Below are 57,671 nucleotides of genomic sequence, written 5' to 3' on the forward strand. Positions count from 1 at the left end.
CGCCTTCTCGCCCGAGATCGCCCTCGCCTTCCACAAGGCGCTCACCACCGGCGACGACGCCACCGTCAACACGCTGATCGACGGCTTCTACCGCCCGCTGGTCAACCTCCGCAACCAGGGCCGGGGTTACGCCGTCTCGCTGGTCAAGGCGGGGGTACGGATGCGCGGCCTGGACGTCGGCGAGGTCCGCCCGCCGCTGTCGGAGCCGTCCGCCGCGCACGTCAAGGAACTGGCCGACCTGATCGAGCAGGGCCTCGCGCTGCTCGGCGACCGCTGAACGGGCCCCGGACGTGCCGACCATGAGGACCTCCGCCTTCGTCTATCCCTGGGACGTCGTGGGCGACCCCGAGGCGGCCGAACGGATCGCCGCCCTCGGCGTCCAGCAGGTCACCCTCGCCTCCGCCTACCACTCCACCCGCGCGCTGACCCCCCGTCACCCCCGGCACCGGATCGTCACCGCGGAACACTCCGCCGTGCTCTACCCGCCCGACGAACAGCGCTGGGAGGGAAGGCAGTTGCGGCCCTACCCGGCCGGGAGCTGGGCGAGGGGCGGGTCCGGGTCCGGGGACAGGGGCGGGGTCGGAGTCGGGGCCGGGGATTTCGACGGGGACGGCGGCGGGGACGCCTTCGGTACGGCGGCCCGCGCGCTGGCCGCCGCCGGGCTCGACGTCCACACCTGGGTCGTGCTCGCCCACAACTCCCGCCTCGGCGCCGAGCATCCGGCCACCTCGGTGGTCAACGCCTACGGCGACCGCTACCCGTGGGCGCCCTGCATCGCCCAACCGGCCGTCCGTACCTACCTGGTGGACCTCGCGGCGGAGGCCGCCGTACGCCCCGGCGCTGGCGGCACCGAACTGGAGTCCCTGGGCTGGTACGGCCTCGCCCACCTGCACGCCCACGACAAGATCGCCGGGGTGCCGCTCGGCGACGCCGCCCAGTACCTGATGTCGCTGTGCTTCTGCGCGCACTGCCGGGACGGCTACGCCGGGCTCGGCGCCGATCCCGCCGACGTGGCCGCCGCCGTCCGCCGCGCGCTGGCACCCGTCTTCGAGGGGGACGCCCCGGGCGACGCCGCCGGGCTCCCGGCGATCGAGAGGCTGCTCGGCGCGGAGTTGACGGCGCTCACCCTCACCTGGCGTACACAGACGGCCGGTTCGCTCCAGGAGCGGGCCGTGGCCGCCGTACGGGCCGCCGCCGCGCCCGGCTTCCAGGTGCTGATGCACGCCGACCCGGCGCCGTACCGCTGCGGCGCCAACGCGGGCGTGGAACCGGCCCGCGTCCTGGCCCACGCCGACGGGCTCGTCCTGCCCTGCGCCGGCGGTCCGGCCGCCCGCGAGGCGATGCTGACCCCGCTCGCGCCGCACCGCCGCGAAGGCACCGTACTGGCGGCGAACCTCACCGTCGTCTCCGGCATGGGCGGCAGCCCCGGCACGCTCGCCGAGGACGCCGCGCACGCCGCCGCGCTCGGCGCCACCGAACTGCGCCTGTACCACGCGGGCCTGGCCTCGGACGCCGACCTGAGGGCCGTACGGTCGGCGCTGGCCTGAGGCGCGGAGCCTTCGCGGGCGCGTGCTGACGGCACGCGCCGACGACGGGCCCGCGGCGCGGGGCCGCCGTGGGCGGGCGGGAGCACGAGACGGGCCGGGGCGCGGCGATCATGGGGGTACCGCCGCGCCCCGGAGCGTCACCCTCAGGTGAGGCGGGAGGGCTGTGCGTACTCAAGTCGCCACCGGGGCACCGGAGGTTGCCGCGTATGACGCGAATATTTCCGGCGGGCTACGGGAGCCGTCCGGTCAGAATCCGCCGTCGACCGACGACGTGCCGTCGGGCCCGGTCCAGCGGGCGGTGTACGTGTCGCCGCCGGTGGCGCGGGCGCCCGCCGCGTGGTTGAACTGGCCCGAGAACGTGTACGTGCCGGGCGCCAGCGTGTTGTTCGCGTCGAGCGTCCAGCGGTAGACCAGCTCCGCGCCCTCCACGGTCACCGTGGGGTTCGTGCCGCCCGAGACGGAGGTCCACGAACCGGTGCTGCTGACGCCTTCGGTACGGGCCACGCGCAGTTCGACGCTGAGCGTCGTGAGCGGCTTGCCGGTGGTCAGCACCACATCGCTCTGCGTCCAGTAGTCGTTGCTCGCGCTGTCCACCGAACCCCGCGCGGTCAGCGTGCCGTTCCGCGCGGTCTCGACCGAGCCCGGCGCGCCGCCGTCGATGCCCGAGGTGGTGGCCGCCGACGACGGGGGAGTGCCGGTGGGGGAGGACGCGCCGCCGGACGGCGTGCCCGTGGGACGCGTACCGCCGGTGCCGCCGTGGCGGCCGGACGGGTGCGACGACGCGGCCGGTGAACGCGGCTGCGCGGCGGGGGAGTCGGTGCCGACCGGGCTGGAGGTCGCGGAGTGCGTGACGCCGGGCCCGCCGGAGGTCACCACGGACTGCGTCGGCTCGCCGTTGCCGGTCACGGCGCCGACCGCGAGGCCGCCGAGGCCGATCGCGCCCGCGACGGCCGCCGTCACCGCGGCGATCCGCATCCACGGCGCCCCGGTCCCGCCGCCGTGCCCGTCGGACCGCCCGCCGGTGCGCGGCGGCTCCGCCATCCCGTGCCCGGCCATGTCGCGTTCCGCCATGCCCTGTTCGACCCGCGCCAGCATCCGCTCCCGGTCCGGCCGGTGGGACCCGGCCGCGTCCCGCAGCCGTTCCGGCAGCTCGGCCCTGTCGGTCCTGTCGGCCATCACACTCCCCGTCCCGTACGAGTACGAGCCGCAGGACCCGCCGCACCCATGATGCGCGCCGCGCCGGGGCCGGTGACGACCGGGCCCGAGGCGCCGGGGACGGCGGGGCCGGGAACAGGGCCCGCACCGCCGGGGGCGCCCGCGCCCGGCACCGTACCCGCGCCCGGCACCGTAGCGGCACCCGGCGCCGCCCGCACCCCGTCGCCCGCGGCCGGGTCCGGCTCGGCGCCGCCCGTCCGCGGCGCGAGCAGCCGCTCCAACTCCGCGACGCCGCGCGACGTCTGGCTCTTCACCGTACCCACCGAGATGCCGAGCACCGCCGCCGTGTCCCGCTCCGACAGGTCGAACGCGTGCCGCAGCACCACGCACGCCCGCTTGCGGAACGGCAGCCGCTGCAACGCCTCACGCACGTCGAGCACCGCCGGTACGTCGGGACCGTCGGTCCGGTCCTGCGGCTGCGACCAGAACAGCGCGATCCGCCGCCGCTCCCGTACCGCGCTGCGAATGCGCGAGCGGGCCAGATTGGTCACCACACCGCGGGCGTACGCGACCGGGTGGTCGGCCGCCCGCACCCGGTCCCAGTGCCGCCACATGGCGACCAGGGCGTCGGCCGCGAGATCGTCGGCCGCGTCCGCCTCACCGGTCAACAGGTGTGCCAGACGCGCCAGTTCCGCGTAGTGCTGCTCGAAGAACGCGTGGAAATCAGCGGCGGCGTCGGCGTCGTCGCCGATGGCTGTGCCCACGGTCACCTCTTCCTGCCCGGACCTCCCCGCCACGGCGCGGCGTGAGCGTAGCAGCGGTGGAAGGCCATGGGCAGAGGTCGGGAAACAGCACTTCGGCGACGGGCGGCGAACCCCGGATCAGCAGGCCGGCTGACGGCTCGTCATGTCAGGGCGCAGCGCTGTACCCGGGTGACGATCTCCAGGTCGAAGGGGCCGTCGGAGGTCTCGGGACGGGACGTCAGATAGTCCCTGATCCGCCCCACCAGCGCCTCGCGCTCGGCGGGTTCGAGCACCAGGACGTGGGAGTGGGTGGCGACGGTGGCCAGCAGTGAGTCGACCGTCTGCGGCTGCCGGTGCGGGAACTCGCCGTGTTCGACGGGCGTGAAGCCGGTGTGCCGGTCGATGCCCTTGCCCGGCCGCCAGTCGATGTACGACACCCGGCTCGCCGTCACCGTGTTGAGCCCGGCGATCCACTCCACCCGGTCGTCGTCGGTGTTCCACAGCGCGCCCAGCGTGCCGCCGGGCCGCAGCACCCGCGCGATCTCCGGCATCGCCCGCTCCTGGTCGAACCAGTGGAACGCCTGCCCCACCACGACCGCGTCCACCGAGGCGTCCGCCAGCGGGATCTCCTCCGCGCCGCCCGCCAGCGCCGTCACCGACGGCAGCAGCCGCTCCAACTCCGCGCGCATGCCGGGGTCCGGCTCCACGGCGGTGACCCGGTGGCCGAGCGCCACCAGCGACTGGCTCAGCTTGCCGGTGCCCGCGCCGAGGTCCAGCACGTCGAGCGTGCCGCGCTCGTCGTCGGTCGCGTGCAGCGCCCACCGCACGCCCGCCACCGGGTAGTCGGGCCGGTGCGCGGCATAGGCGGCGGCCTCGGCGCCGAAGGAGGAGGCCCGGCGGGCGAACATCTGGGTATCGGATTCGCGCATGCCGCCGACCCTACGACGCCGACCCTACGACGCCGACCCTACGACGCCGGCCGTACGACCGTCAGAGGCGGCGCGTGGCGAGCAGCAGCCGGTCCCGCGCGTCGAAGAGCGTGTCCTTGATCATCTGCTCGTGCCCCGGGGTCAGCCGGGCCACCGGCACCGAGCAGCTCACCGCGTCCCGCGCGGGCGTGCGGTACGGGATCGCGATCCCGAAGCAGCGCAGCCCGAGGGTGTTCTCCTCGCGGTCGACGGAGTAGCCCTGTTCGCGGATCTGGGCCAGCTCCTCGATCAGCTTCTCGCGGTCGGTGTGGGTGTGCTCGGTCAGCGGCTCCAGCGTCTCCGGCAGCAGCTTGCGCACCTGCTCGTCGGTGTACGTGGCCAGCAGCGCCTTGCCGAGCGAGGTGGAGTGCGCGGGCAGCCTGCGTCCGACCCGGGTGAACGGCCGCAGGTAGTGCTGCGACTGCCGGGTGGCCAGGTAGACCACGTTGGTGCCGTCGAGGCGCGCGAGGTGGATGGTCTCGCTGGTGTCGTCGGACAGCCGGTCGAGCGTGGGCCGGGCGGCGGCCACCACCTCGTCACCGTCGATGTACGAGGTGCCGACCAGCAGCGCGCGCACGCCGATGCCGTACCGCGTACCGGTGGCGTCCGTCTCGATCCAGCCGAGGTCGACCAGGGTGCGCAGCAGCATGTACAGGCTGGACTTCGGGTACCCCACCGACTCCTGCACGGCGGCCAGGCTGTGCATGCCGGGGCGGCCCGCGAAGAACTCCAGCAGTTCCACCGTGCGGACCGCGGACTTGACCTGGGAACCGGCTCCCTCGGCAACAGCCATCGCGTACGACCCCTCTAAGACGTTCGTGGTGCTCGTTCAGTCGTGCTCGTGTGTGGTGCGTGTTCGTCGTGTCTGTCTGTCGTGCTCGGTTGTCGTGACCGTTCGTCGTGCGTGTCCGTCGTGCGTCACGTCGTGCGTGTTCGTGCGCGCCGTGCCCGGCGCCCGCCTTGTCCGGCCGGGCCCGTGGACGTAGGCTCCGGACGATCGGTGATTCATATCTGAAGACGTTGTTCAGTATAGAGAACGATGCCGTCGTGCAGTACGGAAATGTGGAGGTTCTTCCGGTGGCAGTACCAGTCTGGAGCGTCGACCCCCGAACCGGGAAGCAGCGGGAGCAGGTCGCGGTGGAGGCCACGGCCGACGAGGTCGACGCCGCCGTGCGCGCGGCGGCGACCGCCGTTCCCGCGCTCGCCGACCGCAGCGTACGCTCCCGCCTGCTGCGCGGCGCCGCCGGGCTGCTGGAGGACGAGGGCGCGGCGGTCATCGCGGCGGCCGACGCCGAGACCGCGCTCGGGCTGCCCCGCCTCACCGGTGAACTCGCCCGCACCGCCTATCAGTTGCGCGCGTTCGCGGATGTGGTCGACGAGGGCGGCTATCTGGACGTGATCATCGACCACGCCGATCCGGCGGCCCAGCCCATCCCGCGCCCCGATCTGCGCCGCTACAAGATCCCGCTCGGCGTCGTCGCCGTCTACGCGGCCAGCAACTTCCCGCTCGCCTTCTCCGTACCCGGCGGCGACACCGCCAGCGCGCTCGCGGCCGGGTGCGCGGTCGTGGTCAAGGCGCACCCCGACCACCCCGCCACCTCCGCGCTCTGCGCCGACATCCTGCGCCGCGCCGCCGTCGCCGCGGGCCTGCCCGCCGACACCGTCGTCCTGCTGCACGGCTTCGAGGCCGGGGTCGAGCTGGTCAAGCACCCGCTGGTGGCCGCGGCCGGCTTCACCGGCTCGGTCCCCGGCGGACGCGCCCTCTACGACGCCGCCGCCGCACGACCGCGCCCGATCCCCTTCCACGGCGAACTGGGCAGCCTCAACCCGGTCGTCGTCACCGAGGCCGCGGCGGCCGAGCGCGCCGAGCAGATCGGCACCGGGCTCGCCGGTTCCTTCACCCTGGGCGTCGGCCAGTTCTGCACCAAGCCGGGCCTCGTCCTGGCCCCCGGCGGCGAGCACGGCGACCGGCTGGTGGCCGCGCTCACCGGCGCCGCCTCGGACGCGGGCCCCGGTGTGCTCCTCGACGCCCGCATGCGCGACAACTTCCTCAAGGGCGTCGCCGCCCGCGCCGCCCTGCCCGGCGTCGAGACCCCCGTCACCGCGGGCGACGGCGGCGAGCACGCGGTGCGGCCCGGCTTCGTCACCGTCGCCGCGGCCGACCTCACCGAGCAGGGCGCGTACGACCTGCTCTTCGAGGAGTGCTTCGGGCCGCTGACCGTCGTCGTACGGTACGGGTCCGCCGCCGAACTGGCCGCCGTGCTCGACCGGCTGCCGGGCAGTCTCACGGCGACCGCGCACCTCGGTACGGAGGAGGCCGGGCAGCCCGGCGCCGAGGCGGCGGCGCTGCTGGCCCGGCTCACCGGCCTGGCCGGGCGCGTCCTGGTCAACGGCTGGCCGACCGGTGTCGCGGTGGCCCCCGCCCAGCACCACGGCGGCCCCTACCCGGCCACCACCTCGACCTCCACCTCCGTCGGCGGCACCGCCATCGAGCGCTGGCTGCGGCCGGTGGCGTACCAGGACACCCCGCCCGCACTGCTGCCGCCCGAGCTGGCCGACGCCAACCCGCTGGGCGTCCCGCGCCGGGTCGACGGCGTCCTGGTCAGGTGATGCCCGGGGGCGCGGCCGTACGGTGCCCCGGGCCGGACTGACCCCGAGGTCCCGTCCGGTGCCGCCGGACGGGACCTCGGGGCATGTCCTAGGGCGCGTCCGTGAGATGGGCCAGGAGCACCGGGACGTGGCTGTGCTCCGGGTCCTTCACCGCCGTCAGCAAGGTGACGCTCCCGGCGCGCGCCTGCTCGCGCAGCCGCTGGGTGGCGGGGACCTGCTCGGGACCCGCCAACTCGGCCCGGTAGCGCCGCGCGAAGTCCGCGTGGCGGTCCGGGTGGGCGTGGTACCAGGTGCGCAGCTCGGCCGACGGCGTGAGCACCTTGCACCAGTCGTCCACCGCCGCCCGCTCCTTGGACACCCCGCGCGGCCACAGCCGGTCGACCAGCACGCGCAGGCCGTCCCCGGCGTCCACGTCGTCGTAGATCCGCCGCACCCGGAAACCCGTCGCCGCGCCCGCGTCCTTCGCCATCCCGTCCGCCTCTCCGCTCCGTCTCACCCCTTCCAGTCCACGCCTCCGGCCGCCGATCCGCCACCGCGTCGGGACCGGGCCGCCTTGTCGGGGTCGGGCCGCCCGGTCGGTCGCGGGACACCGGGTCAGGAGTCGGCCGGGCGGCCGGGGCGCAGGGCCGCCGCCGTGGCGACGGCGGTGACGGTCAGCAGGGCGGCGGACAGCAGGAGGCAGACGCGCATGCCGGACAGGAAGCGGTCCCGGTCCGCGACCAGCGCGCCGAAGGCGGCCACGCTCAGGGCGCCCGCGATCTGGCGGCCCGCGTTGAGCACCCCGGCCGCCAGCCCGGCGCGGTCGGCGGGGGTCGCGTCCAGCAGCGCGGCGGTCAGCGGCGGTACGGCGAGCGCGCCGCCGAGGCCGAGCGGCACCATGACGACCGCGAGCAGCGCGGCCGGGGTGCGAGCGGTGACCGGCAGCAGCACCAACAGCCCGGCGACCATGAGGAGTTGACCGGCGAGCATGGGCAGCCGGGCGCCGACGGTGCCACCTCCCGCCGAAGGCGGTGAGAGGGCGGACAGCCTGCCCGAGACGATGTTGACGGCGGGGATCAGCGCCGTCATGGGCAGGAACATGAGCCCGGCGCCGAGCGGTGACTGGTCGCGCACCTGCTGGAAGAAGAGGCTGAGCACGAAGATCATCCCGTAGAAGGCGAAGCTCAGCGCGGCGCCCACCGCCACACAGACCGCGACCGTACGGTCCCTGAACAGGCCGAGCGGCACCACCGGATGCGCGCTGCGCGCCTCGATCAGGAAGAAACCGGCGAGGACGGCCACCGCGACGGCCGCCGCCACCAGCCCGAGCCCGCCGCCCTCGATGACCGCGAAGGTCAGCGCGGCCAGCCCCAGCACCGCCGTGAGCTGCCCCGGCACGTCCAGCGGCGCGGGCCTTCGCGGCGAGCGGGGCGTCCGCGCCAGCAGCACGGCGGCGAGCAGACCGACCGGAAGGTTGATGAAGAAGATGGCGCGCCAGGACCACGCCGAGGTGAGGGCGCCGCCCGCGACGGGCCCGAGCGCCACGGCCGAGGCGCCGCCCGCCGCCCACAGGGCGATGGCGCGGGCCCTGCCGATCCTGCCGGACGCCGCGCCGGACGGATGCGGGGTGGACCCGGCGTCCGGATACGCCTGCCGCACCAGGGCGAGCGAGGCGGGCAGCATCACCGAGGCGGCCGTGCCCTGCACCACGCGGGTGCCGATCAGTACGCCGAGGCCGGGCGCGAGACCGCACGCGGCCGACGCGGCGGTGAAGACCGCCATGCCCGCGCCGAAGGCGCGCCCGGCGCCGATCCGGTCCGACAGCGCCCCGGTGGAGAGCATGAAGGCGGCGAAGACCAGCGTGTAGCCGTCCACGACCCACTGGAGCGCGGCGAGGCCGCCGTGCAGATCGGTGCCGATGGACGGCAGGGCGACCGTCACGACCGAGGCGTCCAGGGTGATCACGAAGAAGCCGAGCAGGGCGGCGGCCAGGGTGCGGCCGGGCGAGGGTACGGGCGCGGACGCGGACGCGGACGCGGACGCGGACGCGGGCGAGGGTACGGGCGCGGGCGCGGGTGCGGCGACGGGTTTCCGGGCGGCGGGCGGGGCCGCACAGTCCGGACCGGAGAGACGCGGAGACATGCGATCAGCGTGGCCGCGGCCGTCGCCGTACAGTAGTGGCCTGAATGCCACGGTCCCGGAGGTTCTGGCCATGCCCTTCACATGTCCCCGCCCGCACCGGGTCGCGGTGATCGCCGCGCGGCCGGTGTCGATGTTCAACCTCGCCGTGCCGGAGATGCTGTTCGGCAAGGTCCGGGTGGACGGCGGGCCCGGCTACGAGGTGGAGTTGTGCACGTCTGACCCCGGCAGCGTCGGGACCGGCGGCGGGGCCGAGCTGGTGATCGGGCAGGGTCTGGACGCGGTGGAGCGCGCCGACACGGTGGTCGTGGCCGGGACCGGGTCGCGGGAGGACCCGGACCCGCGTGTCGTGGCCGTCCTGCGGCAGGCGGCGCGGGCGGGCAAGCGGGTGGCGTCCATTTGCACGGGCGCCTTCCTGCTCGCCGAGGCCGGACTGCTCGACGGCCGCCAGGCCACCACGTACTGGGAGTACACCGGCCAACTCGCCGCGCGCTACCCGGCGGTGGTCATGGAGCCCGACGTGCTCTTCGTCCAGGACGGCCAGATGCTGACGTCCTCCGGATACGCGGCGGGCATCGACCTGTGCCTGCACATCATCCGCACCGACTACGGCGCGGCCGTCGCCAACACGGTGGCCCGGCTGGCGCTGGTCGCGCCCGTACGGCACGGCGGGCAGGCGCAGTTCACCGACACCCCGCTGCCCGCGGAGACCGGCACGTCGCTCGCCGCGACCCGCGCCTGGGCGATGACCCGGCTCGACGCGCCGCTCACCCTCACCGACCTCGCCCGGCACGCGGCCGTCAGCGTCCGCACCCTCAGCCGCCGTTTCCACGCCGAGACCGGACTCAGCCCGCTCCAGTGGCTGCTGCACCAACGCGTCGAGCGGGCCAAGCAGTTGCTGGAGACCACGACCCTGCCCGTCGACCAGGTCGCCCGCGCCAGCGGTCTCGGCACCGCCGACTCGCTGCGGCAGCACCTGCTGCGCAGGGCCGGGCTGACGCCGAGCGACTACCGCGCGACGTTCACCCGCCTGACGACGGCCTGACCTCTGGCCGGTGGGCGGCGGCGCTTCTCGCCGGTCCGGGGCGTCCGGCGGCGGCGCCCTTCGCCGGTCCGGGCCGTACAACCGTACGACCGGCGACCGTACGACCCGTGACCGCCGGGTGCCTCGTACAGTGCGGTGCATGGGTGAACGCGACGTGCTGCACATCAAGGGACGGGTGCTGGTCGGGCCCGACGAGGTCAGGGACGAGCTGTGGGTGGTCGGCGGGCGGATCAGCTACGACCGCCCGGCCGCGGCTCCGGCCGCGACCGTCACCGGCTGGACCCTGCCGGGACTGGTCGACGCGCACTGCCACGTGGGACTCGACGCGCACGGCGCCGTCGACCGCGACACCGCGGAGAAGCAGGCGCTCACCGACCGGGAGGCCGGCGCGCTGCTGCTGCGCGACGCGGGCTCGCCGAGCGACACCCGCTGGACCGACGACCGCGCCGACCTGCCCAAGATCATCAGGGCGGGCCGCCACATCGCCCGCACCCGCCGGTACATCCGCAACTACGCCCACGAGATCGAGCCCGGCGACCTGACGGCGTACGTACGCCGCGAGGCGCGTCGCGGCGACGGCTGGGTGAAGCTGGTCGGCGACTGGATCGACCGGGAGGCGGGCGACCTCGCGGCGTGCTGGCCGAAGGACGCGCTCACCGAGGCCATCGCCGCCGCACACGAGGAAGGCGCCCGCGTCACCGCGCACTGCTTCGCCGAGGACTCGCTCGCCGACCTCGTCGCCGCGGGCATCGACTGCGTCGAGCACGCCACCGGACTCACCGAGGACACCATCCCGCTCTTCGCGGAACACGGCGTCGCCATCGTCCCCACCCTGGTCAACATCGCCACCTTCCCCGCCCTGGCCGCGGGCGGCGAGGCCAAATTCCGGCGCTGGGCCGACCACTTGCGACGGCTGCACGCCCGCCGCCACGACACCGTGCGCGCCGCGTACGACGCCGGTATCGCCGTCTACGCCGGTACGGACGCGGGCGGCAGCCTCGCCCACGGCCTGATCGCCGACGAGGTCGCGGAGCTGGTCGCCGCCGGGCTGCCCGTCAACGCCGCTCTCTCCGCAACCACGTGGGGTGCCCGCCAATGGCTGGGCCGCGAAGGGCTCACCGAGGGCGCGCCCGCCGACCTGGTGGTCTACGAGAGCGATCCGCGCGCGGACGTACGGGTGCTGGCGGCGCCGCGGCGGATCGTGCTGCGCGGCACGGTCGTCGCCTGACGGACCGTCAAGCTCTCGCGGGGCCTTTCGCGGTCACACCGTCCCGTTCGCCGCGCGCAGACGGTCGCGCCGCGCCGCTCGCGGACGCCTCCCGTGTACACCACGGCCGTTCGACGTGCGAGGACGTGAGTTGACCGACCGTGACGTACGGGAGCCGGGACGCGTTAGGCATCTTCGCGGCCGCCCGGGGCGTCAACCGAGGTGAGGGGTGTCATCCCGTGGTCCGGGTGACGCGGGGGAACGGTCGTGCGGCGAGATTCGAAGAAGTTCACGGAAACCACCCTTATGGGTGAACTGACGCCGTGTGCCCGCCAGTTCACCCTCCGTGCGTAAACATTGCCGGGTCGAGGTCCCCGGCGGCTGTCCCCAACAGTCGTGCGCCGGGGACTCCATGCCACTTGTGGGGGTTTTCCACCGTGTACCGCACCATCAACATCAGCCTGCCCGCACGCCGTTCGGCCGCCGCCATCGGCGCCGCCGTCGCCCTCGCCGCGGGCACCCTCGCCGTAGCGCCGGGCGCGCAGGCGACCCCCGCGCCGTCGGGCGGCGGCACGTCCACCGCGACCGTCCTGCGAGCGGGCCTCGACGTATCGCTGCTGAACAAGACCGTGGACGTCCCGGTGAATGTCTCGCTCAACGATGTGAAGGCGCCCGCCGACGCGAAGGAGACCGCGCTGACCGTGAAGGTCGGCAGCGGTGTCGAGCAGGGTCGCGAGATCAGCATCCTGCGGGCCGACGTCGCGACGGCGAACGCGACCGCCGACCGTGACAAGGCGGAGGGCTACGCCAACGTGGCCAAGGCCGAGGTCCATGTCCCCGGACTTCCGCTGCTCTCGCTGATCAAGCTGGACGCCGTCACGTCCAAGGCGACCTGCCAGGTGGGCCACAAGCCCACCGCCAGCTCGAAGCTGGTCGGGGTGACGATCCTCGGCAGGACCATCTCGCTCAACGCGGTCGGCACCACCGACGTCCGCGTCGGCGGGGTCGGTGAGGTCAGTCTCCAGCTCACCAACACCGTGACCACCTCCCGTACGGCCGCCGCCACCGCCCTCCAACTGAAGGTCCACATCAACCCGTTGAACCTCGGGGTCGCCGAGGTCACCGGTGACGTCACGCTGGCGCAGGCCACCTGCCGCACGCCCCAGGCCGGCGGCTCGACCGGGGGGTCGACGTCGGGCGGCAACTCCGGCGGCTCGACGAACGGCGGTTCCACGAACGGAGGCTCGACCAACGGCGGTTCCACGAACGGCGGTTCCACGAACGGCGGTTCCACGAACGGCGGTTCCACGAACGGCGGTTCCACGAACGGAGGTGCCGCGAACGGCGGTTCCACGAACGGGGGGTCCACCAACGGCGGCTCGACCGGCGGTTCCACGGGCGGTCACTCCACCGGCGGCTCCACCTCCGGCTCGTCCAACGGCGGTTCCGGCAACGGCGGTTCCAGCGGTACGTCCGGCTCCGCGGGCACCTCGGGCGGCTCCACCTCCGGCGGCAGCAACACCCACCCGCAGACCGGCACCGACACCTCGGTGAACACCGGCAACCTGGCCGAGACCGGCGCCAGTTCCTCCACGCCGTACATGGCGTACGGCGCCATCGGCCTGATCGCGGTGGGCGGCGGGGCCTTCCTGCTCACCAACCGCCGCCGCAAGGCCGCCGCTTCGCGCGGCGAGTAGTCCGGCCCACGGGGGGATCGGGGGAATACAGGGGAGGGCGGCTCCGCTCCGGGAGCCGCCCTCTACTCTGTTCCCTACGAACGGCGGCTCGACTGCCGTTCGACTTGGGGATGGGCGAACGGGGCGAACGAGTAATGGTCGACGGGCTTTTCGCGGGTCGTTACGAACTGGCGGAGCTTCTCGGCTCCGGCGGAATGGCCCGGGTGCACCGCGCCCGCGACACCCGCATGGGCCGCGCCGTCGCGGTCAAGACGCTCCTGCCCGAACTGGCCAGCGACCCCGACGCGCGCCGCCGGTTCGCCCGCGAGGCGCAGGCCGCGGGAGCGCTCAACCACCCCGGCATCGTCACCGTCCACGACCAGGACGAGGTCCGCACCGACGACGACACCGTGGTGCCGTACCTGGTCATGGAGTACGTGCGGGGCAGCACGCTCGCCCAACTCGTCCGCGAGCAGGTCTGGTTCGCGCCCGAGCGCGCGGCGCGCATCGCCGCCGACGTGCTGGACGCGCTCGCCCACGCGCACAGCCACGGCACCGTCCACCGCGACGTGAAGCCCGCCAACGTGATGATCACCACCGAAGGCGCCGTCAAGGTCGCCGACTTCGGCATCGCGCACGTCCTGCACAGCGACGCCCGGCTGACCGCCACCGGCTCGGCGATCGGCACGCCCAGCTACATGTCGCCCGAGCAGATCAACGGCGTCGACGTCGACGCCCGCAGCGACGTCTACGCGGTCGGCTGCGTCCTGACCGAACTGCTCACCGGCAAACCGCCGTTCACCGACGGCAACCCGATCAACCTCATGTACTGGCACGTCCACACCCCGCCCCCGGCCCCGTCCGCCCGCAATCCGCGGGTGCCCGAGGAGTTGGACGCGCTGGTGCTGGCCGCGCTCGCCAAGGACCCGGCCGAGCGGCCCGAGGGCGCCGCCGCCTTCCGCGACCAACTGCGCGGCTGGCTGGCGGCCACCGGCTCCTCCGCGCTGACCGGACCCGCCGCGGAACCCGCGGACGGCGGTTCGGGCAAGCGGTCGTCGGCGGCCGACCCCCGGGCGACCTTCGGAGTGCCGGGCGCCGGGCTGCCCGCGCTGCCGCCCAAGGCGGACCCGGCCGGAGCAGGCACGCCGCCGCGGGCACCGCGGACCCCCGCCGGGTCGCCGGGCACGCCTTCCCCGTCCGGCGGCACGCCCTCGCCCTCGTCCGGCACCCCTTCCCCGTCCTCCGGCACCCCCGCACCCTCGTCCGGCACGCCCTCCCCGTCCTCCGGCACTCCCTCCCCGTCCGCGGGCCGGGGCTCGTCCATACCGCCCGCCGCCGCGAGCGACGCGACCCCGCCGCCGCGCGCGGCCGGCTACCACCAGCCGGAGCACCCCGCGTACCGCGCCCCGCAGCGCCCGGTGCCGCCGCAGTATCTGCCGAGCACCCCGCCGCCGCTCAATGTGGGCAGGCCCGCGGAGCCGCCGCGGGGCGGGGCCGGGCGCCGCCGGTGGATGGCGGGCGCGGCCGGGCTGGCGGTCACCGCGGTCGCCGTGACCGTGACGCTCACCTTCGCGCCGTTCGGCGGCAAGAAGCACGGCGACGACAAGCCCACCGACAAGCCGACCGTGCAGAACGCGGCGCTCCAACTCCACGGCGGGAAGGAGGGTTCCGGCTACAGCGGCGGGCTGAACGGGGTGGTCAGACCCTCGACGGCCACCGGCGGCACGCTGAAGCTCATCTCCTCCTACTCCTCGGAGAATCTCCTCGACCCGGCCGCCACCTACGACCAGCCGTCGTGGAATCTCCAGCGCCTCTACCTGCGCAAGCTCGTGGACTACGCGCCCGCGCCCGGCGGCGCGGGCCGCAAGGTCGTCCCCGACCTCGCCACCGACACCGGCCAGGTCAGCTCAGACGGCCGCACCTGGACCTTCCGCCTCAAGGACGGCGTCACCTTCGACAACGGAGCGCCGATCACCTCCAAGGACGTCAAGTACGGCATCGAGCGGACCTTCGCCCGCGACGAGTTCCCCGGCGGCCCGACCCACCTCGTGGACCTCCTCGACCAGGGGCAGAACTACCAGGGCCCGTACACCGACAGCGACCCCGGCAAGCTCGGCCTGCGCTCGGTGGCCACACCGGACGACCGCACGATCGTCTTCCGGCTCGCCAAGCCCTACGCGGACTTCCGCTACGTCCTCGCGCTGTCGATCGGCGCGCCCGTCCCGCAGTCCGCCGACACCGGCGGCGGCAAGGACTTCGGGAAGCACCCCGTCGGCAGCGGCCCCTACCGCGTCGCGAGCTACACCTCGGGCGCCTCGCTGCACCTGGTCCGCAACACCCACTGGGACCCCAGGACCGACACCGTGCACTCGGCGCTGCCCGACGCGATCGACCTGAAGATCGTCAGCAGTCAGGACGAGGTCGAGACCGACCTGCTCGACGGCAGCGCCGACCTCGACCTGGCAGGCCAGACGGTCAGCGACCAGACCGAGACCAAGATCCTCAACGACCCGGCGCTGAAGGCCAATACGGACCTCGTCTTCAACGGCACCACCCGCTTCCTGAGCCTCCAGACCACGGTGGCGCCCTTCGACCGGTACGAGTGCCGCTGGGCCGTGCAGTACGCCATCGACAAGGCGCAGGTCCGCGCCGTGCTCGGCGGGCAGTACGCCGGCGGCGAGGTGGCCACCACGATGCTGCCGCCGACCACCGACGGATACAGCACCTCGGCCACGCCCTTCGGCACCAACGCGGGGGTGTCGTTCCCCGACGAGGCACGCAAGTACCTGGGCAAGTGCGGCAAGCCCAACGGCTTCACCGTCACCATGGCCGGGGTCAAGGCGCCGGGGCGGGTCGAGGACGCCATGCAGTCCATCCGCGGTTCCCTCGCCGAGGTCGGCATCACCGTCAAGATCGTCACGCAGGACGCCAGTACCTTCTACGACACGCTGCTGTCGCCCAGCAAGCTCAAGAGCGCCAAGTGGGGCATCGTGATGACCGGATGGGCCGCCGACTGGCCCACCGGCGGCGGCTTCCTGCGCTCGCTGATCCAGCCGGGCAGCATCAACAACTACGCCCAGCTCGACGACAGCGAGATCAACGGCCTGGTCACGCAGGCCGACGGCGTCACCGATCCGGCCAAGGCCGCGTCCCTGTGGCAGGCCATCGACGCCAAGGTGATGGGCGAGGGCACCATGGTCCCGCTGATCTACACCCAGCACCTCGTCTACCGCGCCCCCCGCCTCACCAACGTCTACGAGCAGCCGGTCCTCGGCGGCGTCGACCTCACCGCCCTCGGCGTCAAGCAGTAGGCAGGACCGGCCGGTTGAGCGCCCTGCTCTCAGGCCATGGCCGTGGCCAGGGCGTTCGCGAAGCCGTCCGTCGTACGGCGGTCGCGCACGGCGATCCGCAGCCAGTCGGGTCCGAGGCCGGGGAAGGTGTCGGCGCGCCGGACCGCGTAGCCCATCTCCCTCAGGCGGAGCCGGACGTCGGCCGCTCCGGGCAGGCGCAGCAGGACGAAGGGACCGGCGGGCGCGTCGCCCGCGACCTCGACTCCGGGGAGTGCGGCCAGCCGGTCCAGCAGGTAGGCGCGGTCGCCGACCACGGTACGGGCCGCCTCCGCCGCCTCCGCGACCGCGTCCGGCTCCACGCAGGCAACGGCCGCCGCCAGCGCGGGAGTCGACACCGCCCACAGCGGTTGTGCGCTCTCCAGCGCGGCGACCGTGTCCGCGTCGCCGAGCACGTAGCCGATCCGCAGTCCGGCCAGGCCCCAGGTCTTGGTCAGGCTGCGCAGGACGAGGAGCCCCGGCACGTCCCGGCACCCGGCCAGCGACTCGCTCTCGCCCGGCACCGCGTCCATGAACGCCTCGTCCACCACCAGCGTGCGCCCCGGACGGGCCAACTCCCGTATCAGCGGGGCCGGATGGAGGACGGACGTCGGGTTGGTCGGATTGCCGACCACCACCAGATCCGCCTCCGGCGGGACCGCTGCCGGGTCGAGCCGGAAGCCGTCGGACGCGGACAACAGGACCCGCCGCACCTCGTGCCCGGCCGCCCGCAGCGCCGCCTCGGGTTCGGTGAACTGCGGGTGCACCACAACGGTGTGACGTGGCGTCAACGCCCGCGCGAGCAGCACGAACGCCTCCGCCGCTCCGGCCGTCACCAGCACCTCGGCGTCCGGCCGCCCGTGGCGTACGGCCACCGCGTGCCGCGCCGCCCGGCCGTCCGGATATCCGGCGAGGCCGGTCAGCGACCGCGCGACGCGCTCGCGCAGCCAGGGCGGGGGAGTGTTCGCGCGGACGTTGACCGCGAGGTCGATCAGGCCCTCGCCGACCTCGGCGTCACCGTGATGCCGCAAGTCGTAGCCTCCGGCGGCGACTTCGGCGCGGCGGGCGTCCTGGCCGTCGGGGGTGTCGCGGCCGTACGGGTCCGGGCCGCCGCCCGCCGCCGGGTCCGGCACGCGGTCGCGGTCAGTGGGTGTGCGCATGGTGGCCGCTTCCATGGCTGTGCGACGGGTCGTCGGGGTGGTGGTGCGGCTGCTGCGGCAGCCCGACACGGTCCTCGAAGCCGGGGAGCTTGACCCGGTACACGCACGAGTCGCAGTTCATCCGCAGGTCGCCCCGTACCGTCTCCCGGTAGCGCTCCATCACCAGCTCCGCCAACTCCGGCTCGGGGCCGATCACTTCGGCGCAGCGCAGCTCCACGTCCGGCGCTTCCCCGGCCCACTCGCGGGCCTGGTCCCGTACCCGGTCCGGCAGCACACCGGTGAACAGGAAGTACGGCAGGACGACGACGCGGCGCGCGCCCAGCTTGCGGCAGCGGTCGAGACCGGCCCGCACCGACGGCTCGGCCAGCGACACGAAGGCCGTCTCCACCCCCGCGTAACCACGGCCCTCCCACAGCAGCCGCGCCACCTTGAACACCTCGGCGTTGGCGTCCGGATCCGTCGAACCCCGGCCCACCAGCAGCACCGTGGTCTCCGCGCGGTCGGCGCCCGCCAGCGCCTCGTCCACGCGCCGCTCCAGCACCGTCAGCAGATTCGGATGCGGCCCGAGCGGGCGCCCGTACGCGAACGACGTCCCCGGATGGCGCCGCTCCTCACGGGCCAGCGCCGCCGGTATGTCGCCCTTGGCGTGCCCGGCCGACACCAGCACCAGCGGAACGGCGGCGAAGTCGCGTACGCCCGCGCCGACCAGCTCCGCCACCGAGTCCGCCAGCGGCGGCGGCGACAGCTCGATGAAGCCGCCGCCGACCGCCAACTCCGGACTGGCCGCGCCCAGTTGCGCCACGAACGAGCGGAAGGCGGCCGCACCGGCCGCGTCACGCGTGCCGTGGCCGACGAGCAGAAGGGCAGGGGGGTGGGTCACTGGTCGTTCTCCTTGAAGGGATGGTCGGTGAGGTGATGGTCGGTGAGGGGACGGTCGGTGAGGTGATGTTCCGCGAGGGGATATTCCGTGTACAACAGGGCGTTGAGCGCCGCGGCGGCCACCGCGGAGCCGCCCTTCTCCGAGACGTTGCTGACCGCGGGCAGCCCCGACGCCCGCAGCCGCGCCTTGCTCTCCGCCGCGCCGACGAAGCCGACCGGCAGCCCGATCACCAACGCGGGCGCCGCGTCCAGGTTCAGCAACTCCTCCAGCGCCGTGGGCGCGCATCCGACCACCCACACCGCGCCCGGCCCGACCTCCGCGTACGCCAGCCGTATCGCGTGCGCGCTGCGCGTCAGTCCCGGCCCGGACGCCGCGTCCGTGAGCCGGCACACCGAGGACCGTGCCGTGATCCCGGACGCGACCATCTCCACGTCCGCCACGATCGGCGCGCCCGCGTGCAACGCGGCGTGCGCGTAACGGAGTTCCGACTCCTCGCACACCAGGTCCTCCGCGTACCCGAGGTCCGCGCTCGAATGGATCACGCGCTCCACGACGGCCCGTCGCAGCGGCGTCATCCCTGAGGTGTCGAGCCGGGACCGCAGGATGCGGAAGGACTCCTGCTCGATGGGGTGGACCGTACGGTTCACGCGGCTTCTCCTCCGGAGGGGGTGGGGGCGGTCGGGGCTTGTGGGAACGGGTGACGGGGCGCCGTCATGTCTGCCAGCGGTAGCCGCGGGGGGTCACCATGCGGCCGGAGACGATACGGCTGGCGGTGTTGCCGACGGTCACGACCGTCACCATGTCGACCGTGCCGACGTCGAGGTCGGCGAGCGTCGTGACCTCGACCCGCTCGTCCGGGCGGGACGCCGCGTGGACGACGCCGACCGGAGTCAGCGGGGTGCGGTGCTCGGCCAGGACGGACAGCGCCTTGGGCAACTGCCAGGCGCGCCCGCGGCTGCGGGGGTTGTAGAAGGTCACGACCAGGTCGGACTCGGCGGCGGCCCGCACGCGCCGTTCGATCACGTCCCAGGGTGTGTGCAGGTCGGACAGGCTGATCGAGACGTGGTCGTGGCCGAGCGGCGCGCCCAGCAGGGCGGCTGCCGCCAGGGCGGCGGTCACGCCCGGTACGCCGATCACGTCGATGTCGTCGGCCGCCTCCGCCAGCGCGGGGGAGGCCATCGCGTAGACCCCGGCGTCACCGCTCCCGATAAGCGCGACGGCGTGCCCGGCGCGGGCCTCCGCGACGGCGGTGCGGGCCCGTTCCTCCTCCGCGCCGAGCCCCGACTCCAGCACGCGGGTGCCGGGCAGCAGCAGGTCGCGGATCTGGTCGACGTACTGGTCGAGGCCGACGATCACGGACGCGCGGCGCAGTTCCGCCACGGCGCGCGGTGTCACCAGGTCGCGGGCGCCGGGGCCCAGGCCCACCACGGCCAGCCGTCCGCGCGGTCGGCGCCGCGCGACGGCGGCTGTCGCCATCGCCGACTTCCGCTTCTCCACGATCAGCTGGCCGCCCGTCCCGGCGGCCAGGATCGCCGCAGCCTCCGCCACGGACGGTGTCCCGACCGCGGCGAGCGGCGCCGCCGAGGGGTTCGGCACGGCCGTCCTCGCCAGTTCCGCTGCCGCGTACGTCAGCAACGGCACCCCGAACTCCGCCGCCGCGGCCACGATCCCCTCCTCCCCGGCCTTCGCGTCCACCGTGGCCAGGGCGCTCACGCTCTTCTGCGCCAGCCCCGCCTCCGCCAGGGTGCTGCGCACCAGCCCGACCACTTCCTCCCGCCCGACCCCCCGGCTTCCCCCCACCCCCACCACCAACGACGGCGGCCTCACAAACACCGCGACGCCCCCCTCATCTCCCCCCACCACCCGATCCGTCACCCACACCGCATACCCACCCGCGCCCGCCGGGCGGGGGACGGCGGTGTTCGGCGGTGCCGAGGTCAGCTCGCGCTGGGCCGGGGGCCCGGGGCGGAGCGTGAACGGCTGGTCCTGCCCGGCCACAGTCCGGGGGTCTTCGGGGGAAGTGGGTTCCCCTGAATCCGCCGCGCCCGCCGGACGGGGGACGGCGGTGTTCGGCGGTGCCGTGCGGCGCTCGGCCAAGGTCTGGGGGTCTTCGGGGGAAGTGGGTTCCCCTGAATCCGCCGCGTCCGGCGGACGCGGGATGGTGGGGGGCGGCGGTGCCGTACGGGGCCCGGCCACAGTCCGGGGGTCTTCGGGGGGCGACGGTTCACCCGAATGTGCTGGGGCCCACTCTGCCGAGACCACCGTCAGGGGAAAGGCGGGGAGGGGCCAGGTCTGGTCGGTGTGGAGGCGGACGGGGGCGCCGTCGAGGAGGGCGCGGGTGAGGGGGGCCAGGGGCCCGTCCGTGGGGTAGGGGAGGGCGTCGAGCGCGGGGGTGCCGACGGAGTCGGTCGCGGTGGTGATGACGGGTGCGGACCCGAGGACGGAGGAGACGGCGGAGGCCAGAACGTTGGCGCCGCCGCCGTGCCCGCCGAGGAGGGCGACGGCGTGGCGGTGGGCCTCGTCGACGATGACGACACCGGGATCCTCGGCCTTGCCGCGCAGCAGCGGGGCGAGGAGCCGCACGGCGGCGCCGGTCGCGAGGAAGAGGACGAGCTGGTCGCACTCGGCGAAGGCCGTCGCCACGACGGTCCGCAGCGGACGGTCCGCGCCGTCGCCGTACAGCACCGTCCTGCCGGGCCACGCGGCGGCGAGCCGCTCGCATCCGGTGCGCCCCGCCGCGGTGGCGTGGATGAGGCCGATCACGAGAGCTCTCCTTCTTGGGGTGCGGGGCGCCGGGCCCACAGCACGAACACGGGATTCGTCGCGGCCAGCCGCGCCACCTCCCCGGGCAGCGGCGCGAGCCGCGACGACTGGAGCAGGACACCGTCGGGCACCAGCCCGGCGGCCCGCAGGGCACCGCGGACCTCCGCCACCCGGTCCACGGCGGCGAGCGTCACCACGACGGTCCGCCGCGCCCGCCGGGCGCACGCCGCGACGATCGCGGCCAGCTCCCGCCCGCCGCCGCCGACGAAGACGGCGTCGGGGTCGGGCAGTCCGTCGAGCGCGGCGGGCGCGTCCCCGTGCACGACCTGCACGTCCACGCCGTGCGCGACGGCGTTCGCCCGTATCCGCTCGACGCCGTCGGCCGTCTTCTCCACGGCGACCACGGCGGCGCCGAACCGCGCGCACTCCACGGCCACGGAACCGGACCCGGCCCCGACGTCCCACACCAGGTCCCCGGTGCGCGGCCCGAGCCGGGCCAGGGCCAGGGCCCGTACCTCGAACTTGGTGACCATGGAGTCGCGGTGCGCGAACTCCTCCTCGGGCAGCGCCCATTGGGCGGGTGCGGGCGGCGGCCCCGCGACCGTACGGGAGACGTCGGCCCGTTCGCCGAAGGAGTCCGCCGCCAGGCACAGCACCACCGCGACCCCGTCCCCCGACCAGTCCCGTTCGGCGGCCCGCGCGGGCGAGACCCGCTCGACGCGCTCGGCATCCGTACCGAGCGCGGAGGCGACAACGAGGGTACGGTCCAGGCCGGTACGGGCCAGCGCCGCGCCCAACTCGGCCGGTCCCGCGCCGGGTCCGGTCAGTACGGCCGTCTTGGGATGCGCCCGGCACACATGGACGGCGGTGCGCAGATCGCGTCCGTGCGCGCTGACCACCACCGCGTCGTCCCAGCGCAGCCCGAGCCGGGCGAAGGCCACCGCGACGGACGGGGACGACGGCCGTACGTCGAGCGCCGCCGCGCCGAACCGCGCGCCCAACGCCCGTACGATCCCGAAGAATCCGGGGTCGCCCGAGGCGAGCACGACCACGCGGGCACCGGGCGCGGCCGCGTACTCCGCGATCGTGTCGAGCGCGGGTGCGAGCGGCCCGAGCACCACGCGCCGTGCCCCGGCGGGCAGTTGGACCGCGTCGAGGTGCCGGGCGGCGCCGACGACCAGATCGGCGGCGCCGACGTCGGGCACCGGGCCGCCCGTACCCACGCCGAGGACGGTGATCACGCCGTCACCCATGGGACTCACGCGGTTCCCCCGAAGCGCGGGACTCCTCCGGCGTACGGGACTCCCCCGGAGCACGGGACTCCCGCAGGGCGCGCCGCGCCACCGGATCGGCCCGCCGGAAACCGTGGAAGTGGCCGGGGTGATAGAGGTGCGAGCGCGTCCCGGAGGCCGCGAGCGCGGGTCCGACCAGGAAGAGCGTGTGCTTCCAGAGCTTGTGCTCCTTGACGGTGGCCTCCATCGTGCCGACCGTGCAACGCAGCAACAGCTCCTCGGGCCACGTGACCTGATGGGCAATCAGCACCGGGGTGCCGGTGACGTAGCCGCCCTCCAGCAGCTCGGCGGCGAGCTGCCCGGACCGCGCCGCGGACAGGAACACCGCCATCGTCGTACCGTGCCGGGCGAATTCCCTGACCTCCTCGCCCGGCGGCATCGGCGTCTTGCCGCCGCCCAGCCGGGTCAGGATCACCGACTGCGCGACCTCGGGAATCGTCAACTCCCGCCCTGCCAGGGCCGCGACGGCCGAGAACGACGACACCCCCGGCACGATCTCCACCTCGATGCCGAGCCCCGCGCAGCGGTCCACCTGCTCCTGCGTGCCGCCCCACAGCGCCGGATCGCCCGAGTGGATCCGCGCCACCCGCAGCCCCTCGCGCAGCGCCCGCTCGTACACCGCGACCACGTCCTCCAGCGACATCGCCGCGGAGTCCAGGATCTCCGCGCCCTCGCGGGCGTGCCGCAGCACCTCGGCCTGCACCAGGCTCGCCGCCCAGATGACGACGTCCGCCTCCGCGATGGCCCGCGCCGCCCGGAAGGTCAGCAGATCCGCCGCGCCGGGGCCCGCGCCGACGATCGTCACCTTCGCGCCGCTTGCGGCGCCCGTCCCCGGTTCCGTCGCGCCGCTCACAGCTTTCCTCCCCGGCCGCCGTCGCGCCGCGCGGGCGCGATCAGGGTCGACAGGTACGGCAGCGCGCCGTCCCGCAGCTCCTCCGCCAACTCCTTGGCGGGCCTGATGGATTCACCGGGCAGCCCCAGCGAACTGCCCCACACCGCGCCCTCGGTCCTGCCGGTCTCCCGCAGCGCCGCCGCCACTTCCCCGGCCAGCCGCCCGAATTTGTACGCCACCACCGTGCCGGGCCCCTCCAGCGCCGCCCGCAGCACCGCGGACCCCGCCGTCACCGGCACCAGCGTCAACGGCTCGGTCCCCTCGGTGAGTACGGCCCCGCTGCGCGCCGCCAGATCCTGCATCGCCGTGATGCCGGGCACCGTCTCGATCCGCACCCCGGCCACCGACTCCGTGACCGTCTGCGCCAGATACGTGAACGTCGAGTACACATTCGGGTCGCCGATCGTCGCGAAGGCCACCGTCCCGTGCTCCCGCAGGAGTTCGGCCACCCGCGCGCCCGCCGCGTCCCACGCCGCCTCCCGCCGCGCCCGGTCGGTCCGCTCGTTCAGCGCGAACACCACCCGGACGATCCGCGCCGCGTCCACGTAGTGCAGTACGGTCGCCTCCGCCCGTCCCCGCTCGCCCGTGTCGAGTACCGGTACGACGACCACGGCCGCCGCCCGCAGCGCGTTCACTCCCTTGACGGTCACCAGCTCCGGGTCGCCGGGGCCCACCCCGACTCCGGTCAGCAGCGCGGTCATTCGGCACACCTCTCTACGAAGCGCCGCGCCAGTGACGGCTCGGCGGCCCAGTGCACATGCAGATACGAGGCATGCACGTTCTTCTCCACGAAGCCGTCGACCCTGCGGGCGGCTTCTCCCGTGAAACCCCAGGCCGGGGTGGCGCCCGCGCCCGGCTCCACGCGGGTCCTGTGGAACTCGTGGCCCCGCAGGCGGGTGCCGGCCGCCGCCAGCACGCTGTCGCTCAGCGCGACGGCCTCGCGGTAGCCCAGCGTCAGGCGGTCGGTCATCGTGGCCGTGGCGTTCAGCACCCCGCACATCGGGGCACCGTCCAACTCCCTTGTCAGATAAAGGAGTCCGGCGCACTCCGCCGCGATCGGGCCTTCGAAGGCGGCGACCGCCTCGCGCAGCCGCTCATTCGCCGACAGGTCGGCGGCGTGCATCTCGGGGAAGCCGCCGCCGAGGATCACGCCGCGCGTACCCTCCGGCAACTCCTCGTCCCGCAGCGGGTCGAACCCCACCACCTCCGCCCCCGCCGCCCGCAGCAGCTCCGCCTGCTCCTCGTACCCGAACGTGAACGCCGCCCCACCCGCGACAGCCACCACCGCGCCCCTCCCCGCATCCGAGCCCGACCCCCCGGCCCCACCCGCTGCGGCAGCTGGGGGAGGGGCCGGGGCGGAGCCACGGTTTCGGGGAGGGGCGGGGTGGGGGAAAGCGGCGCCGCAGGCCGCCAGCTCGGACAGCGGGTCCCAGGCGGTGCCCGGCAGGTCCGGGGCGCTGCGCGCCAGGGAGAGGAGCGCTGGCAGGTCGCAGGCACCGCGCACGAGCGCGGCGAGCTCACGGACCCACCCCACGGCGTCCCCCCGCCGCTCGGCGACAGGAATGAGCCCGAGGTGCCGGGACGGAACATGAAGCAGCGGCGCGCGCCGCAGCACACCGAGCACGGGCACCCCGGACTCGTCGAGCGCGGCCCGCAAAAGGGCCTCGTGCCGATCGGAAGCGACCTGATTGAGAACGACCCCGCCGATCCGCACCTCGGGATCCCAGGAGGCGAAGCCATGGACGAGCGCGGCGACGGACCGCGACTGCGCGCCGGCGTCCACGACGAGAACCACCGGCGCCCGGAGAATCTTGGCGACCTGCGCGGTGGAGCCCAGCTCACCGCGCCCCGCGGCACCGTCGAAGAGCCCCATGACGCCCTCGACGACGGCGAGTTCGCATCCGGCGGCGCCGTGCGCGAAGAGCGGGACGACACGGTCGGGCCCGCACAGAAAGGGATCGAGGTTGCGACCGGGCCGCCCGGCGGCGAGCGAGTGGTAGCCGGGATCGATGTAGTCGGGCCCGACCTTGTGCGGGGACACGGCGAGCCCGGCCTCGGCGAAGGCGGCCAACAGCCCGGTGGCGACGGTGGTCTTGCCGCTGCCGGAGGCGGGCGCGGCCACCACGAGGCGCGGGACGTTCACCACTCGATGCCCCTCTGCCCCTTCTGCCCGGCGTCCATGGGGTGCTTGACCTTGGACATGTCGGTGACGAGGTCGGCGGCGTCGACCAGCGCGGGCGGCGCGTTGCGGCCGGTGATGACGACGTGCTGGGCGCCGGGCCGGTCGCGGAGCACGGCGACGACCTCGTCGGTGTCGACCCACCCCCAGTGCATGGGGTACGCGAACTCGTCCAGCACGTAGAGCCGGTACGTCTCGGCGGCCAGGTCCCGCTTGACCTGCTCCCACCCCTCGCGGGCCGCGTCCTCGCTGGACTCCAGGGACCGCTGCACCCAGGACCAGCCCTCGCCCATCTTGTGCCAGGCGACGGTCCCGCCCTCGCCGGAGTCGCCGAGCACGCGCAGCGCCCGCTCCTCGCCGACCTTCCACTTGGCGGACTTGACGAATTGGAACACCCCGACCGGCCAGCCCTGGTTCCAGGCGCGCAGCGCGAGACCGAAGGCGGCGGTCGACTTCCCCTTGCCGACGCCGGTGTGCACGATCGTCAGCGGCCGGTTCCTGCGCTGACGGGTCGTCAAACCGTCGTCGGGTACGGCACTCGGCTGCCCCTGCGGCATTACGCGGCCCTCCGTACGTCGTTGACGAGCGCGGACACCGTGTCGGCGCGCAGTTCCTCCAGCGTCACCGCGACGCCGCCCAACTCCTGTGCCAGCGCGCCCGCGAGGCCGAGCCTGACCGGGCCCGACTCGCAGTCCACGACCACCGAGGCGGTGCCTTCTGCGGCCAGCAGCCGGGCCGCCCGCGCGGCGAGCGCCATCGGTTCCAGACCGCTCTTGACCGTGCTGCCCGCCGCCGCCCGGCTGCCGGTCGCCCGGCCGTCCGTCACCACGATCAGCAGCGGGCGCCGCGTGGCGTCCCGCAGCCGTTCCACGCGCAGCACCTCACGCGCCTTGAGCAGCCCGGCGGCCAGCGGCGTACGCCCACCGGTCGGCAGCTTCTCCAGCCGGACCGCGCCCGCCTCGACCGACGACGTCGGCGGCAGCACGAGGTCGGCGTCCGCGCCGCGGAAGGTGACCAGACCGACCTTGTCGCGCCGCTGGTACGCGTCCAGCAGCAGCGACAGCACCGCGCCCTTGACCGCGGTCATCCGCTCCCGCGCCGCCATCGAGCCGGACGCGTCCACCACGAACAGCACGAGATTGCCCTCGCGGCCCTCCCTGACCGCCTGCCGCAGGTCGTCCCGGCGGATCACGAGCCCCGCGCCCGACCGGCCGCGCGCCCGCTGGTACGGGGCCGCCGCCTGCACGGTGGCCGCCAGATGCAGCTTGCCCAGCGAGCCGCGCGGACGCCTGGCGGAGGTCGTCCTGCCGTGCGCCGTACGGGCCCTGGACCTGCGTCCGGCCGCGCCCTCGCCGATGCCCGGCACATCGAAGTGCCGCGTCCTGTACGGGTCCCCGGCGCCGACCGCCGAGCGCTCGCCCTTGGGCCCGGAGCCGTCGCCCGCGCTGTCGCCCGCACCCGCGCTCGCGGCGGGGGAGTCCTGGCCCGCGCGCGCGTCCTGCTCGCCGCCGGGCTGTTCCCGCGAGCCGCCCTGCGGGCCGCCCTCCGGCTCCCGAGGCCCGGACGGCCCGCCGCCGGGGCCGTCCGGGTCGGTGTCCGGGTCGTCGTCCCCCTCGCCGTCCCGCCCGTCGCCCTGCTCTCCCTCTCCCTCGCCGGCCCCGCGCTCCCGCTCCAGCGTCTCGTCCAGCTTGTCCTCGTCGAGGCCGGGCGCGTCAAAGGGGTTGCGACGCCGCCGGTGGGGCAACGCCAACAGCGCGGCCTGCCGTACGTCCTCGGCGAGGACGACCGTGCGGCCCGCCCACGCGGCCAGCGCCGTCGCCGTACGCGCCATGACGATGTCCGCGCGCATCCCGTCCACCTCGAACGCCGCGCACGTCGCCGCGATCTGCCGCAGCGCGCCGTCGCCCAGGCGCACCGACGGCAGCAACCGCCTTGCGGCGGCTATCCGTTCACGCACCGCCTGCTCGTCGGCCGCCCAACGCGCCCCGAAACCGGCCGGATCCGCGTCGTACGCCAGCCGCCGCCTGACCACCTCGACGCGCTCGTCGGTCTCCCGCGAGGCCGCGACCTCGACCGTCAGGCCGAACCGGTCGAGCAACTGCGGGCGCAACTCGCCCTCTTCCGGGTTCATCGTGCCGACCAGCAGGAAGCGGGCCGCGTGCCGGACGGAGACGCCTTCGCGCTCCACGTAGCTCGCGCCCATCGCCGCCGCGTCCAGCAGCAGGTCCACCAAGTGGTCGTGGAGCAGATTCACCTCGTCCACGTACAGCACGCCGCGGTGCGCCGCCGCCAACAGGCCCGGCTCGTACGCCTTCACGCCCTCCGACAGGGCGCGCTCGATGTCCAGCGCGCCCACCAGGCGGTCCTCGCTCGCGCCGACCGGCAGCTCAACCACCCGCGCCGCGCGGGCCGTTCCCCCGCCCGCCTCATGCGGGCCGTCCGGGCACTGCGCGTCCGGGGCCGCCGGGTCGCAGGAGAACCTGCACCCCGGCACCACCGGTACGTCCGGCAGCAGTGTCGACAGCGCCCGCACCGCCGTGCTCTTCGCGGTGCCCTTCTCCCCCCTGACCAGCACCCCGCCCACCGCCGGGCTCACGGCGTTCAACAGCAGCGCCAACCGCAGGTCTTCCTGGCCCACCAGGGCCGTGAACGGATACGGCGTATTCACGATGCCTCCTCGTACGTGCACATGCGGTTCGCTGACATCTCTCCCCCCACCCCGCCCCTCCCCGAAGCCCTCAATCGCCGGGCGGGCTGGAGAGCCGGGGCGGGGTGCGCGAGGGCGGCTCCCGCCTCCGGCGGGTGGGCGGCGGGCAGGGGAGTTGGGGTGGGGTGCGCGCGGGCGGCTTCCGCCTCCGGCGGTTGGGCGGCGGCCTGGAGAGCCGGGGTGGGGTGCGCGAGGGCGGGTTCCGCCTCCGGCGGGTGGGCGGTCCGTGCTGCGCATGCCTCGGCGGGTTTCGCCTGCGGCTGCCGGACGGTCGGTGCTGCGCATGCCTCGACGACCTCTGCCTTCCGTCGCCGGGCGGGCTGGGGAATGGTGAGAGGGGTGCGGCACGACGAGCCTGTCCGGCGATTGAGGACAGGGGGGACGGGGGCTTGCCGCCGGTTCCGGGGAGGGGCGGGGTGGGGGAGAAGGCCCGCCGCAGGCGTGGCGGTGGCGGTGGGGGTCACGCGTCGCCCTCCAGGTCACCCTCGAGGTCGAGATAGGTGGAGCGCAGGCGCTCCAGGGTCTCGGGGTCGGGGGCGGACCACAGCCCCCGCTCGGCCGCTTCGAGCAGCCGCTCCGAAATCCCCCGCAGAGCCCAGGGATTGGACTTCCGCATGAATTCCTGGTTCTCCGCGTCGAAGACATACTCGGTGGCGAGCTTCTCGTACATCCAGTCGTCCACCACCCCCGCCGTGGCGTCGTACCCGAAGAGATAATCGACGGTCGCCGCCATCTCGAAAGCCCCCTTGTACCCGTGCCGCCGCATCGCGGCCATCCAGCGGGGATTGACGACCCGCGCCCGGAACACCCGGTGCGTCTCCTCACCGAGGGTCCGCGTGCGGACCTGGTCCGTGAGGGCGGAGTCGCCGACATAGGCCCGCGGGGAGTCGCCGGTCAGATGGCGGACCATGGCGACCATGCCCCCGTGGTACTGGAAGTAGTCGTCGGCGTCGACAAGGTCGTGCTCACGGGTGTCGACGTTCTTGGCGGCGACCTGGATACGGCGGAAGGCGGCCTCCATGTCACCGCGGGCGGCCCGCCCGTCGAGACCGCGGCCGTAGGCGTAACCGCCCCAGACGGCGTAGACCTCGGCGAGGTCGGCGTCGGAACGCCAGTTGCGGGCGTCGATCAGCGGCAGCAGCCCGGCCCCGTAGGCACCGGGCTTGGAGCCGAAGATGCGGGCGGTGGCGCGCCGCCGGTCCCCGTGCTCGGCGAAGTCCTCGTCGGCGTGGGCGCGTACGTAGTTGACGTCGGCGGGCTCGTCCAACTCCGCGACAGCCCGCACCGCGTCGTCCACGAGGGCGACGACGTGCGGAAAGGCGTCGCGGAAGAAGCCGGAGATGCGGACGGTGACGTCGATCCGGGGCCGCCCCAACTCCTCCGCGCCGACGACCTCGAAGCCGGTGACCCGCCGGGACGCGTCGTCCCACAGCGGACGGCAGCCGAGCAGCGCCAGGATCTCGGCGATGTCGTCGCCCTGGGTGCGCATGCACGACGTGCCCCACACGGTGAGGCCCACGGACTGCGGATACGCGCCGGTGTCGGCGAGGTGCCGGGCCAGCAGCGAGTCGGCGAGCGCCGTGCCGACGTCCCAAGCGAGCCTGGACGGAATGGCCTTGGGGTCGACGGAGTAGAAATTGCGGCCGGTCGGCAGGACGTTGACCAGGCCGCGGGTCGGCGACCCGGAAGGCCCGGCCGGTACGTAACCGCCGCGCAGCGCCCGCAGGATGTGGTCGATCTCGTCGGTCGTACGGGCCAGGCGCGGCGCGACCTCGCGGGCGGCGAATTCCAACACCCGTACCGCGTCCGGCACTTCGTGGTCGCCCAGCACCTGCGCGACCACCCCGGCGGCGGCGTCACGGTGCCAGGCGGCGGCCTCCATCGCCTCCGCGAGCCGCCGCGCGAGCTGCTCCAGCAGGTCGACGGCGTCGGAGGCGGTCCGCGCGGGGCCGGCCGCGAGCGAGGTGAGCGCGGACGGCAGCTCCACGCGGGCGCCGGGCTCGGCGAGCAGCGTCTTCTCCACCAGGCCGAAGGAGAGCGCGAGCGCGGCCCGCAGCCCCGGCAGCGCGCCGCCGACCCCGCCCCACACCTGCGCGGAGCGCAGCACGGCGAGGACCAGATTGGTCCTGGCCTCGCCGACCGGGCCGCCGCCCAGGATGTGCAGACCGTCCCTGATCTGCACGTCCTTGATCTCGCAGAGCCAGCCGTCGACATGCAGCACGAAGTCGTTGAAGTCGTCCTCCTCCGGCTGCTCGTCCACGTGCAGGTCGTGGTGGAGTTCGGCGGCGCGCACCAGGGTCCAGATCTGGCTGCGGACCGCCGGGGCCTTGGCCGGGTCGAGATCGTTCACCAGGGCGTACTCGTCGAGGAGTTGCTCCAGCTTCGCCAGGTCGCCGTACGTGTCGGCGCGGGCCATCGGCGGCACGAGGTGGTCCACGACGGTGGCGTGGCCGCGCCGCTTGGCCTGGGTGCCCTCGCCGGGGTCGTTGACGATGAAGGGGTAGACCAGGGGGAGTTCGCCGAGGACGGCGTCCGGCGCGCAGCCCGCCGACAGCCCGAGGCCCTTGCCGGGCAGCCACTCCATCGTGCCGTGCTTGCCCAGGTGCACGATCGCGTCGGCGCCGAAACCGCCCTCGGCGGTCGCCGTCTCCAGCCAGCGGTACGCGGCCATGTAGTGGTGGGACGGCGGCATGTCGGGGTCGTGGTAGATCGCGATCGGGTTCTCGCCGAAGCCGCGCGGCGGCTGGATCATGATGACGACATTGCCGAACCGCAGGGACGCCAGCACGATGTCGTCGCCGTCGAGGTAGAGGGAGCCCGGCGGCTCGCCCCAGTGCTCCAGCATCCCGGCCCGCAGGTCGGCGTCGAGCGTCGCGAACCACTTCTCGTAGTCGGCCAGCGGCACGCGCGCGGGCGCCGCCGAGAGCTGATCCTCCGTCAGCCACTCCACGTCGTGACCGCCAGCCGCGATCAGCCGGTGGATCAACTCGTCGCCCCCGGAAGGGTATTCACCGGTCACGTATCCCGCCTCGCGCAGCGCGTCCAGCAGCCGTACGGCGGAGGCGGGGGTGTCGAGGCCGACCGCGTTGCCGACCCGGGAGTGCTTGGTCGGGTAGGCGGTGAAGACCAGCGCGAGCCGCTTGTCGGCGTTCGCCTTGTACTTCAGCGCCGCGTGCCGGACCGCGATACCGGCGACCCGCGCCGCCCGCTCCGGATCGGCCGCGTAGACCGGCACGTCGCCCTCGCCGGTCTCCTTGAACGAGAACGGCACGGTGATCAGCCGCCCGTCGAATTCGGGTATCGCCACCTGCATCGCCGCGTCCATCGGCGTCAGCGCCGCGTCCGACCCCAGCCACGCCTCGCGCGACGAGGTCAGGCACAGGCCCTGGAGCACCGGCACGTCCAGGTCCGCCAACGCGCCGATGTCCCACGCCTCGTCGTCCCCGCCCGCCGTCGCCTCGGACGCGACGGTGCCGCCCGCCGCCAGCACGGTCGCCACGATCGCGTCGGCCCGCCCGAGCAGCGCGTACAGCCCCTCGTCGGCGCTGCGCAGCGAACCGCAGTACACCGGAAGGGCGTTGGCGCCCTTCGCCTCGACCGCCGCGCACAGCGTGTCCACGAACGCGGTGTTCCCCGACAGTTCGTGCGCCCGGTAGAAGAGGACGGCGACGGTAGGCAGCGCCTCGTCGTACGCGTACGCGCCGTGCACGCCGTACTCGGGCATCCGGCGCGGCGCCTCGAAGCCCTCGCCGCTCATCAGCACCGTGTCGGACAGGAAGCGGGCCAGCTCCGTCAGATTCTCCGGGCCGCCCTCGACCAGATAGCGCAGCGCCTCCGCGACGACACCCGCGGGGACCGACGACAGCGCCATCAGCTCCGCGTCCGGCACCGACTCGCCGCCCAGCAGCACCGTCGGCACCCCGGAGGCCGCGAGCGCCGCGAGCCCCTCCTCCCAGACCCGTCGGCCGCCGAGCAGCCGGACCACCGCGATGTCCACGCCGTCCAGCAGCGCGGGCAGTTCGGCCGCCGGATCGACGCGGGAGGGGTTGCCGATCCGGTAGGAGACGGCGGACGAGTCGGCGGCGCGGGCCGCCAACAGGTCGGTGTCGGCGGTGGACAGCAGCAGAACGGTGCTCACGTGTGCCCCATCGTCATCGTCACGTCCCGTTCCCCGGCGGGGGAACGGGTGGGTCTGCGGCCGGCCGGCCGCCCCGGAGAAGTCCTTACGGGTGCCGCCCCGGCCGTCGTTCCTGCCGTTGCTCCGGCTGTTGTCCTGGCCGTCGTCCCGGCTGTTGCCCCGGCCGTCGTCCCGGTTGCCCTTCACGGCGCGCCCGGTGGCACGAACGGCAGGTCGGGCGGCGGCCCCTGCTCGATCAGCCGCAGCAGCGCGCCGGTGTCCGCGTGCTCCTCGATCAGATCGCCCAGCCGGTCCAACTGCGCCTCGCGCAGCGCCCCGAAGGACGTGTCGGGCGCCGGGACGAAGCGCCGTCCGGCGGCGGCGGCCACCCGGCGCAGGAACGCCCGGCGGAAACCGTCGCTCTCCAACGAGCCGTGCCAGTGCGTGCCCCACACCGCGCCGACCCGGCAGCCGTCGAGGAACTCCTCGTCACCGCCCAGGACTTCGGCCACCCCGTGGTGGATCTCATAGCCCTCGACGCGCTCCCCGTACGCCGTCCCGACCGGCCTGGCCAGCGTCTTCGCGGCGGCGAAGCGCACCCGGACCGGCAGCAGGCCAAGACCGGGGACGGAGCCCGCCCGCGACTCGACGTCGTCCTCGATGCGGTCGGCCAGCATCTGGAAACCGCCGCAGACACCCAGCACCGGACGCCCCTCGGCGGCCCGCCGTACGACGGCGTCGGCCAGGCCGCGCTCACGCAGCCACTCCAGCGCCCGCACGGTGCCGCGCGTGCCCGGCAGCACCACGAGGTCGGCGTCGGCCAACTCCTCGGCCCGGTCCACGAACCGCACCACCACCCCCGGCTCCGCCGCGAGCGCGTCCACGTCCGTGAAGTTCGACATCAGCGGTACGGCGGCCACCGCGACCCGCAGCAACTCCGCGCCGTGCGGCGGCGCGACCACCGATTCATGGGCGGCGCGCGGCGACACGCTCCCCCGAACTCCGCCCCGGGGGACCCCCAGCCCGTCCTCCTCGTCGATGCCCAGGCCGTGGGCGAACGGCAGCACGCCGAGCGTCGGCCGGCCGGTCAGCTTGTGCAGCATGTCCAGACCCGGCCGGAGCAGCGAGACGTCACCGCGGAATTTGTTGACCAGATAGCCCGCGACCAGCGCCTGGTCCTCGGGCGCGAGCAGCGCCGTCGTCCCGAAGAAGGACGCGAAGACGCCGCCGCGGTCGATGTCGCCGACCACGACCACCGGCAGTCCGGCCGCGCGGGCCACGCCCATGTTCACGATGTCGGTCCTGCGCAGATTGATCTCGGCCGGGCTGCCCGCGCCCTCGCAGATCACCGCGTCGTACCGGCCGCGCAGCTCTTCGAGGCAGCCGGTGACCGTGCCCAGCAGATCGGCCTGCCGTCCGCCGTGGTAGCCGCGCGCGCTCAGTTCGCCCACGGCCTTGCCCAGCACCACGACCTGGCTGCTGCGGTCGCCGCCCGGCTTGAGCAGCACCGGATTCATCAGCGCCGACGGCTCCACGCGGGCGGCCTGCGCCTGCATCGCCTGTGCCCGGCCGATCTCGGCGCCCTCCCGCGTCACGAACGAGTTCAGCGACATGTTCTGCCCCTTGAAGGGGGCCACGCGTATGCCCTGTCGTACCAGCCACCGGCAGATCCCCGCCGTCACCACGGACTTGCCCGCGTCCGAGGTCGTCCCGGCGACCAACAGGCCGCCCCCGAGGGCCGTCACGAGGTCCCCCCGGCGCCGGAGAAAGGCCGCGCCCGGCGCGACACCGTCGGACTCCACCCTCGTGCGTTCCGCCGCCGCGGCGGACGTACCCCTACGCCGACGGCACGTCCCCCGAAGGGCCGTTCCCCCGGTCGGCCGTGGCCCGGCGCCGAGCCGTCCCGTATCGCCGCCGTCAGGACGCAGAGCGCCGCCGCGGCGGCCGAGACCCGCCGCGACAGCCGGACGGCCCGCGCGATGTCGGCCGGGGCAGGGGCCGGGTGTTCGGCGCCCAGGACGGCGCGGTGTTCGGTGCGGCCCGCGTAGGAGAGGGTGCCGCCGAGACGCAGGCGCAGGGCGCCGGCGAAGGCGGCTTCCACGGGTCCCGCGTTGGGGCTGGGGTGCGCGGCGGCGTCCCGGCGCCAGACGCGCAGGGCGGTACGCGGCGAGGGCCCGGCGAGGACGGCGAGCGCGGCGGTGAGGCGGGCGCCGGGGTAGCCGACGACGTCGTCCAGCCGCGCGGCGGCCCAGCCGAATCTCAGGTGGCGCGGCGACCGGTGACCGACCATCGCGTCGAGCGTGTTGACGGCGCGGAAGCCGACCAGCCCCGGCACCCCGCCCCACGCGCCCCACACCAGGGCCCCGACGACCGCGTCCGAGGTGTTCTCCGCGACCGACTCGACCACGGCGCGCGCGATGCCCGCCGCGTCCAGAGCCTGCGGGTCGCGTCCGCACAGGTGCGGCAGCCGGGCGCGCGCCGCCTCGATGTCCCCGGCGTCGAGCGCGGCGGCGACGGCCCGCGCCTCACGGGCCAGTGACGTCCCGCCCAGCACCGACCAGGTGGCGGCGGCGGTCAGCGCGACGCGAAGCGCGACGGAGGACCGTACGGCCCGGTCGGCCAGCGCGGCGGCACCCACCGCACCCCCGGCGCACAGCACGGCGTACGCCGCCCCACTGCCCCGGTCGTCACGCCACATCCGGCGCTCCAACGCGCCCGCCGCGCGCCCGAACACCGCGACCGGATGGCCGCGACGCGGGTCGCCCGCGACGAGATCGCCGAGAAAGCCGAGTGCGGCGCCGTACGCGAACACGCGATCGGCACGCACCGGTTCAGCCCGCGTCCACGCCGTCCAGGTGAAGTGCCGGACAGGGTGGCGTACTTGTGCGCACCTGCGTGCGGTGGTCCGTGACGAGTCGAGCGCAGCCGGGCATGGCAGAGGTCCTCACTCAGGGTCCGCGCCCTGGTTCGACGTGACCGGCGGTGAGAGTCTCCTGGCTCCCGGATCTACGCACTCCCGGCCTTCCAACCGGATTTCCGGCCGTGACGTACGGGTTGGGAGTGCACTCCCCGGTGACAGTGGCGGGACCGCGCCGGATTCGCACCGGACTTCCTCTCCTGCCGCCGCATGGCCTCCGCAGTCCACCACGTGCGCGCAGGCAGGTCAACTCACCGTTGACCTGGGAAGACGGAGTGTGGCGAGGTCCACATCCGCCGCCGAAACCCGTGAGTTCAGGCCACGATCAGATAGATGCCGTACGAGACCGCCGCGGCGCATACGGCGAAGCAGGCGTAGCCGCCGGTCCGGGCGAGCAGGGCGCCCCCGTGCGAAACGGAGCCGGACCCGGATGCGGCGGGGGAGCCGGAGCCGGAGTCGGACGCCGGAGCGGAGCCGTGCTTGGTGAGGCCGACGATGCCGAGGGTGAACAGGCCGACCAGGCCCACGGTCGCCACGAGGGTGACGCCGAAGACCGTGCCGAGCGCGTGCCAGTCGATGCTCATGAGGGGGTCCCTGGGTCCTTGAGGTAGAGCGGGGAGGCGCGGGGGAGGGGCAGGTCAGGCCGTGGCGGGTGCGCCGGGAACGGTGTCGGAGGGGGCGCCGGGCGCGACGGGCCCGGCGGGCGGCGGGATGACGGCCGCGATGGCCGCGGTGACCGCGCCCTGCGGCTCGGCCGCCGCGTCCGGACCTGCGGCCGGGTCGCCGTCCAGGTCGTTGACGTTGGCGTGCGTGACCGGCTTGCGGCGCGACGCCGTACGGATGACCGCGCACACGGCCAGGCCGAGGACCGCCACGGCGGTGACGCCCCAGGTGCCCTCGTCGGCCAGCAGCGCGGCGCCGGCCGCGACCAGTCCGGCGGCGGGCAGCGTGAGCCCCCACGCGGCGACCATGCGGCCCGCGGTGCTCCAGCGGACCACCGCGCCCTTGCGGCCGAGGCCCGCGCCCATCACGGAGCCGGAGCAGACCTGCGTGGTGGACAGCGCGAAGCCGAGGTGCGAGGAGGCGAGGATGGTGGCCGCGGCGCCGGTCTGGGCGGCGAAGCCCTGCTGCGGCTGGATGTCGGTGATGCCCTTGCCCATCGTGCGGATGATCCGCCAGCCGCCGATGTACGTACCGAGCGCGATGGCGCTGCCCGCCGAGACGATGACCCACAGCGGCGGGTCGGCGTGCGGGGCGACGACGCCGCCGGTGATCAGCGCCAGCGTGATGACGCCCATCGTCTTCTGCGCGTCGTTCGTGCCGTGCGCGAGCGAGACCAGGCCCGCGGAGGCGATCTGGCCCGCCCGGTAGCCCTTGGAGGTGGCCTCGGGGTCGGCGTGGCGGCCGATCCGGTAGGTGAGCCGGGTGGCGAGCGTGGCGGCGAGACCGGCCACGATCGGCGCGGCGACGGCCGGGATGAGCACCTTCATGACGACCGCCTCGCCGTGCACACCGTGGGTGCCGACCGAGACGAGGGTGGCGCCGACGAGGCCGCCGAACAGGGCGTGCGAGGAACTGGACGGGAGCCCGGCCAGCCAGGTGAGCAGATTCCAGACGATCGCGCCGACGAGCCCGGCGAAGATCACTTCCGGTCTGATGCCGGAGGACTCGTCGATGATGCCGCCGGAGATGGTCTTGGCGACCTCCACCGAGAGGAAGGCGCCGACGAGGTTGAGCACGGCGGACATGGCCACCGCCGTCTTTGGCTTGAGTGCGCCGGTCGAGATGGTGGTGGCCATCGCGTTGGCGGTGTCGTGGAAACCGTTCGTGAAGTCGAACACGAGTGCGGTGACGATCACGATTCCGATCAGGAGCGTGATGTGTTCCATGTACCCAGGCATTCGTTTGATCGGACAGTGGCGAGGCGACCGTACGGAGAGCGGATGAACGGAAGATGAACTGACGGCGGCTTTGTGGTGCCGGAGCGGTCGGGCGGCCTCAGTCAGTATCAAGCCGATCCGGCCGATCGGACCCCTCGGGGAGGCGATCCGCGCCCGTCGGGGGCCGGGCGGTGATAATGCCCGTGTGCAGGACTCCTTGGAGAAGGCTTGGTCGGACGTGGTGGACACCGCCCGGCGCACGGTCGCCGACGGGCTGGTGGTCGGCACCTCGGGCAATGTCTCGGCCCGCGTCGGCGATCTCGTGCTGGTCACCCCGACCGGCGTCCCCTACGACCGGCTCGGCCCGGCGGACGCCGTAGTGGTGGATCTCACGGACCGCCGCCTCATGGGGGAGCTGCGGCCGACCAGCGAACTGCCCATGCACCTGGCCGTCTACCGCGCCACCGACGCCCGCGCGATCGTGCACACCCACGCCGCGCACGCCACCGCCGTCTCCACCCTCGTCGACAAGCTGCCCGTCATCCACTACATGGCGGCGGCCCTCGGCGGCCAGGTCAGGGTCGCGGACTACGCCACCTACGGCAGTGAGAGGCTGGCCGCCGCAGTCCTCAAGGCGCTCCGCGACCGCACCGGCTGCCTGATGCGCAACCACGGCACCCTCGTGTACGCCGACACCCTCGACAAGGCGTACGACAACACCGCCCAGCTGGAGTGGATGTGCCGCGTCTGGCTGCTGGCCGGATCGGCCAACGGCCACGAGCCCCGTACGCTCCCCGGCCGCGAGCTGGCCAAAGTCGCGGAAAAGCTGCGCGGCTACGGGCAGGGCGCGCCGGAGCCCGCCGACTAGACGACTCGGGCCGCCGCTTCTCCACCGTCTCCACACACGCTTCTCCACACACGCTTCTCCCCGCGCCCACCGCGCCCGGCCGCCCCGCACCCGCCGTCCGCCCCCGTACGCCACTCGCCCGTACGTCACCCGGCCCCCGCACGTCACCCGGCCGCCGTCCCTCGCCCGTACGTCACCCGGCCGCCGCCGTCGCCTGGCCGCTTTCGGCCGACGCGCTCACACTGGAAGAGATGCGTACCCGAACCGCGGTGGCCATGGCAGCCACCACCGTGCTGGGTGCCGGAACGGCCGCGCTGGCGGTCGGCCGGTACGGATCCCGCTTCGCCCTGAGGCCGTCGCTCAGAGGCCCGGTGCCCGAGGGCGACGTGACGCTGCACAGCGTGACCGCGGACCAGGTGGTGCTCACCCGCACCCTGTCCTCGGCCCGCCCCGGCGTCTGGGGCCTGACCGGCGACGATCTGCACGCCGCCGTCGGCGACGTGCTCGACCTGACCCCGTACTCGGTGACCCGGCGGCTGCTGAGCGTCCAGCGCGGCGCCCTCACCCCCGGCGCCCGGGTCCGGCTGACCCCGCAGGCGTGCGCGGGCGACCCCGGCAGCGCCCTCGGCCTGGACCACACCGAGGTCCTGCTGCGCGGCGAACTCGGCCCGCTGCCCGCCTGGTTCGTGCCCGGCGCCCGCGACACCTGGGTGATCGCGGTGCACGGCCTCGGCGCCACCCGCGAGCACCCGCTGAACGTGGCGACCGCCCTGCACGCCCACGGCCTCCCGCAGCTCCTGCTCGCCTACCGCAACGACCCCGGCGCCCCCGCGTCCCCCGACGGCATCGGCCACCTCGGCGCCACCGAATGGCGCGACCTCGACGCGGCGATGCGGTACGCGGTCGAGTACGGCGCCCAGCGGCTGGTGCTCTTCGGCTGGTCCACCGGCGCCACGATGGCCCTGCACGCGCTGGCCGGGTCCCCGGTACGCGACCGGGTCAGCGGCCTGGTGCTGGACTCGCCGGTGCTCGACTGGGAGGCCACCGTCCGCGCCGCCGCCGAGTCCAACGGCGTCCCCGACGCGCTGATGCCGCTCGCCGTCCGCGCCGCCGAGGGCCGTACCGGCCTGCTCCCCGAGCCGGTCGCCGCCGCGGCGGACCCGGCGCGGCTGACCGTCCCCACCCTGCTCGTGCACGGACCGGGCGACACCCTCGCCCCGTGGGCCGCCTCCCGCGAACTCGCGGCCCTCCGAGCCGACTTGGTGACCCTCCACACCGTGCCCGACGCGCCGCACGCGGCGATGTGGAACGTCAACCCGGCGGACTACGAGGAGACGTTGCGGCGATTCCTCACACCACTGATGTGACCGGTGTCAAGACCGCCCCATCAGGGTGAGAGCCGCCCCGGAAACCCCCGCTGAGCTGCGATAACGCGCGCCCGAAGGGGCCCGGAAGAGCGCCCCCGGGGCACCCTTGTAGATCATCGGGCCGGGTTCCGTTTGGGATTATGGGCGCTCACCGGAGAGACTTCTCCAGTGACGTCCCGTAGCCCGCGAGACACTCCGCTCCGCCTTGTCCCCCGACGGCCGCTCACCGCCGCCCGCCGGACCGCAACGACGCGCCGGTCCAGACCCCCGCGGCCGCCCGAGGGCACGCCGCCGCTGCCGCAGCTCGCCCGGCTGGCCCGCGCCGAACTGGCCGACGCCGCACGGCTCGCGCGCTGGGCCGGCACCGGCCCCGGCACCGCGGGACCGACCGGCATACTGCCCGACGACGCCGCCGCGCAGGCCGCAGCGGCGCTCGACCTGACCCGGCCCCAGATCCGTACCGCATGGGACCGGGCGCGGCTGTCGGGGCTGATCGAACTGCACGGCGGCACCGCACGGCCCGGCTGGCGGCTGCGGGCCTGGGACACCGACGACACCGCCGTGCTGCGCGGCTGGGTCGCGCTCTTCGACGCCTGGTCGCTGGCCCACCCCTTCCTGCCGGGCCCGCAGGCCGGTCCCGATCCGGCGCTGGTCGCCGAAGTCATCGAGGCCGCACCGCAGTTGCTGTCCTTCCTGCACCTGTCCAACGAGCCGGTGCCGATCGACACCCTGCTCGACCTGCTGCGGCAGCGCGTCGCGGAGCTGCGCGCCGAGCGGCACGAACCGCCCGCCGACGGCGCGGGCGACGCCCCCGACCCGCTGCCCGCGCTGCTCGACTGGACGCTGGACGCCGTCGCCCGGGTCGGCGCGCTGCGCCCCCGCGACCCCAAGCGCCCCGACGAGGTCACGCTCACCGCGATCGGTTCCTGGGCGGTGTGGGTCAAGCTGGAGCAGATCTGCGTGGCCGCGCAGGGCCCCGCGGGACACATGGAGCAGTCCGCCGAGACCATGCTGCGGGCCAGCGCCCGCCTCTCGCCGGGTCCGGCCCGCGCCGAGTACCGCGCCTGGCTGGCCGCCCGCCCGGTCGCGCTGGCCGTCGGCGAGTTGCTGGACACCGCGCGCGGCGACGACGCCCTGCTGCGCGGCCTCGCCTTCGAGGCGCTGCGCGTGGTCGGCGACCCCGCGGAGCCGGCCGTCCGCGGCGTGGTCGAGGAGCCGACGCTGCGCCCCTACGCGGTGCTGTGGCTGGCGGAGTTGGACGGCGGCGACCCGGACACCGCGACCGGCCTGCTGACCCGCGAGGAGGCCACCTGGCTGTGGATCGACACGGCCGCGGCCGTCGCCGACCACGGCGAGGACCACCTGCTCGTCAGCCACCTGGAGACCGCCGTCCAGGGCTCGGTGCCCGGGCTGCTCGAAGAGGTCCGCAATGTCGGCCACCCCAGGACCGTCCAGGTGCTCGTGGCGCTCGCCGCCGCGCACCCGGACCCCGCCCTGGCCAAGGCGATGCGCAGGGCCGCCTTCCAGGTCCACACCGGCGAGACCTGAGCCGCCGCGAGCGGTACGCGACCCCCGCGCCGTACAGCGCGCGGGGACCCGTACCGCCCGCCGGTCCTCAGCCGAAGGTGTCGCAGGCCGCCAGGTCCCCGGTCCTCAGCCCGGTGGTGAACCACTGCTGACGCTGCGCCGCGGACCCGTGCGTCCAGGCGTCCGGCGTCACCCGCCCCTGCGCCCGCGACTGGATCGTGTCGTCGCCGACGGCCGCCGCCGCGTCGAGACCGCGCGCGATGTCGTCGGGCGTCACCGCCGTGATCAACGAGGTGCCGGTGGCCGGATTGAGGGTCCTGGTGGCGTTCTTCGCCCACAGCCCGGCATAGCAGTCGGCCTGCAACTCCACGCGTACGGACGCGCTGTCGGCCCCGCTGCGGCCGTCCTGGGCCGCGCTCAGAACACCCGTCAGATTCTGCACATGGTGGCCGTATTCGTGCGCGACGACATAGCTTTCTGCGAACGGCCCGCCTTTGGCGCCGAATTGGGTCTGCAACGTCTGGAAGAAATTCAAGTCGATATAGACCTTGCGGTCCGCGGGGCAGTAGAACGGCCCGGTCCGCGGGTCGGCCGGACCGCAGCCGGTGCTCACCGGAGCGTCGAAGAACACCGTCGGCGCGGTCCGGTACGCGGCGCCGCGGCGGCTGAACTCGGCGGTCCAGTACGCCTGCACGCTGTTGACCACGGCCACGATCCGGCACTGCTCCTGCGCGTTGGCGTCCCGCCCGGTCGAACAGCTCCGCGCCAGACCGGCGCCGGCCGCGCGCGTGTCCGAGACGGTGTCGGAGCCGCCGCTGAGGCCGAGTTGGTCGGGGCTGATGCCCAGCACCAGGCCGATCACGACCGCGAGCAGCCCGGCGATTCCGCCGCCCACCAGCTTCCCGCCGGGGCCGCCGCCCGAACCGCCCCGCCGGTCCTGGACCTGCGAGGTGTCGAGCGGAGTGTCGTCGTCGAACCGCATGTGCCGATTATGTGTGATGTGCCCCACTTCGGCGCACCGGTGGCCGGGTACCGGCGCGCCCCTGACCGGGGGCGGGGGCACTCGGCCCCGCGACGCCCGCGCCCCCCGGCGCGGTAAACCGTTTGCCGGCCGCCGGTAGACTGAGCCCCATGGCAGTTCTATTCCTCGATTAGCCACGGCGTACGACCTCGCGCCCGTTTCCGTCGTCCGTCCTGTCCTGGAGCTTTTCCCGTGATCACTGCCACCGGCCTTGAGCTGCGCGCCGGCGCCCGCATCCTCATCGAGTCCGCCTCCTTCCGCGTCGCCAAGGGCGACCGCATCGGCCTGGTCGGCCGCAACGGAGCGGGCAAGACCACCCTGACCAAGGTGCTCGCGGGGGAGGGCCAGCCCGCCGCAGGCACCGTCACCCGCAGCGGCGAGGTCGGCTATCTCCCGCAGGACCCGCGCACCGGGGACCTCGACACCCTCGCCAGCGACCGCATCCTGTCCGCCCGCGACCTCGACACCGTCCTGCGCAAGATGCGGGAGAACGAGGAGCGGATGGCCACCGGAAAGGGCGCCACCCGCGAGAACGCGATGAAGAAGTACTCGCGTCTGGAGACGGAATTCCTCACCAAGGGCGGATACGCCGCCGAGGCCGAGGCCGCCACCATCGCCGCCGCGCTCGGACTGCCCGACCGCATCCTCGGGCAGCAGCTCCACACCCTCTCCGGCGGCCAGCGCCGCCGCGTCGAACTGGCCAGGATCCTCTTCTCGGACGCCGACACCCTGCTCCTGGACGAGCCCACCAACCACCTCGACGCCGACTCCATCGCCTGGCTGCGCGACTACCTGAAGACGTACCGCGGTGGATTCATCGTGATCTCGCACGATGCCACCCTCATCGAGACCGTGGTGAACAAGGTCTTCTACCTGGACGCCAACCGGTCGCAAATCGATGTGTACAACATGGGCTGGAAGCTCTACCAGCAACAGCGCGAGGCCGACGAGAAGCGCCGTAAGCGCGAGCGGGCCAACGCGGAGAAGAAAGCCGCCGCCCTGAATTCACAGGCCGACAAGATGCGTGCCAAGGCCACCAAGACGGTCGCCGCGCAGAACATGGCGCGCCGCGCGGAGAAGCTGCTGTCCGGCCTGGAGGCGGTACGCGCCTCCGACAAGGTCGCCAAGCTGCGCTTCCCCGACCCCGCCCCGTGCGGCAAGACCCCGCTGATGGCCGAGGGCCTGTCCAAGTCGTACGGGTCGCTGGAGATCTTCACCGACGTCGACCTCGCGATCGACCGCGGCTCGCGGGTCGTCATCCTCGGTCTGAACGGCGCGGGCAAGACCACGCTGCTGCGCCTGCTCGCCGGTGTCGAGCAGGCCGACACCGGCCAGGTGACGCCCGGACACGGCCTCAAGCTCGGCTACTACGCGCAGGAGCACGAGACGCTCGACCCGGACCGCACCGTGCTGGAGAACATGCGGTCGGCCGCGCCCGACACCGATCTGGTGGAGATCCGCAAGATCCTCGGCTCGTTCCTCTTCTCCGGCGACGACGTCGACAAGCCCGCCGGGGTGCTCTCCGGCGGCGAGAAGACCCGGCTCGCGCTCGCCTCGCTCGTCGTCTCCAGCGCCAATGTGCTGCTGCTCGACGAGCCCACCAACAACCTCGACCCCGCCAGCCGCGAGGAGATCCTGGGCGCGCTGCACACCTTCACCGGCGCGGTCGTCCTGGTCACCCACGACGAGGGCGCCGTGGACGCGCTCCAGCCGGAGCGGATCATCCTGCTGCCGGACGGCGTGGAGGACCTGTGGGGCCAGGACTACAAGGACCTGGTCTCGCTGGCCTGAGCCCCGGCGGCGCCCGGCCGGGCGCCGCCCCGCGCGGGGCGCGGGGCGGCTCAGAGGCCCGCACCCGCACGAAGTGATCATGTCGATTCGATCATTCGGCCCACTGATCATCCTTCATCTGCGTGAGTCCGGCTCGTACCGCGCGCCCACGGGGCGCGGTACGGGCGACCGCCGCCGTGATCAGTGGTGTGACGTCGGAGAACTCCTTACCGACCACGGCTGACCTGCCGCTATTGCCCGCACACCCTTCTCCGTACGGAATTGCCGCCCCGGAAAAGCCGCTCCCGGCCCCTTCGCACCGGCGTATCCAGGCATTCCTCCGGTGAATGTCCCGTGATGGACCTTGTCGAATGGGTGGCCAGGAACGCCCTTAGGGGTGATCATGAGAGTCCATAGCGCACTTCCCTGGAGGAGGCACGGGTGGCCGAGACTCTGAAGAAGGGCAGCCGGGTGACCGGCGCCGCGCGCGAGAAGCTCGCGGCAGACCTGAAGAAGAAGTACGACTCCGGTGCGAGCATCCGGGCGCTGGCCGAAGAGACCGGCCGCTCCTATGGATTCGTGCACCGGATGCTCAGCGAGTCCGGCGTGACCCTGCGCGGTCGCGGCGGTGCCACACGGGGCAAGAAGGCCGCCACGGCCTGAGGGCTCCGCGAGTATCAAGGGCCGGGGGCGGTCCGGCGGGTCCGGTTGGTTACTCTTCGGTAATCCAGTCCGGTCCGCTCGGAGGTGCCCAGTGCCCGACGCCAAGATCCTGCTCGAACGTGACGGAGTCCGGCTAGCCGTCGACGACTCCGTCGCGCACATCACCCTGTGCAATCCGGCCAAGCGCAACGCTCAGTCGCCCGCCCTGTGGCGTGCCCTGACCGAGGCGGGCCAGTTGCTGCCGGGACAGGTACGCGTCGTCGTGCTGCGCGGTGAGGGCGTGTCCTTCTCCGCGGGCCTCGACCGCCAGGCGTTCACGCCCGAGGGCTTCGACGGTGAGCCGTCGTTCCTCGACCTCGCGCGTGGCTCGGAGGCCGGACTCGACGCTGCCATCGCCACGTACCAGGACGCCTTCACCTGGTGGCGGCGGACCGATGTGATCACGGTCGCCGCGGTCCAGGGCCACGCCATCGGCGCGGGCTTCCAGCTCGCCCTCGCCTGCGATCTGCGCGTCTGCGCGGACGACGTGCAGTTCGCCATGCGCGAGACCGGTCTCGGCCTGGTCCCCGACCTCACCGGCACCAAGCCGCTGGTCGAACTGGTCGGATACGGCCGCGCCCTGGAGATCTGCGCCACCGGCCGCTTCGTGCACGCCGACGAGGCCGAGCGCACCGGCCTGGCCAACCTCGTCGTGCCCGCCGCCGAACTCGACGCCGCCGTCACCGACCTGGTCGGCGCCCTGCTCGCGCCGCCGCGCGACGCGGTCGTCGAGACCAAGGGCCTGCTGCGCGGCGCCGCCTCCCATACCGAGAAGGAGCAGTACGCGGCCGAACGCGCCGCCCAGGGCCGCCGCCTGCGCGATCTGGCGGGCGTGGGCGAGTAGCCGCCCGTCCGCGCCGGACGTCTCACGGGGCGCGGGAGGGATCAGCCCGCGTCCGTCACCACGATGGCGGTACGCACCGGACCGGGCGCGCCCTCGGCCGCCGCGACCGCGACGGCGGCGGCCACCGACCGGGCCACCTCCAGCGGCCGGTGGCCCGGCGACACCGCGATCTGCACCTGGACGCGGCGGCCCGGCGCCTCGTCGGAGCCCGCCGAATCCCCGGCCGAATCCGCCGCCGTGTCCTGGATCCGCACACCGGAGCCGAGGCCGACCGGCCGCCTGCTCAGCCGTACGACACCGGGCACGGTCAGCGCCGCGGTTGCCACGGCTTCCGCGAGGCCACTGGGGTCGAGCGGTACGGGAGCCTCGTCGCCGTCCGGCTCCGCGTCCTCGGCGCCCGCCAGCTCGCTCACGGGCGCGTCGTCACCGTCCAGCAACCCCGTGACCTGGAGGTCAACCTCCGTCACGGCGATGCCGAGCCCGTCGCGCGCGGTCGTCCACAGCACGTCGCGCAGCCGGTCGGCGGCCTGCGGCAGCGGCTCGTCGGCGGTCGCCTCGAACGACGCCTCGATCCGTACCGGCAGGTGCGGCAGCGCGCCCACCGGACCGGACTCCGGCGCCTCGCCCCCGCTTTCCGCCAGCGCCAGGGACACCCCGCCCAGCCGTACCCCGGACAGCCCCGCGGTCGTCCACCGCAGCGCGCGTACGGCCGCGCGCTCGGTCATCCAGGCGTTGTCGTCGGGGGTGCCGAGCGGGAGCAGGCGGCCCAGCGCGACCTGCTCCCGTACGGTCCGGGCCAGTCGGTCCATGGTCACCAGATATCGCCTTCCGCAGGCCGACCACTCTCTTGGGGGGTCGGAACAGCCCTCTCGCCGGTTCCCCGCAGCGCGCGGGGGCATGCGCACATAGTGTGGGGCACGGAGCAGCCCATACGAAGGGACGACTCGCGATGACGGACACCGCACAGTACGACCGGCCGGAGCCCGAGGGCTCGTCAGCGGCCGAGGGCAGGACCCTGGACAAGGGCAGCGCGGGCGGGCGCAAAGCGCTCGGCGACCCGGCCACGCGCGGACGCACGACGATCGCCGACGGCGTGGTGGAGAAGATCGCCGGACTCGCCGCCCGTGACGTGGTCGGCGTGCACGCGATGGGCACCGGCCTGTCGCGCACCTTCGGCGCGGTCCGCGACCGCGTGCCCGGCGGCACCAAGTCGGTGTCGCGCGGCGTGAAGGCCGAGGTCGGCGAGGTGCAGACCGCGCTCGACCTGGACATCGTCGTCGAATACGGCGTGTCGATCGTCGAAGTGGCCCGCGCCGTACGGGAGAACGTGGTCAACGCCGTGGAGCGGATGACCGGTCTCGAGGTCGTCGAGGTCAACGTCGCCGTGGGCGACGTGAAACTTCCCGACGAAGATGACGACGACGAGCGTGAGCAACGGGTCCAGTAAGGGTCCAAGCCAGTGCAGACGGAGATGGTCAACACGACCAATGGGACGGAGTGCGGACGATGAGCATGGCGGTGATCGGCCTGGCCGTCGGAATGGCGCTCGGATTCGCCGGGTATTTCGGCGGGTTCGGTGCTTTTCTGCTGGTGGCGGCGCTCGGCGCGGTCGGTTTCGTGGCGGGCAAATTCCTCGACGGCGATCTGGAACCTGGGGAGTTCTTCCGCTCGCGTGACCGTGGCCGCGACCGCGACCGGCGGCGCTGATGGGGACAGCCGTCCCCGCACCGCTGCCCGCGGCCGACCGCGGGGCACTGCGGATCGCGGACCGGGTGGTCGCGAAGATCGCCGCCCAGGCGGCCGGCGAGGTCCTGACGGACGCGCCGGGCGCCGCACTGGTGCCGAAGGACCACTCCCCGCACGCCTCGGTCTCGGTCCGCAAGGACAGCGCGCGGCTGCGGCTCACCCTTGAACTGGGCTACCCCACCGACATCGGCTCGGTGTGCGGCTCGGTGCGCAGCCATGTCACGTCCCGCGTCGAGGCGTTGACCGGCATGTCGGTTCCCGAGGTCGCGGTCGAGGTGGAGCGGTTGCACTCGGCCGCCGACCGCCGCAAGGACGAGGGAAGGGTCCAGTGAGCGACAGCGAGAGTCCCTGGAAGAAGCCGAACGCCGGCGCTGAGCCGGGGCAGGGGGAGCGGCGGGGCCCCGAGCAGGGTCCCGACGACGACCGCTCCCGGCGGACTCCCGAGCACGGCTCGGAACACGCTCAGGACCAGGAATACGGGGCCTCCGAGTACGGCTCCGAGCAGGCTTACGGGCAGGCTTACGGGCAGGCTTCCGAAGGGGACGACGGCGGCGCCGAACACGGCTCGGAGTCCGGATACGCGGTGGGCGCGGCGGCCGAGCAGGGGCCGGGCGCGGGGTACGGTCCGGCGTCCGGTCCGGGATCGTCCCCCGCGGGCGGTACCCCCGGCGTCCTCGCCGGAGGCGACACGCTCACGGACCCCGCCACCCGCACCCTTGAGCCGTACGCCCTGACCGCGGATCAGACCCCGGTCAAGGCGCGCCGGTTCTGGGCCGGACGCCGGGTGCCCGCGGCGATCACCGCCGCGGTGCTCCTCGGGATCGCCGGTCTCTTCCTGTACGACATCGCCGCCGTCCGCGCCGACCGGCGCGCGATGGCCTGGCGGACCCGGCTCGCCGACGAGCTGGCCACCCGCCACCTGGACAACGTCTGGGTGATCGTCGGCGCCGCCGTGGCCGCCGTGCTCGGCCTCTGGCTGATCCTGCTCGCCCTCACACCGGGCGAGCGCGGACTGCTGCCGATGACCCGGCGCGGCGAGAACGGCGTCCGCGCCGGACTCGACCGGCACGCGGCCGAACTGGTGCTGCGCGACCGGGCGATGGAGGTACCGGGCATCCGCTGGGTACGGGTCAAGGTCGGCCGCCGCCGGATCACGGCGCACGGCTCCTCGCACTTCCGCGAACTCGACGCGGTGCGCACGGACCTGACGACCGCGCTTGGCAACGCCGTACGCCAGCTCGGCCTCGCCAAACCGCCGCAGCTCCACGTCCATGTCCAGCGCGCAGAGAAGAAGGGGTGACCGGGCGGATGCGTACCGTACTGAACCGGGTCCTGCTCGCGCTGACCGGACTCGTCCTGCTGGTCGTGGGCCTGTCCGTGCTGCTCGGCGGCCTCGACCTGCAACGCCGGTGGAATTTCACGATGCCGCACTGGTGGCCCTTCACCGGCCCCAAGGACGTGCTGCTCACCGCGCACGACAGGACCCGCTACCGCTCCGACGGCTGGTGGTGGCCGGTGGTCATCGCCGTGCTCGGCGTGCTCGTGCTCGCCGCCCTGTGGTGGCTGCTCGCCCAGGCCCACACCCGGCGGCTGCGCCAGCTCCGGGTCGACAGCGGCGACGGACAGGGCGCGCTGCTGCGCGGCCGGGCCGTGGAGAACGTGCTGACCTCGGAGACCGAGGCGTACGACGGCGTGGAGTGGGCCAGAGCGGCGCTGCGCGGCAAGCGCGGCGCACCGGTCGCCCGGATAGTGCTGGGCCTGGCGGCCGACGCCACCCCGGACGAGGTCGTCGCCGGTCTCGACAGCGCGGTGCTCCACCGCGCCCGTACGTCGGCCGGTCTGGACAAGCTGCCCGCCGAGGCGCGGCTGCGCGCGGTCAGGCACCGCGCGGCGCGGGTCAGCTGACCCGGCCGCCCGCCCCGCTCTCGCGGAGCCCCCACCGAGCCGTCGGTGGGGGCTCTTCGCGTCCCGTCACAGGGCGCGCTGGGCGCCGCCGTCCACCGGCAGCAGCACACCGGTCAGATACGACGCGGCGGGCGAGAGCAGGAAGGCCGCGGCCCGGCCGAACTCCTCGGGCGTGCCGTAGCGCCGCAGCGGGATCGTCGCGCTCGCCCTGGCCCTGGCCGCCGCCTCGTCGCCGCCGAGCGCGTCCAGCTCCCGTACCCGGTCGGTGTCGATCCGCGACGGCAGCAGGCCGACCACCCGGATGCCGCGCGGCCCCAGCTCGGCGGCAAGGGTCTTGGCGAAGCCCGCGAGGCCCGGCCGCAGACCGTTCGACATGGCGAGGCCGGGGATCGGCTCGCGGACCGAACCGGAGAGCACGAAGCCGATGACACCGCCGTCCGACAACTCGGCCGCGGCGGCGCGGGCCAGCCGCACCGCGCCCAGGAACACCGTCTCGAAGGACCGCAGCCACTGCTCGTCGGTGCTGTCGGCGGCGGCGCCGGCCGGCGGTCCGCCGACGCTGATCAGCACCCCGTCGACCCGGCCGAAGCGCTCGCGGGCCGCCGTCAGCAGCCGCTGCGCCGTATCCGGGGCGGAGTTGTCGGCGGCGACGCCCAACGCCGTGTCCTGGCCGCCCAGTTGCCCGGCCGCGGCGGCCACCGCCTCCGCCGTGCGCCCGGAGACCACCACCTTCGCGCCGTCGGCGACCAGTTCGCGGGCCGTGGCGAAGCCCAGGCCGCGGCTGGCGCCGGTGAGGACGTACACCCGTCCGTCGAGTCCGAGATCCATGGTCAGCAGTCCCTTATGGCAGGCACGCCCGACAGGGCGAGCGCGGTGTTGACGAGTCCGACGTGGCTGAACGCCTGCGGGAAGTTGCCCAGCAGCCGCCCGGCGACCGGGTCCCACTCCTCGGCGAGCAGCCCGACGTCGTTGCGCAACGTCAGCAGCCGCTCGAACAGCTCGGTCGCCTCGTCCTGGCGGCCGATCGCGTACAGCGCGTCCGCGAGCCAGAACGAGCAGGCCAGGAAGGCCCCTTCGGAGCCGGGCAGCCCGTCCACGCCGACCGCGTCCGGGGTGTAGCGGCGGACGAAGCCGCCCAGGTCCAGTTCGCGGCGGACCGCCTCCACCGTGCCGATCACGCGGCGGTCGGTGGGCGGCAGGAATCCCACCTGCGGGATGAGCAGCGTCGCCGCGTCCAGCTCCTCGGAGCCGTAGGACTGCGTGAAGGTGTTGCGCCGCGCGTCGTAGCCCTTCTCGCAGACCTCCGCGTGCACCTGGGCGCGCATCGAACGCCACAGCCCCACATCGCCCTTGAGCCGCGGCAGCGCCTCCACGGTCCGCACCGCGCGGTCGGCGGCGACCCAGGCCATCACCTTGGAGTGCACGAAGTGGCGGCGCGGGCCGCGGACTTCCCAGATGCCCTCGTCCGGCTGGTGCCACGCGGACTCCAGGAAGTCCATCAGGGCGCGTTGCAGATTCCAGGCGTGCGGCTCGTCGCGCATCCCGGCCGCCCGTGCCAGGAACAGCGAGTCCAACACCTCGCCGTACACGTCGAGTTGGAGCTGTCCCGCGGCGGCGTTGCCGATCCGGACCGGCGCCGAGCCCTCGTAGCCGCGCAGCCACGGCACCTCGTACTCCGTCAGCCGCCGCTCGCCGCCGATGCCGTACATGATCTGGAGGTCGGCCGGGTTGCCCGCCACCGCGCGCAGCAGCCAGTCGCGCCAGGCGCCCGCCTCCTGGAGATAGCCGCCCTCCACCAGGGCGTTGAGGGTCAGCGCCGCGTCACGCAGCCAGCAGTAGCGGTAGTCCCAGTTGCGGACCCCGCCGATCTCCTCGGGCAGCGACGTGGTCGCGGCGGCGGCGATGCCACCGGTGGGCGCGTACGTCAGCGCCTTGAGCGTGATCAGCGACCGCACCACGGCCGACCGCCACGGCCCCTCGTAACGGCAGCGGGCCGACCACTCGTCCCAGTCGGCCAGGCTGTGGTCCAGCGCCTCGTACGGGTCGAACCGGCGCGGGCGCTTCTCGTGCGAGGGGTGCCAGGTCAGTATGAACGCGACCCGGTCGCCCTCGGCGACGGTGAAGTCGGAGTACGTGCGCATGTCCCTGCCGTACGCCCGGACCGGCGGGTCGCTGCGCAGCCAGACCGAGTCGGGGCCCGCGACGGCCACCCGGTGCCCGTCGGCGCGCCGCATCCACGGCACGACCGCGCCGTAGTCGAACCGCAGCGTCAGCTCGGCCCGCATGTCGACCTGGCCCGACACGCCCTCGACGATCCTGATCACATCGGGCGCCCGGTCGCGCTGCGGCATGAAGTCGGTGACCTTGACGGTCCCGGTCGGGGTCTCCCAGAAGGTGTCGAGCACCAGCGTGTCGCCCCGGTACGAGCGGTGCGAACACGTCCGCGCGCCCGTCGGCGCCAGCAGCCAGCGGCCGTTGCCCTCGTCGCCGAGCAGCGCGGCGAAGCAGGCGGCCGAGTCGAAGCGGGGCAGGCACAGCCAGTCGATGGAACCGTCCCTGCCCACCAGCGCGGCGGTCTGGAGATCGCCGATGAGCGCGTAATCCTCGATACGTCCTGGCACGGTGCCGCCTCGCCGCCTTCCGGTGGTCCTCGCCTCGCCCGGACACGGTGTGCGCCGGGCCCTCGTCTCCGTAGCGTGCGGGGGCGGGGCGTCAGACCGCTACCGGAACGCTGCCCTCGGGTTCCTGCGGGCTCTCCGGATTGTCCTGCTTCTCGCGGGCCGCGAGCCGTTCGGCGCGCTCGCGGCGCAGCAGCACCACCCAGCCGACCGGCACCATGCCCGTGAACAGCCACCACTGGATCGCGTACGCCATGTGCGGGCCGATGCTGCTGTGGTCGGGCTCGGGGATGAGCGCGGGCTGGTGCGGACCCGGCTTCGGCGTGATGGACACCAGCTCCATGTAGCCCGAAAGCAGCGTCTGCGGCATGTACTTCGCGTCCACGGTGCTGCTGATCAGCATGATCTGCCGGTCCGGCAGGCCCGAGCGGTTGCGGATGCCCGTCGACGACGTCGTCTCGTCGGGGCGCAGCCGCCCGGTGACCGTCACTTCGCCGGACGGCGGCGGCGTGATCTTCGGGAACGCGGTCGGGTCGTTGCCCGGCGAGATCCAGCCCCGGTTCACCAGCACCGCGCGGCCGTCGGCCAGCACCAGCGGGGTGATCACGTGGTAGCCGACCTCCTGGCCGCCGCCCGACGTGTCGTCCGAGCCGTCGTTGCCCGCCGTCCGGTGCCGGGCCACCACCTCGTGCGCCGTGTCGAAGTGCCCGGTCGCCGTCACCGACTTGTACAGATCGGTCTTCGGCAGCACGGCACCCGGATGTGTCACCGACTCGACCTCGACCGGGGCGGCCTTCAGGCTCGCCGCGATGATCTTGTTGTTCGCCACCCGGTGCTCGTGCCGATGGAGCTGCCAGAAGCCCAGTCTGACCATGGTGGGCATCATGACCAGACCGAGGAGGGTGAGGATCACCCATTGGCGGGACCAGAGGAAGCGGTACACCCCACGACGGTACAACTCGGTCGGGGCGGGGCTTCCGGAGGGGGGCCTCAGGCGGGGGCGGCCGTGGTCGGACGGGGTGCGGGGCGGCCGGCCGGTCTCAGGCGATCGAGCCGACCTTGTCCACGATCCCGGCCGCGCCCTCCGCCTTCGCGCAGTGCCCGCCGCAGTACCAGTGGCCGTCCACCTCCACGCCGTGGCCGACGATCCGCACCCGGCAGTGCTCGCAGATCGGCGCCATACGGTGGATGGCGCACTCGAAGCTGTCGAAGACGTGCACCGCGCCTTGGGCGTGCACCTCGAAGCTCATGACGTAGTCGTTTCCGCAAACCTCGCATCGGGCCATGTGCCCAGGCTGCTGCCCTGAGCGCGCCGGGGCAACGCGGGAGGCCCCGCGTCGCGCGAGAGTCACCTGGATGGAGCCCCGCCCGGCCCGCCCGACGCGCTAACCGTGCCCGCTCGACGCGTTCGACGCGCTCGCCCGGTCCGCCCGGCCCGCTAGGCGTGCCCGCCCGGTCCGATGCCCTAGCCGTGCACGCCCGCCGCGGGGGTGACGGCCTTGAGGAGTTCGGTGAAGCGGGCCTCGTCGATGACCGGGGTGGCGAACTGCCGGGCCTTGACGGCCTTCGAGGTCGGGGAGTCCGGGTCGTTCGTGACCAGCAGGCTGGTGAGGCGGCTGACGCTGGAGGCGACGTGGAGCCCGGCGTCGGTGGCGCGGTCCTCCAGCAGCTCGCGGTCGATGCCGGTGTCACCGGAGAAGGCGACCCGCATCCCCTGGACCAGGGGCCCGTCGGGAGCGAGGCGGCCGGGGTTGGGATACGGGCACGCGGGCCGTTTGCGGGCCGGGCGCCAGCCGGTGGCGCGGTACGAGCCGGGCCCGTAGGAGGCGCCGGGGCGCGGCGAGGGGACCGTGTCGGAGCCGTCGACCCACTCGGTCAGCGGGCGGCAGGTGTGCAGCGGCAGGGGGAGACCGGCCGCGGCGGCCAGGTGCAGGCTCGGGCGGAACGCCTCGGCCAGGACGCGCGCGTCGTCGAGGGCGTGGTGGGCGCGCCGCTGCTCGACCCCGTAGTGCGCGGCCAGCGACTCCAGCTTGTGGTTGGCCAGGGGCAGCCGCAGCTCCTTGGCCAGGACGATGGTGCACAGCCGCTGCTCGACGGGTGCGACGGACCGGGCGCGCGCGTACTCGCGGGCGAGCATCGACCAGTCGAAGACCGCGTTGTGCGCCACCAGGACGCGCCCCGCGAGGCGTTCGGCGAGCTGGTCGGCGATCTCGGGGAAGAGCGGGGCGTCGGCGAGCATCGCGCTGGTGAGTCCGTGGATCCACACCGGGCCGGGGTCGCGCAGCGGGTTGACGGGCGAATACCAGTGGTCCTGCACCTCGCCGCGGGCGTCCAGCCGGTACACCGCCGCGGACACTATCCGGTCGTCCCGGCCGAGCCCCGTGGTCTCGACGTCGACCACGGCGTAACCGTCCGGATAGGCGGGAGGCCACGGGGACGGCGGCGGTGTCTGGGCGGCCAGGTTGTCGAGCATGGTCACAGAGAATACGGCTCGCCACTGACAGCTACCGCCACCCGCTTTCCTTACTTGTCGGTAACAAGGTCTGGCGGGTGCCCTGTACGCGCCTTTATGGTGCGCTCATGCCCCAACTCCCCGATGTCGTGCTGTGGTCGATACCCGCCTTCGTACTGCTCACCGTCGTCGAGATGGTGAGCTACCGCTTTCACCCCGACGAGGACTCCGCCGGATACGGCACCAAGGACACCGCCGCGAGCCTGTCGATGGGTCTCGGCAGTCTGGTCACCGACGCGCTGTGGAAGATCCCGATCGTGGCGGTCTACTCCGGGCTCTACGCGGTGACCCCGCTGCGGGTGCCCGTCGAGTGGTGGACGCTGCCCCTGATACTGCTCGCGCAGGACTTCTTCTACTACTGGTCGCACCGCGGCCACCACATGATCCGCGTCCTGTGGGCCTGCCACGTCGTGCACCACTCCAGCCGGAAGTTCAACCTCTCCACGGCGCTGCGGCAGCCCTGGACCAGCCTCACCTCCTGGCCGTTCTACCTCCCGCTGATCGCCCTCGGCGTGCACCCGGCCGCCCTCGCGTTCTGCACCGCCGTCAGTCTCGTCTACCAGTTCTGGATCCACACCGAACGCGTCGGCAAGCTGCCCGCCCCGCTGGAGTTCACCCTCAACACCCCCTCGCACCACCGCGTCCACCACGCCTCGCAGGGCGGCTACCTCGACCGCAACTTCGGCGGCATCCTCATCGTCTGGGACCGCCTCTTCCGCTCCTTCACCCCCGAGACCGACGCCCCCGTCTACGGCCTCACCAAGAACATCGCCACCTACAACCCCCTGCGGGTCGCCACCCACGAGTACGCCGCCCTCGCCCGCGACCTCCGCGCCGCCCCCACCTGGCGCGCCCGCGCCGGCTACCTCTTCCGCGGCCCCGGCTGGCGCCCCGCGGACGCGGCCGGGCCGGCCCTGACGCCCGCCGCGCCCGACCTCGCGTCCAGCCCGTCCGGGATGTGAGGACCGCGGGCCCTCTGGCGTACCGTGGAGACGCCCCACCGACAACGAGCTGACCAGCGAGGACACCGCCATGCGCGCCACCGTGATCCAGGCACCCCACGACCTCAGGGTGGAGGAGGTGCCGGACGCGAGGATCCGGCGGCCCGGCGACGCGGTGGTCCGCGTGGTGCGCGCCTGCATCTGCGGAAGCGACCTGTGGGCGTACCGCGGCGAGTCGGCCCGCAAGCCCGGCCAGCGGATCGGCCACGAATTCCTCGGGGTGGTCGAGGAGACCGGCGCCGAGGTGGCGGGGCTGCGCCCCGGCGACCTGGTGGTGGCGCCCTTCGTGTGGTCGGACGGCGTGTGCGCGTACTGCGTCGAGGGCCTGACCACGTCGTGCGCGCACGGCGGCTTCTGGGGCTCGATCGGCGAGGAGGGGCAGTCCGACGGCGGCCAGGGCGAGGCCGTCCGGGTGCCGTACGCCGACGCCACGCTGGTGAAGCTGCCCGCGGCGGCGCTCAGCGACGAGCGGCTGCTGACCGCCCTGCTGTCGCTGTCCGACGTGCTGGGCACCGGCCACCACGCGGCGGTCGGCGCGGGCGTGCGGCCCGGCGCGACGGTGGCGGTGGTCGGGGACGGCGCGGTCGGCCTGTGCGGGGTCCTGGCCGCGAAGCGGCTGGGCGCCGAGCGGATCATCGCGCTCGGACGGCACACGTCGCGCACCGACATCGCGCGGGACTTCGGCGCCACCGACGTGGTCGCCGAGCGCGGCGACGAGGCCGTGGCGGCGGTACGTCAACTGACCGGCGGCCAGGGCGCGCACGCGGTGATCGAGGCGGTCGGCACCGAGCAGTCGATGCGCACCGCCGTCGGCATCACCCGCGACGGCGGCGCGATCGGCTACGTCGGCGTCCCGCACGGCAGCGGCACCGGTCTCGACCTCGGCGAGATGTTCGACCGCAACATCACCCTGCGCGGCGGCGTCGCGCCCGTCCGCACGTACATCCCGGAACTGCTCCCCGACGTGCTGGACGGCACCGTCGACCCGTCCCCGGTCTTCGATCTGACGGTCGGTCTCGAGGACGTGCCGAAGGGCTACCGCGCGATGGACGAGCGCACCGCCCTCAAGGTGCTGGTGAAGCCCTGAGGGCGGTACGCGGCCGGTAACGGCCGTGCGTGCGGGCCGTCTTGGCGGGCGTTACCGGGTGACGGCGTTCAGCGCGTCCACGATGCCGTGACCGTAGAAGCTGTTGTACGCCTTCGGCCCGGTGCAGGTGGCGTCCTGCGCGGGCCCGGTCGGGCAGCCGGGGTTGTTCGCCTCGATCTTGAGCAGCGCCTGGAGCTGCGCGGGCGAGGCGTGCGGGTGACGGCTCTTGATCAGCGCCGCGACCGCCGCCACGTGCGGGCTGGCCATCGAAGTGCCTTGGAGGTAGCCGTACTTGCCGCCGGGCAGCGTCGACAGGATGCGGCCGTTGCCGGACGGGGTGTCGGGGATCTGCCTGCTGTCGCCGCCGGGCGCGGCCACGTCGATCACGGTCAGGCCGTAACTGGAGTAGTACGACTTGAGGTTCTGGGCGCCGGTCGCGGAGACCGTCACGACGCCGGGCAGTTGGGTCGGGAGGTCGAGGCACACGTGCGGGTCGACGGTGCGGGTGACCGCGGTGGAGTCGTCCGGGCTCGATGTGTCGGTCAGGGCGTGGGAGTTGAGGTCGTCGTCGCTGTTGCCCGCGGCGGCGACGTTCAGTACGCCCTTGCGCTCGGAGTACGCGGCGGCGCGTCGCACGGCGTCCACGATGGCCCGCTGGTCGGGGTCGCTCGGGCAGTTGTAGAGCCACGGGTCGATGTAATAGCTGTTGTTGGTGACCGCGATGCCGTGGTCGGCGGCGAAGACGAAGGCGCAGACCACGCTCTCCGGGTAGAACAGCGCGGTGCCCGGCTCGCTGACCTTGATCGCCGCGATCTTCACGCCTGGCGCGACCCCGGCCACGCCGATCCCGTTGCGCGCGGCGGCGATCTCACCGGCCACGTGGGTGCCGTGGTAGTCGGCCGCCGGGTCCCAGGGGTGCCAGGCGCCCGGTGAGGTGTCGGCGACGCCGCCCACACAGCTCGCGGACTGCTTGGCGGAGAAGTTCGCCGCCAGGTCGGGGTGGGTGTCGTCCACGCCGGTGTCGATGACGCCGACGGTCACCTTGGAACTGCCCGGATTGACCCCGGCCGCCTTGTCGGCCCGGATCGCCCGCAGGTCCCACTGGTCCGCCTCAAGCGGCTCCTGGCCGGGCGCCTGGTGCGCCGAGGCGGCGGCCACCTCGGCCGCGGTCAGCGTCCGTACCCCGCCCGCCTGCGTCGTCGCGGACGGCTCGATGGCGGCGGTCCTGGTCGCGCCCGCGCTCCGTACGCCGTGGACGCGCCGCAGCATCGCGCCGAAGTCCGGGTTGGCCGAGTGCACGACGATGACGCCTATCCGGTCGTACGCGATCACCACCTGGCCGCCCGCCCGCTCTATCGCGCGCTCCACCGACCGCTGCGTGCCGCGCCCGCCGTCGATGTTGACGACGTACGACAGCAACGGGCCGTCCGTGCGCGGCGGTTGAGAGCCGTGCGCGGCGGAGGAGGCGCCGGAGGCGGAGGAATCGGAGGAAGCGGAGGCCGGGGCGGCTCCGGGGAGTACGGCGAGGGCGGCTGCCGTCAC

The 57,671-nt window shown here is 73.9% G+C and carries 47 protein-coding genes, 2 pseudogenes and 1 riboswitch (2 of these 50 running past the window's edge); of the genes and pseudogenes, 20 read left to right on the plus strand and 29 right to left on the minus strand.

Going from position 1 to position 57,671, the window contains the following annotated elements; translation table 11 throughout:
- Positions 1-277 carry the 3' end of a 5-dehydro-4-deoxyglucarate dehydratase gene (locus ACFZAM_RS09035; protein WP_391044132.1) on the plus strand. 656 nt of this gene lie to the left of the window's left edge, so only the last 277 of its 933 coding nucleotides appear in the window; the start codon falls outside the window, past its left edge; its stop codon occupies positions 275-277.
- A gap of 22 nt (positions 278-299) precedes the next feature.
- Positions 300-1,547, plus strand: coding sequence for a hypothetical protein (locus ACFZAM_RS09040; RefSeq protein ID WP_391044134.1), 1,248 nt, complete (start codon positions 300-302; stop codon positions 1,545-1,547).
- Positions 1,548-1,793: 246 nt separating this feature from the next.
- Here ACFZAM_RS09040 and ACFZAM_RS09045 read toward each other — a convergent pair whose 3' ends face one another.
- The 4 genes and pseudogenes from ACFZAM_RS09045 to ACFZAM_RS09060 all read right to left on the minus strand — a co-directional run bounded on the left by ACFZAM_RS09045 (position 1,794) and on the right by ACFZAM_RS09060 (position 5,206).
- Positions 1,794-2,723, minus strand: a complete 930-nt coding sequence (locus tag ACFZAM_RS09045) for a hypothetical protein (protein WP_391044135.1) — start codon at positions 2,721-2,723, stop codon at positions 1,794-1,796.
- Between the two features lie 235 nt (positions 2,724-2,958).
- Positions 2,959-3,466, minus strand: a pseudogene (locus ACFZAM_RS09050) (SigE family RNA polymerase sigma factor); the annotation flags it as partial.
- 140 nt (positions 3,467-3,606) lie between these two features.
- A complete protein-coding gene (locus tag ACFZAM_RS09055) occupies positions 3,607-4,374 on the minus strand; it encodes a methyltransferase domain-containing protein (RefSeq protein ID WP_391044137.1) in 768 nt (255 codons plus the stop codon).
- A gap of 61 nt (positions 4,375-4,435) precedes the next feature.
- On the minus strand, positions 4,436-5,206 hold the full coding sequence (locus ACFZAM_RS09060; RefSeq protein WP_355333788.1) for an IclR family transcriptional regulator: 771 nt from the start codon (positions 5,204-5,206) through the stop codon (positions 4,436-4,438).
- Positions 5,207-5,490: 284 nt separating this feature from the next.
- Between ACFZAM_RS09060 and ACFZAM_RS09065 the strand changes: the two genes are divergently transcribed.
- Positions 5,491-7,023: an aldehyde dehydrogenase family protein gene (locus ACFZAM_RS09065; RefSeq protein ID WP_391044140.1), complete on the plus strand. Its 1,533-nt coding sequence runs from the start codon at positions 5,491-5,493 to the stop codon at positions 7,021-7,023.
- Between the two features lie 88 nt (positions 7,024-7,111).
- On the opposite strand, the gene ACFZAM_RS09070 is transcribed toward ACFZAM_RS09065, so the two are convergent.
- Both ACFZAM_RS09070 and ACFZAM_RS09075 read right to left on the minus strand, forming a co-directional pair.
- Complete coding sequence (locus tag ACFZAM_RS09070) at positions 7,112-7,492, minus strand: DUF488 family protein (protein WP_391044287.1); 381 nt, start codon at positions 7,490-7,492, stop codon at positions 7,112-7,114.
- A 125-nt stretch (positions 7,493-7,617) separates the two neighbouring features.
- Positions 7,618-9,144: an MFS transporter gene (locus ACFZAM_RS09075; RefSeq protein ID WP_391044143.1), complete on the minus strand. Its 1,527-nt coding sequence runs from the start codon at positions 9,142-9,144 to the stop codon at positions 7,618-7,620.
- A gap of 70 nt (positions 9,145-9,214) precedes the next feature.
- Between ACFZAM_RS09075 and ACFZAM_RS09080 the strand changes: the two genes are divergently transcribed.
- From ACFZAM_RS09080 to ACFZAM_RS09095, 4 genes are all read left to right on the plus strand, one after another.
- Entirely contained in the window at positions 9,215-10,186 is a 972-nt protein-coding gene (locus ACFZAM_RS09080; protein ID WP_391044146.1) for a helix-turn-helix domain-containing protein, read from the plus strand.
- A 139-nt stretch (positions 10,187-10,325) separates the two neighbouring features.
- A complete protein-coding gene (locus tag ACFZAM_RS09085; protein WP_391044147.1) occupies positions 10,326-11,414 on the plus strand; it encodes an amidohydrolase family protein in 1,089 nt (362 codons plus the stop codon).
- A 416-nt stretch (positions 11,415-11,830) separates the two neighbouring features.
- On the plus strand, positions 11,831-13,090 hold the full coding sequence (locus ACFZAM_RS09090; RefSeq protein ID WP_391044150.1) for an SCO1860 family LAETG-anchored protein: 1,260 nt from the start codon (positions 11,831-11,833) through the stop codon (positions 13,088-13,090).
- 134 nt (positions 13,091-13,224) lie between these two features.
- A complete protein-coding gene (locus ACFZAM_RS09095; RefSeq protein WP_391044153.1) occupies positions 13,225-16,380 on the plus strand; it encodes an ABC transporter substrate-binding protein in 3,156 nt (1,051 codons plus the stop codon).
- A gap of 29 nt (positions 16,381-16,409) precedes the next feature.
- Here the strand turns inward: ACFZAM_RS09095 and cobC are convergent, their stop codons facing one another.
- The 15 genes and pseudogenes from cobC to ACFZAM_RS09170 form a co-directional block, all read right to left on the minus strand.
- The gene (gene cobC, locus ACFZAM_RS09100) at positions 16,410-17,555 is read right to left on the minus strand and encodes an Rv2231c family pyridoxal phosphate-dependent protein CobC (RefSeq protein WP_391044154.1); all 1,146 of its coding nucleotides are present in this window, start codon (positions 17,553-17,555) and stop codon (positions 16,410-16,412) included.
- Positions 17,539-18,435: a CbiX/SirB N-terminal domain-containing protein gene (locus ACFZAM_RS09105; protein WP_391044156.1), complete on the minus strand. Its 897-nt coding sequence runs from the start codon at positions 18,433-18,435 to the stop codon at positions 17,539-17,541. The genes cobC and ACFZAM_RS09105 overlap by 17 nt, the downstream gene beginning before the upstream one ends.
- Entirely contained in the window at positions 18,432-19,082 is a 651-nt protein-coding gene (locus ACFZAM_RS09110; protein WP_355333767.1) for a precorrin-8X methylmutase, read from the minus strand. The genes ACFZAM_RS09105 and ACFZAM_RS09110 overlap by 4 nt, the downstream gene beginning before the upstream one ends.
- 64 nt (positions 19,083-19,146) lie before the next feature.
- Positions 19,147-21,198, minus strand: coding sequence for a precorrin-3B C(17)-methyltransferase (gene cobJ / locus ACFZAM_RS09115; protein ID WP_391044159.1), 2,052 nt, complete (start codon positions 21,196-21,198; stop codon positions 19,147-19,149).
- On the minus strand, positions 21,195-22,439 hold the full coding sequence (gene cbiE / locus ACFZAM_RS09120; protein WP_391044290.1) for a precorrin-6y C5,15-methyltransferase (decarboxylating) subunit CbiE: 1,245 nt from the start codon (positions 22,437-22,439) through the stop codon (positions 21,195-21,197). The genes cobJ and cbiE overlap by 4 nt, the downstream gene beginning before the upstream one ends.
- Positions 22,440-22,443: 4 nt before the next feature.
- Positions 22,444-23,343: a precorrin-4 C(11)-methyltransferase gene (cobM, locus tag ACFZAM_RS09125; protein ID WP_391044162.1), complete on the minus strand. Its 900-nt coding sequence runs from the start codon at positions 23,341-23,343 to the stop codon at positions 22,444-22,446.
- Positions 23,340-24,083: a precorrin-2 C(20)-methyltransferase gene (gene cobI / locus ACFZAM_RS09130; RefSeq protein WP_391044164.1), complete on the minus strand. Its 744-nt coding sequence runs from the start codon at positions 24,081-24,083 to the stop codon at positions 23,340-23,342. Before cobI ends, cobM begins: the two co-directional genes overlap by 4 nt.
- Positions 24,080-25,528, minus strand: a complete 1,449-nt coding sequence (locus ACFZAM_RS09135) for a cobyrinate a,c-diamide synthase (protein ID WP_391044165.1) — start codon at positions 25,526-25,528, stop codon at positions 24,080-24,082. The genes cobI and ACFZAM_RS09135 overlap by 4 nt, the downstream gene beginning before the upstream one ends.
- Complete coding sequence (gene cobO / locus ACFZAM_RS09140; protein ID WP_355333755.1) at positions 25,522-26,118, minus strand: cob(I)yrinic acid a,c-diamide adenosyltransferase; 597 nt, start codon at positions 26,116-26,118, stop codon at positions 25,522-25,524. Before cobO ends, ACFZAM_RS09135 begins: the two co-directional genes overlap by 7 nt.
- A complete protein-coding gene (locus tag ACFZAM_RS09145; RefSeq protein WP_391044167.1) occupies positions 26,118-28,229 on the minus strand; it encodes a putative cobaltochelatase in 2,112 nt (703 codons plus the stop codon). The genes cobO and ACFZAM_RS09145 overlap by 1 nt, the downstream gene beginning before the upstream one ends.
- A gap of 499 nt (positions 28,230-28,728) precedes the next feature.
- Positions 28,729-32,406, minus strand: a complete 3,678-nt coding sequence (cobN, locus tag ACFZAM_RS09150) for a cobaltochelatase subunit CobN (protein WP_391044170.1) — start codon at positions 32,404-32,406, stop codon at positions 28,729-28,731.
- A gap of 182 nt (positions 32,407-32,588) precedes the next feature.
- Positions 32,589-34,130, minus strand: a complete 1,542-nt coding sequence (locus tag ACFZAM_RS09155; RefSeq protein ID WP_391044173.1) for a cobyric acid synthase — start codon at positions 34,128-34,130, stop codon at positions 32,589-32,591.
- A gap of 161 nt (positions 34,131-34,291) precedes the next feature.
- A pseudogene (locus ACFZAM_RS09160) lies at positions 34,292-35,212 on the minus strand (cobalamin biosynthesis protein); the annotation flags it as partial.
- 159 nt (positions 35,213-35,371) lie between these two features.
- A riboswitch (cobalamin riboswitch) is annotated at positions 35,372-35,501 on the minus strand.
- Between the two features lie 115 nt (positions 35,502-35,616).
- Complete coding sequence (locus ACFZAM_RS09165) at positions 35,617-35,886, minus strand: hypothetical protein (protein WP_355333741.1); 270 nt, start codon at positions 35,884-35,886, stop codon at positions 35,617-35,619.
- Positions 35,887-35,940: 54 nt separating this feature from the next.
- Positions 35,941-37,191, minus strand: a complete 1,251-nt coding sequence (locus ACFZAM_RS09170) for an inorganic phosphate transporter (RefSeq protein WP_391044176.1) — start codon at positions 37,189-37,191, stop codon at positions 35,941-35,943.
- 196 nt (positions 37,192-37,387) lie between these two features.
- Between ACFZAM_RS09170 and ACFZAM_RS09175 the strand changes: the two genes are divergently transcribed.
- The 3 genes from ACFZAM_RS09175 (at position 37,388) to ACFZAM_RS09185 (ending at position 40,944) form a co-directional block, all read left to right on the plus strand.
- Positions 37,388-38,050: a class II aldolase/adducin family protein gene (locus tag ACFZAM_RS09175; protein WP_391044179.1), complete on the plus strand. Its 663-nt coding sequence runs from the start codon at positions 37,388-37,390 to the stop codon at positions 38,048-38,050.
- 230 nt (positions 38,051-38,280) lie between these two features.
- Positions 38,281-39,396, plus strand: coding sequence for a prolyl oligopeptidase family serine peptidase (locus ACFZAM_RS09180; RefSeq protein WP_391044181.1), 1,116 nt, complete (start codon positions 38,281-38,283; stop codon positions 39,394-39,396).
- 168 nt (positions 39,397-39,564) lie between these two features.
- Positions 39,565-40,944, plus strand: a complete 1,380-nt coding sequence (locus ACFZAM_RS09185; protein WP_391044183.1) for a hypothetical protein — start codon at positions 39,565-39,567, stop codon at positions 40,942-40,944.
- A gap of 67 nt (positions 40,945-41,011) precedes the next feature.
- Here ACFZAM_RS09185 and ACFZAM_RS09190 read toward each other — a convergent pair whose 3' ends face one another.
- The gene (locus ACFZAM_RS09190; protein WP_391044185.1) at positions 41,012-41,905 is read right to left on the minus strand and encodes a neutral zinc metallopeptidase; all 894 of its coding nucleotides are present in this window, start codon (positions 41,903-41,905) and stop codon (positions 41,012-41,014) included.
- A gap of 231 nt (positions 41,906-42,136) precedes the next feature.
- Here ACFZAM_RS09190 and ACFZAM_RS09195 point away from each other — a divergent pair, with 231 nt between their 5' ends.
- From ACFZAM_RS09195 to ACFZAM_RS09205, 3 genes are all read left to right on the plus strand, one after another.
- Positions 42,137-43,735: an ATP-binding cassette domain-containing protein gene (locus tag ACFZAM_RS09195; RefSeq protein ID WP_391044187.1), complete on the plus strand. Its 1,599-nt coding sequence runs from the start codon at positions 42,137-42,139 to the stop codon at positions 43,733-43,735.
- Positions 43,736-44,155: 420 nt separating this feature from the next.
- A complete protein-coding gene (locus ACFZAM_RS09200; RefSeq protein WP_188281871.1) occupies positions 44,156-44,377 on the plus strand; it encodes a helix-turn-helix domain-containing protein in 222 nt (73 codons plus the stop codon).
- 91 nt (positions 44,378-44,468) lie between these two features.
- Positions 44,469-45,260: an enoyl-CoA hydratase-related protein gene (locus ACFZAM_RS09205; protein WP_391044191.1), complete on the plus strand. Its 792-nt coding sequence runs from the start codon at positions 44,469-44,471 to the stop codon at positions 45,258-45,260.
- Between the two features lie 41 nt (positions 45,261-45,301).
- Here the strand turns inward: ACFZAM_RS09205 and ACFZAM_RS09210 are convergent, their stop codons facing one another.
- Entirely contained in the window at positions 45,302-46,069 is a 768-nt protein-coding gene (locus tag ACFZAM_RS09210) for a nucleopolyhedrovirus P10 family protein (protein ID WP_391044292.1), read from the minus strand.
- A 140-nt stretch (positions 46,070-46,209) separates the two neighbouring features.
- Here ACFZAM_RS09210 and ACFZAM_RS09215 point away from each other — a divergent pair, with 140 nt between their 5' ends.
- From ACFZAM_RS09215 to amaP, 5 genes are all read left to right on the plus strand, one after another.
- On the plus strand, positions 46,210-46,707 hold the full coding sequence (locus ACFZAM_RS09215; protein ID WP_355333717.1) for an Asp23/Gls24 family envelope stress response protein: 498 nt from the start codon (positions 46,210-46,212) through the stop codon (positions 46,705-46,707).
- Between the two features lie 59 nt (positions 46,708-46,766).
- Positions 46,767-46,967, plus strand: coding sequence for a hypothetical protein (locus ACFZAM_RS09220; protein ID WP_188281874.1), 201 nt, complete (start codon positions 46,767-46,769; stop codon positions 46,965-46,967).
- On the plus strand, positions 46,967-47,338 hold the full coding sequence (locus ACFZAM_RS09225; protein ID WP_355333713.1) for an Asp23/Gls24 family envelope stress response protein: 372 nt from the start codon (positions 46,967-46,969) through the stop codon (positions 47,336-47,338). The genes ACFZAM_RS09220 and ACFZAM_RS09225 overlap by 1 nt, the downstream gene beginning before the upstream one ends.
- Positions 47,339-47,589: 251 nt before the next feature.
- Positions 47,590-48,306, plus strand: coding sequence for a DUF6286 domain-containing protein (locus tag ACFZAM_RS09230; protein ID WP_391044293.1), 717 nt, complete (start codon positions 47,590-47,592; stop codon positions 48,304-48,306).
- Positions 48,307-48,314: 8 nt separating this feature from the next.
- Positions 48,315-48,911: an alkaline shock response membrane anchor protein AmaP gene (gene amaP / locus ACFZAM_RS09235; RefSeq protein WP_391044195.1), complete on the plus strand. Its 597-nt coding sequence runs from the start codon at positions 48,315-48,317 to the stop codon at positions 48,909-48,911.
- Positions 48,912-48,977: 66 nt separating this feature from the next.
- On the opposite strand, the gene ACFZAM_RS09240 is transcribed toward amaP, so the two are convergent.
- From ACFZAM_RS09240 to ACFZAM_RS09260, 5 genes are all read right to left on the minus strand, one after another.
- Positions 48,978-49,739: an SDR family oxidoreductase gene (locus ACFZAM_RS09240; protein WP_391044197.1), complete on the minus strand. Its 762-nt coding sequence runs from the start codon at positions 49,737-49,739 to the stop codon at positions 48,978-48,980.
- 2 nt (positions 49,740-49,741) lie between these two features.
- On the minus strand, positions 49,742-51,532 hold the full coding sequence (locus ACFZAM_RS09245) for a glycoside hydrolase family 15 protein (protein ID WP_391044200.1): 1,791 nt from the start codon (positions 51,530-51,532) through the stop codon (positions 49,742-49,744).
- A 91-nt stretch (positions 51,533-51,623) separates the two neighbouring features.
- Positions 51,624-52,472 (minus strand): SURF1 family protein, encoded by an 849-nt coding sequence (locus tag ACFZAM_RS09250; RefSeq protein WP_355333702.1) that lies wholly within the window; start codon positions 52,470-52,472, stop codon positions 51,624-51,626.
- A 97-nt stretch (positions 52,473-52,569) separates the two neighbouring features.
- Positions 52,570-52,815, minus strand: coding sequence for a hypothetical protein (locus tag ACFZAM_RS09255; protein ID WP_188281880.1), 246 nt, complete (start codon positions 52,813-52,815; stop codon positions 52,570-52,572).
- 179 nt (positions 52,816-52,994) lie between these two features.
- Positions 52,995-54,002, minus strand: a complete 1,008-nt coding sequence (locus ACFZAM_RS09260) for a DEDDh family exonuclease (RefSeq protein WP_391044202.1) — start codon at positions 54,000-54,002, stop codon at positions 52,995-52,997.
- Between the two features lie 107 nt (positions 54,003-54,109).
- Here ACFZAM_RS09260 and ACFZAM_RS09265 point away from each other — a divergent pair, with 107 nt between their 5' ends.
- Complete coding sequence (locus ACFZAM_RS09265) at positions 54,110-55,003, plus strand: sterol desaturase family protein (RefSeq protein WP_391044203.1); 894 nt, start codon at positions 54,110-54,112, stop codon at positions 55,001-55,003.
- Positions 55,004-55,073: 70 nt separating this feature from the next.
- On the plus strand, positions 55,074-56,129 hold the full coding sequence (locus ACFZAM_RS09270) for a zinc-dependent alcohol dehydrogenase family protein (protein ID WP_355333695.1): 1,056 nt from the start codon (positions 55,074-55,076) through the stop codon (positions 56,127-56,129).
- Between the two features lie 51 nt (positions 56,130-56,180).
- Here the strand turns inward: ACFZAM_RS09270 and ACFZAM_RS09275 are convergent, their stop codons facing one another.
- On the minus strand, positions 56,181-57,671 hold the 3' portion of the coding sequence (locus ACFZAM_RS09275) for a S8 family serine peptidase (RefSeq protein WP_391044205.1). 60 nt of this gene lie beyond the right edge of the window; only the last 1,491 of its 1,551 coding nucleotides appear in the window; its start codon lies off the right edge, out of view — the gene reads right to left on this strand; the stop codon is at positions 56,181-56,183.

This window comes from Streptomyces sp. NPDC008079 (assembly GCF_042957385.1).
Classification (GTDB): domain Bacteria; phylum Actinomycetota; class Actinomycetes; order Streptomycetales; family Streptomycetaceae; genus Actinacidiphila.

Coding starts and splice junctions, on each gene's coding strand:
- ACFZAM_RS09040 (WP_391044134.1), top strand. CDS start 300: ATGAGGACCTCCGCCTTCGTCTATCCCTGGGACGTCGTGGGCGACCCC.
- ACFZAM_RS09045 (WP_391044135.1), bottom strand. CDS start 2,723: ATGGCCGACAGGACCGACAGGGCCGAGCTGCCGGAACGGCTGCGGGAC.
- ACFZAM_RS09055 (WP_391044137.1), bottom strand. CDS start 4,374: ATGCGCGAATCCGATACCCAGATGTTCGCCCGCCGGGCCTCCTCCTTC.
- ACFZAM_RS09060 (WP_355333788.1), bottom strand. CDS start 5,206: ATGGCTGTTGCCGAGGGAGCCGGTTCCCAGGTCAAGTCCGCGGTCCGC.
- ACFZAM_RS09070 (WP_391044287.1), bottom strand. CDS start 7,492: ATGGCGAAGGACGCGGGCGCGGCGACGGGTTTCCGGGTGCGGCGGATC.
- ACFZAM_RS09075 (WP_391044143.1), bottom strand. CDS start 9,144: ATGTCTCCGCGTCTCTCCGGTCCGGACTGTGCGGCCCCGCCCGCCGCC.
- ACFZAM_RS09080 (WP_391044146.1), top strand. CDS start 9,215: ATGCCCTTCACATGTCCCCGCCCGCACCGGGTCGCGGTGATCGCCGCG.
- ACFZAM_RS09085 (WP_391044147.1), top strand. CDS start 10,326: ATGGGTGAACGCGACGTGCTGCACATCAAGGGACGGGTGCTGGTCGGG.
- ACFZAM_RS09095 (WP_391044153.1), top strand. CDS start 13,225: ATGGTCGACGGGCTTTTCGCGGGTCGTTACGAACTGGCGGAGCTTCTC.
- cobC (WP_391044154.1), bottom strand. CDS start 17,555: ATGCGCACACCCACTGACCGCGACCGCGTGCCGGACCCGGCGGCGGGC.
- cobI (WP_391044164.1), bottom strand. CDS start 24,083: ATGACCGCGCTGCTGACCGGAGTCGGGGTGGGCCCCGGCGACCCGGAG.
- cobO (WP_355333755.1), bottom strand. CDS start 26,118: ATGCCGCAGGGGCAGCCGAGTGCCGTACCCGACGACGGTTTGACGACC.
- ACFZAM_RS09165 (WP_355333741.1), bottom strand. CDS start 35,886: ATGAGCATCGACTGGCACGCGCTCGGCACGGTCTTCGGCGTCACCCTC.
- ACFZAM_RS09170 (WP_391044176.1), bottom strand. CDS start 37,191: ATGGAACACATCACGCTCCTGATCGGAATCGTGATCGTCACCGCACTC.
- ACFZAM_RS09180 (WP_391044181.1), top strand. CDS start 38,281: ATGCGTACCCGAACCGCGGTGGCCATGGCAGCCACCACCGTGCTGGGT.
- ACFZAM_RS09190 (WP_391044185.1), bottom strand. CDS start 41,905: ATGCGGTTCGACGACGACACTCCGCTCGACACCTCGCAGGTCCAGGAC.
- ACFZAM_RS09210 (WP_391044292.1), bottom strand. CDS start 46,069: ATGGACCGACTGGCCCGGACCGTACGGGAGCAGGTCGCGCTGGGCCGC.
- ACFZAM_RS09215 (WP_355333717.1), top strand. CDS start 46,210: ATGACGGACACCGCACAGTACGACCGGCCGGAGCCCGAGGGCTCGTCA.
- ACFZAM_RS09220 (WP_188281874.1), top strand. CDS start 46,767: ATGAGCATGGCGGTGATCGGCCTGGCCGTCGGAATGGCGCTCGGATTC.
- ACFZAM_RS09225 (WP_355333713.1), top strand. CDS start 46,967: ATGGGGACAGCCGTCCCCGCACCGCTGCCCGCGGCCGACCGCGGGGCA.
- amaP (WP_391044195.1), top strand. CDS start 48,315: ATGCGTACCGTACTGAACCGGGTCCTGCTCGCGCTGACCGGACTCGTC.
- ACFZAM_RS09240 (WP_391044197.1), bottom strand. CDS start 49,739: ATGGATCTCGGACTCGACGGACGGGTGTACGTCCTCACCGGCGCCAGC.
- ACFZAM_RS09255 (WP_188281880.1), bottom strand. CDS start 52,815: ATGGCCCGATGCGAGGTTTGCGGAAACGACTACGTCATGAGCTTCGAG.
- ACFZAM_RS09260 (WP_391044202.1), bottom strand. CDS start 54,002: ATGCTCGACAACCTGGCCGCCCAGACACCGCCGCCGTCCCCGTGGCCT.
- ACFZAM_RS09265 (WP_391044203.1), top strand. CDS start 54,110: ATGCCCCAACTCCCCGATGTCGTGCTGTGGTCGATACCCGCCTTCGTA.
- ACFZAM_RS09270 (WP_355333695.1), top strand. CDS start 55,074: ATGCGCGCCACCGTGATCCAGGCACCCCACGACCTCAGGGTGGAGGAG.